The organism is Pseudoalteromonas sp. SG41-1 (assembly GCF_014164575.1).
Lineage (GTDB): Bacteria > Pseudomonadota > Gammaproteobacteria > Enterobacterales > Alteromonadaceae > Pseudoalteromonas > Pseudoalteromonas rhizosphaerae.
This window is the reverse complement of record NZ_JACJFL010000024.1, coordinates 1-57,671: the sequence shown is the minus strand read 5'-3', so window position 1 is coordinate 57,671 and position 57,671 is coordinate 1. Positions and strand designations below refer to the sequence as shown.

Here is a 57,671-nt window from a genome sequence, read left to right as displayed (position 1 = left end):
CTTAGAGGGCTTTAACTTCTCAGTCGCCGTGGGGGTGGGCTTTATTGCCCTTGCTGGGGTCGCGGTGGAAATTGGCGTGATTATGCTGGTGTACTTAAATCAAGCCTACCAAGAAAAGTGTGCTCAAGCCAAGCTAGCAGGTACAACGCTTAGTTTTGCGGAGCTTAAACAAGCCATAGTCGAAGGCGCAGGCCTGCGAGTACGCCCAGTGATGATGACAGTCGCCACTATTATAATCGGTTTGCTCCCCGTACTTTACGGCACAGGCACCGGCAGTGAAGTAATGAGCCGCATCGCCGCGCCGATGGTCGGCGGTATGTTTAGTGCGATTGTATTAACCTTGCTCGTATTACCCGCAGTGTATTTGTTATGGCGAAAGCGGGGCCTAAATTCGTAAGTTGAATTAAAAATACAGAGTCCATCAAACTTTGTTTGACCATAGTCGCAGAATCTCGTAAAACAGGTACTGCGACTACCTCACAATTTTTGTAGGTCAATAGAGTCATTAAGGAGTACACAGGTAAATGAGTTTATATTTAAATATCAACTTTTTGCCCCATAGCTTTCCCAAAGCGTTAGCGCTTTGGGAGTTGGCTGATTTTAGCAACGGCTTAATTCAGCATGAGCAGTTATCTAAAAAAAAATCCTGAAAAATATAGAAAAGTTTATATAAATAATACAAAAGAGCTTAATTTCTATATTGAGCAAGGAGAAGCGGAAAGTGGTGTACCGCTTAACGATAAATTGCCATTCTTTAACTGGGAGGTATTAAATACAGAGTTGTCAATTCCATGTAATTATTATGAGATGGATGCACAAGCTAGTTTTGTAGAAAAAAGTTTACTTGATTTAGGTAAGTTAAGTATATGCTTAAGTTATGGATATTACCTGCTTGTAACAAAAAGTTATAAGCTAAAGCGCTTTACATATCGCTTTAGCCGTTAACCCTTAAGGCTAGTGCCACCAGAATCTGTATTCCAGCTAAGTATTGCAGTTATATTGCATAACAATGATTATGCTTGCCAAATTTATACGTTATTTCAAACGGGCTACATGAAGCATTGGGTTAATAGATCGAAAAGTCATATTGGTGATTTTATTATCTTGTTGTTTGATAGGGTCAAGGGGAGCAATACGTTAAAACCGATCGTAGATGACTTTGCTTACCAAGCTATTTTAGAGAACTGGGATAGTACTGACTTAACAAAAATCACCACTTATCTTAATCAGTTATGTGACGATCAAGTCGCTCAGGTAGCATCACCACCGAGTAAGATGTTTTTTGAGTTTGACAATATGAATTGGCAATTTACACCTTATGCCGCACTTATGCTGTTAACGCTAAGAGCACAACATGGCCTTGAAAATCCTGATTTCGAGCACCTTGGTTTTGGCAATGTTACTGCTTTACTATTAACTGAGCCTGTAGCCCCTAAAAAAGATGACGTGCTTGAGCAGCTTGTAGCCAAGTTACATGAGCAAGGCTTTGATGAAAAAGCATTGTTAGTCTAGTTGTGGATTTCAACTTGCGATATAAAAGAGCCGAAGGATATTGTTTAATCACGAAAGTCGATTTGTATTTTTATGCATGGTATGGAGTATTTATGAAGGCTTATATTATCGTAGGTTTTGTTGTTTTATCTTCTTTATTTTTTTTATGATTTTACAATTTATTTAATCACTGTTTCGAACCGTTTGATTATGAATTTAAAGGTGAACAGCTTGCTACTTTCGAGCTAATAAATTCTTACCTCTATGAATTTGCAAAGGATTATAAGTTGTCATTTATTTTAGTTCTGCTTGGTGATGAGGAGGTAAGTGGCAAACTCTCATTTACTGGGCGCCTTCTCCATTTGGAAAATAGCTTCATTCGTAAGTTATTTTCAGGTCATGATGGTGAATTCTACTTTTTTGTTGATTTTAATGGTAGCAAAGGCTTGATTGATCGTAAGAGCGCTAATGATATAGGTATTGTTTTTGTGAATGGGCTAAAATGAAAAGTGCGAATTTATCCAAAATAAAAATATAGCCTAAACGCCCCTAAAGCATTAGCTTTTAGCCTGTCCTAGAGCTTCACCCTATAAAAATTACCCTATGACTTGTAACTTATACGAGTTTGGGTGATTTACTTTCAATATCTCTCTGTTTTAATTTAACTTTTTATTGGCACGTTTTACGCAGGAGTATGGTTACTAGGGTTAATTAAGGAACGCACATGCAAGTTAAAACAATACAAGAAGTGTACGACTGGACTGTACTATTTCATACCCAAATGGCGGCAAATTTTTTTAGTCTCAGAGACGATTTAGCAGAGCATAACCAAATGCTGGCAGACTATTTTGTTAAGTACGAAAAAAAGTTGGCTGAGGATTTAGTTGGTTTTAAAGCCATCACGGAGATCAATACCTTAGATACTTATTGTTACGAGTACTTTGCTGAAAACTCTGAACTGATTAATTTTACAGATTTAAACCGTGATACGCGTGTTGATGAGCAAGCCATGCAAGGTTATATATCAGATCAGCATCAAAAGGTGATCAATCTTTATCAATACTTACTTAGTCGTGCAGAAACGCCAACAGGTAAAGAGAAACTATCTCAATTGCTGGAGCTTGAACATCAAGGATTAAAGCAAATGATGCAAAGTGCTAATCGCCATATGGATATGTAATAGAAGATCTAATTTGGGTAGCGCATGCTATCCAAATTCAGCCATGTCTGTAAATCACACAAAGTCGATTAAAAAGCCTACTTTCTTCAAATATTTTTGCTCTTGTTGTAAATCAGCATGAAGCAAGGTTTGTTCATTGAGCCAATCCGCTGGGAACTGCAATAGCATACTATTGCCTTTTACTGATACTGCTAACTCTTGATGTTGATCGTTAAGGCGTTTTTGATTTAATAATATAGCTAGTCTGAGTAATACAATTAATTGTAATATTTGAAAGTGGGGCACCGAGAGTAAAGTTGGAAATTCTTCTAAACGAATTTTTTTACGGTAAAACCGTATCATACAGCTTAATAATGTTTGCTGTTGTTGAGTAAATCCTGGCAGTTGACTATTTTCAACAACATAAGAACTATGTTTGTGTAAGCCTGATGAGTTAATACCTAAACCAACTTCGTGTAATTGCGCTGCCCACACTAATAATTGATGATTATCTAATGAGTCGAGCTGCCATTCTTTTTGTACTTGTAGGAATAACCAATCGGCAGTATTTGCAACACGTTGTGCATGTACTTTATCTATTGTGTTTCTTTCGCTTAAATTAGCTATGGTATTGGTGCGTATATCTTTAAGCGCTAACTTTTGCTGCATTTCATGCAGTAAACCTTCACGTAGTGAAAAGTCGCTGTAATCCATTTCGGTAATATTAAACAGCTGAAAAATCGCGAGTAAAATAGCTAAGCCACCGCAAATACTTACTTGACGCTCAGGGCTTAAACCTTCAATAAGTAAGTTATCGATAGTTTTAGCGGCTATGAACTGAGTTTTAAGTTCGAGCAATCGCTCCTGTGTGATATTTTTTTGTTCAGGGTCATTAGCGTTGATCATGGCTAATATTGATTTGATGGTGCCTGACGTCCCCACTACCGATTGCCAGCCTGCGCTGACGTAATTGGCAAAAATAACCTCAAGTTCTTGCTCTGCTTTTATTTGTGCTTTGCTAAAGCGTTTATCATTAATAATACCATCGGCAAAAAATTGCTTGGTATAGCTTACGCAGCCCATATAACGGCTAGAGAGCAGCTTATGTTTAAAATGCTTGCCAATAATTAGCTCGGTACTACCGCCGCCAATATCAATAACTAAACGGTTTTCATCGTGATGAACATAATGAGCAACACCTTGATAGATTAAGCGCGCTTCTTCTTGACCTGAGATCACATCAATATGATAAGGAAAAACTCTATTTGCCTGAGTTAAAAATGAATTAATATTTTTAGCTCGTCGTAATGTATAAGTTGCAGCAATTTTTACATTACTCGCAGGGAAGTCTTGTAGCGTAGTAGCAAACTGCTTTAATATCGTTAATGCTCTATCGATAGCCATTTGACTTAATTGGTTTTTTTCATCTAAGCCATCGGCTAAGTAAACGCGTTGCTTTTCTTTGCGGAGAATTTGCAAAGAGCCATCCACTTCTCTTGCGACCACTAAATGAAAGCTGTTTGACCCTAAGTCAACCGCAGCTATTGAGGGATAATCATTCATTATTGTAATTGCCTTCCCATTTTTTTAAGTGATCATAAATAGCTATTTGCGAACGTATTTTTTTACGATTACCGCGTCTAACATAATGATTTTTCTGTTCGCTATCAATGATTCTCGCTTTGGTACGATCTTTAAATTGCAGTTCAAGTACGTCAACAATGAGTTGTTTTAGTTTTTCATCATAAATAGGCACGCCAACTTCAACTCGATGATCAAGATTACGTGTCATCCAATCTGCAGATGAAATATAGACTTTTTCATCCCCATTATTACCAAAGATCATAACTCGTGGGTGCTCTAAAAAGCGATCGACGATACTAATTACCCGAATGTTGTCGCTAAAATTATTGAGTCCTGGCATTAAGGAACACATACCACGGACAATAATGCGAATTTTAACACCGCTACGAGCGGCCAAGTACAAGCAATCAACCAGTTCTTTATCTACTAAGTTATTTATTTTTAATGTTATTTTACCAGCGTGGCCATTTTCAACATGGGTTATTTCTTGGTGAATTAAACCAAGCAACAGCTGTCGAGCGTTCACTGGCGAAATCATCAAATGTTCGAACATAAACGGTTTATAACTGCTTTCAATAAACTTAAATACGCTATCACTTTCGTCACAAATACCTTGATGTTTAGTAAATAAACTAAAGTCTGTATAAATTTTGGCGGTTTTTTCGTGAAAATTACCAGTGCCAATGTGCGCGTACTTTACTATTTGACCTTTTTCACGGCGATGAATAATACATAACTTACTGTGTACTTTAAGAGCTGGTATACCAAAAATAACTTTAATACCTGCGCCACTGAGTACTTTTGCCCACTCAATATTATTTTGTTCATCAAAGCGTGCTTTTAGCTCCACCATAACGGTGACTTTTTTGCCATTTTTTGCCGCGTTGATCAGTGATGAAATTAATCGAGATTTACTCGCAACACGATAAATGTTTACTTTAATTTGTGTTACTCGAGGGTCAAATGCTGCTTGGCGAACATATTCCAGTAGATGATTAAATGTATGATATGGATAATAAAGTAGAATATCTTGCTGACTAATTGCAGCAAACACACTGGCATGATTATTAAATGCTGTGCTTTGCAAAGCCGGTAATGATTTGTTTTCTAAATATTGCCGACCAACATTGGGAAAACCAATAAAGTCTCTAAAGTTACGATAGCGACCACCGGGGATCAACGCATCGTGATGAGTAACACCTAAGCGTTTTTTCATTACTTTGAGCATTGGCTCGGGCATCGCTTGGTCGTATACTAAGCGCACCGGCTCGGCATAAATACGCTGTTTTAGGCCCTTAGACATCTTATCTAAAATACCTTCTTCTAGTTCGTCATCTAGGTTGTATTCTGCATCACGGGTCAGCTTGATTGCGTAGCCTTGGATCTCAGTAAAACTAAAAAAACTGCTAAATACGTCACTTAAAAAAAACAAAATAATGTCATCTAACATCACAATAGTTTTATGACGACGGGTTTTTTCGGGTGGTAAAATTACAAAGCGTGGTACGCGATCAGTAGGGACTTCTAACATCGCATAATGACTTTTGTCGTTAAACATTTCGACAAACAAGTACGTCATTGTATCGTTAATATGATCTGAGAAGTCTTTATTTTCATCTAGCATTATAGGCGATATATGCTGTAATACATTGTCATGAAAAAATATTTTTAGCCAGTTAATATGAAATTCACTAAGCTGCTCGGGACGGTCAACATGAATGTTGTGGGTATTTAAATCATCGAGAATTTGCTGATGAATAACGTTAAATTTTTTACCAAGCTGCAAAACCTTTTGCTGAATTTGGGTCAGTAAAATCTCATCTTCATCAAAATTAGTATCTGGTAGTTTATTTAATAGAATACGTCGTTTTACATCGGCAACACGGACTCTGAAAAATTCATCTAAATTGTTTGAGAAGATCCCCAAAAAACGAATACGTTCAATAATTGGGTTATTTTTATCTTTAGCTTCTTGTAAAACGCGATCGTTAAAAGACAGCCAACTTAACTCTGGGGCAAAATAATTAATCGTTTGAGACGCATCAGCGCAGGCGTTCATATTCTATTCCTTGGATAGCAACTGAACAAAATATAAAGTAATTAGATGACATAAAAATGACAAACATGTCACTTTTATGACATGTTTATCTAGCTATAAGAGATGAATTTTAGCTGTGGCTTAAGCGTCTTCAATATCAACAATTAAGTCGGATGTAATTGCTTCGAGTGCAGCAACAACTTCGTCTTTATTCATGCCTGAAGGCAAGGCAACAGTTGCTACGGCGCTGAAAATTGGTAGTCCCCAGTTTGGTGCGCTTTGCTGCTTAGAGTTTAAGTGAGTGATATTAGCCCCTTTGTGACGCAATACTCCTGCAAGTTCTTGAATAATACCTGGTCGGTCATTACCAGTTATCACAAAATTAAGCTGTTCAGCAGGTGTGTCTGGTAGTTCATGCGCGCCTGTTTCAATCCGTACTTCTAATTGTGGTAAGCCATGCAATGCGTCTTGTAATTCTTGCAGATGCTCTGCTGGCACAGCTACTTCAATGATGCCAGCAAAGTGACCGGCTAAATGGCTTAAGTTACTGGTTAACCAGTTACCATTATGATTTAAAATTGCAGATGAGATGTCTTCTACAAGTCCTGGACGATCTTGTCCCAAAATAGTTATAACCAATTGCTTCATATAGATAATTCCTAAAGAGTGCCGTAATTAAATAATAAATGCCCAGGCATGAAATTATTGTTATATTAAAAAGAACCGGATTGAGTATTGACTCAGTCCCCAAATTTGTCCAATTTTTTTGCCAATAGTTCAATTTAAAAACAGTAAAATAGTGTGAGTTTACAGTCTGAATTATCTAAACTTTTGTTTATCAATAATAAAGCACTAAGTTGAAAGTTTTTCAAGTTATTGAATATAAACATTGTTTGTTTTTTTATGATGAATACCACAACAAAGTCTTAGCAATTATGACGTTTGTAACAATACTGTCATCTTGGTGAAATATAATCTATCCAACGTTAAGATTTATAGGTGTTTTGATGACTTCCAATCCGAATAAACCGTCTTTTAATACGGATAGAAGCCGTCTATTTAAAGATCGGTTTGCCAAATTTAGCATTACCGCTGGCGGTATTATGGTATTAATAGCTTTGCTATTGATATTCTTCTATTTATTGTATGTTGTGCAACCTATTTTTGAATCAGCGAAGGTAGAAACGCGCGATAGTTTTGCGCTTAGCGATGCTGAACAAATTGTTGGCTTAGGTGTTGAAGAGCAAACAGAAATTGCTTTTTTACTGAGCAAATCAGGTAAGGTTGATTATTACAGTGTTGAGAAAAAGGGCTTTGGTAAAAAGCTTGCTAGCTTAGTTGTGCCACTTGACAGCGAAGTGAGTAGTTTTGCAACCAGCGCGCCATTTCAAGGGCATTACGCATACGGACTAGAAAATGGTTCGGTGATGATAGTGTCACCTAAATTCTTAGTTACCTTTCCTAATAACGAACGTAAATTAACCCCACGTTTGGGTTATCCACTTGGTGAAAAAACATTGCAGGTTGACGACAATGGTGCTGCCATTAAACAATTTGCATTTAGTCATTATGAAGATAAAACCGCTGTTGTGGCACAAACGGCTGACAAACGTGTGATTTTTAGCAGCTTTGTTGCTGAAGAAAACATGTTCAGCGGTGAAGTTGAATGGGTTGTAGAACGCACTGAACTTGATGTCGAAGGGCGCGTAGACCAACTCCTAATGTCGCCAGATACCACCCGTACTTTTGTTCGCTCAGCAAATCAAATTTATGTTTACGATACTCGCAATCCAAGCGAGGTTGAGCTGATCCAAATGCTTGCAGCGAATGAAGAAAATGCCAACTTGGTTTCGGCGCAATTATTAGCCGGAGCTAACTCGCTGATGCTAGCGAATGACAATGGTGAAGTTTCGCAGTGGTTTGAAATTAATACTGACGATGGCCGTGAATATCAAAAAATACGCGCGTTTGAAACCTCAAAGCAGCCTAAGCTAGATATATTCACTGAGTTTTATCGCCGTACGTTCTTTACCACCAGTTCTAATGGTGAGTTAGGCGTGTATTACACCACCAGTGAAGCAAAACTATGGCAAGGTAAAATCAGTGAAGGTCCGATTGAAAACTTTGCTATTGCACCACGCTCAAATGCGGCACTTATTCTAGCTGATGACAAATTAACCGTGGTTGAAATTCACAATGAACACCCTGAGGTGACTTGGTCAGCCTTGTGGCAAGAAGTGTGGTATGAGGGTTATCCAGAGCCGGGTTATATTTGGCAATCAACGTCTGCCGGTGATGACTTTGAAGCTAAGTTTTCTTTAGTGCCAATTTCATTTGGTACTATAAAAGCTGCTTTATATGCGATGCTATTCGCAGTGCCGATTGCGCTCTCGGCAGCAATTTATACCGCTTATTTTATGTCAGGTCCATTGCGTAAAGTAGTCAAACCAACGGTTGAAATAATGGAAGCATTACCAACCGTAATTTTAGGTTTTTTAGCAGGCTTATGGCTTGCGCCGTTGATAGAAGAGCATTTACCTGCGATTGTTGGTCTGTTATTTATGCTGCCGCTGGGGATTTTAGCGACCGCATTTGCGTGGACTAAATTACCAGAAAGCTTTCGTCACCGTGTTCCTGAAGGGGCTCACTCAATCTTACTAATACCAGTATTGTTACTGATTGGTTGGTTAGCCTTTGCGATGAGCGGGGTGGTTGAGTTGTGGATGTTTGACGGTAATGTTCGCCAGTATTTGACTAACGAATTGGGTCTGACTTTCGATCAACGTAATTCACTGGTAGTCGGTATTGCGATGGGTTTTGCGGTTATTCCGACTATTTTCTCTATCGCAGAAGATGCTGTATTTAGTGTGCCTAAGCATTTATCAAACGGTTCATTGGCGCTAGGCGCAACACAATGGCAAACCTTGGTTAGTGTGGTGTTATTAACCGCCAGCCCTGGTATTTTCTCTGCGGTCATGATGGGCTTAGGCCGCGCAGTAGGTGAAACGATGATTGTACTAATGGCAACGGGTAATACGCCAATAATGGATTGGAGTATTTTCCAAGGTATGCGTACTTTGGCCGCGAATATTGCAGTAGAAATGCCAGAATCGGAAGTGGGAAGTTCACACTATCGGATCTTATTCTTAGCCGCTTTTGTATTGTTCATATTCACCTTTATTTTCAACACAATTGCTGAGTTTGTGCGTCAGCAGTTGCGTGATAAATACAGCTCGATGTAAGTGGGAGACACGACATGTTAAAGCAGTGGTTTAAGTCAGGTTCTCCTTGGATATGGATGACAGGTGGTGCAGTAAGTATCAGTTTGATTTCTGTCTTAGGGTTATTAGCAATGATTGCTTGGAAAGGGTTAAGCTTTTTCTGGCCATCACAAGTAGTGCAATTAGAGCTACAAGGCTCGGTTGCGCAGCAAACCGTAATTGGTGAAATATACGACCGTGAAATGGTGCCTAAGTCTCGTCTTGAGGCAACCGGTGTTGATTTATCTGGTTATGACAAAGAGCAACTAGAGCGTTATTTAATTAAAACCGGTAACCGTGAATACGTTGATTTAGATTTTCGTTGGGTGTTAGAAACCGACATAAAATCAAATACCATGCCTGCGACCCTAGCTGTATTTGAGCGCAGTAAAAACGGTAACTTTTATGGTTACGTTGAACAGGTAATAAAAGACGGCCAAGTGATTACCGATAATAAAACTGAAGTATTAGAAGAATTAGTTGAACGTGCCGTTGAGCTTAATGAGCAAGCTCTTGATTTGCAAAACGGTGACATTGGTCATATTAACTATCAATTAGAGCGTTTACGTTTACAAGAGAAATCGTATTTACTTGATGATGCATTGACCGATGAACGAGTGGCTGAGCTTGCGCAACAGCGTGCTGATCTAAGAGCCGAGTATGGCGTACTTGAAAAGCAATTATTTGCACTGCGCAAACAAGCTAAGCGTGATCAGGTAACCGTAAAAGATATGCGCGGTGAAATTGTTACTTTGCCTTTATATCAGGTTTTGGATTTTTGGTTTCCTAATGACATGAGCTTTGTTGCAAAGCTAGGTCACTATTTTGTTCAACTAGGTAAATTTGTTTCAGATGATCCGCGTGAAGCTAATACCGAAGGTGGTGTATTCCCGGCAATCTTTGGTACTGTTTTTATGGTAATGTTGATGGCTGTAATCGTAACGCCGTTTGGGGTTGTAGCAGCTATATACTTACATGAATATGCGGCTAAAAATGCGGTTACCAAGATGATCCGTATCGCGGTCATTAACTTGGCTGGTGTTCCTTCAATTGTTTACGGTGTATTCGGCTTAGGATTCTTTGTTTATGTATTAGGTGGCAGTTTGGATCAATTGTTTTATCCAGAAGCCGCACCTAGTCCAGTATTTGGTACTCCAGGGGTACTTTGGTCTGCTTTAACGCTTGCTATTTTAACGCTGCCTGTGGTGATTGTATCAACCGAAGAAGGCTTATCACGTATCCCAAGTACGGTTCGTCATGGCTCTTTAGCACTGGGCGCAACGCAAGCTGAAACGTTATGGCGTATTATCGTGCCAATGGCCAGTCCTGCGATTATGACCGGTTTAATATTAGCGGTAGCGCGTGCTGCCGGCGAAGTTGCACCATTGATGCTAGTGGGTGTGGTGAAAATGGCACCGACATTACCGCTCGATGGTAACTTCCCGTATTTTCATCTAGATCGAAAGTTCATGCATTTAGGTTTTCATATATACGATGTTGGCTTCCAAAGCCCAAATGTTGAAGCGGCGCGTCCGCTAGTGTATGCCACCGCATTCTTATTGGTATCAGTAATTATTACACTGAATATCACCGCGATAGGCATACGTAACCATTTACGTGAAAAATTTAGATCGCTTGATCAATAATTAGTAAAGATTCTATAGGTAACAAACATGATTACAGTCGCTCCACAAGTAAACCAATCAAGCACGAGTTTGAAATTGGACTTAGACAATTTAAGTACCGAGCAAACGGCACTCGAGATCAAAAACTTAGATCTTTACTATGGTGAAAAACAAGCGCTTAGCTCAGTGAATATGAATATTCCAAAAGGCCAAGTAACCGCATTTATCGGACCATCAGGGTGTGGTAAATCTACGTTATTGCGCTGTATTAACCGTATGAATGATCTGGTTGATATTTGCCGTATTGAAGGTGAAATTTTACTACACGGACAAAACATCTATGACAAAAAGGTAGATGTTGCAGCGCTGCGTCGCAATGTTGGTATGGTATTTCAGCGTCCGAACCCGTTTCCTAAATCAATCTACGAAAATGTGGTTTATGGCCTACGCTTACAAGGTATCAAAGAAAAACGTAAATTAGACGAGGTGGTTGAACAGTCACTGCGAGGCGCGGCACTGTGGGATGAAGTAAAAGATCGGCTTCACGATAGCGCATTTGGTTTGTCAGGTGGTCAGCAGCAACGTTTAGTGATTGCACGCTCTATCGCCATTGAGCCTGAAGTATTATTACTCGATGAGCCAACATCAGCATTGGATCCTATTTCAACACTGGTAATTGAAGAGCTTATCAACGATTTAAAAAATAAGTTTACCGTTGTTATCGTAACCCACAACATGCAACAAGCAGCGCGGGTTTCTGATCAAACGGCCTTTATGTACATGGGTGAATTAATAGAGTACTCAGATACCAATACGTTATTTACTACCCCAACGAAAAAGAAAACGGAAGATTATATCACCGGTCGTTACGGCTAGGCTGAGTCAAACTGTTTTTGGGTTACGTTAGCGATTTTGATAAGAAGGTAAACAATGGAACACAATATTAATAAGCATATTTCTGGCCGCTTTAACCAAGAGCTAGAAAACGTTCGTAACCATGTATTAAGCATGGGTGGCTTAGTTGAGCAGCAACTTAATAGCGCGCTTGATGCGGTAAGTAATGGCGATGCTGAGTTAGCGCGTAAAGTGCGTGAAAACGACTATAAAGTAAACGCCATGGAAGTAAATATTGATGAGGAATGTACCCGTATCATTGCTCGTCGTCAGCCAGCTGCAAGTGATTTACGCTTAGTGGTCGCGATTGCTAAAACCATTGCCGATTTAGAGCGTATTGGCGATGAGGCTGAGCGTATTGCTAAAGTTGCGCTAGATTCATTTACTAAAGATCAGCAAGATTTATTAGTTAACATCGAAAATATGGGTCGCCAAGTTTCAAAAATGCTGCATGATGTACTCGATGCTTTTGCACGTATGGATGTACAAAAAGCATTTGAAGTACACAAAGAAGATGCCAAGGTTGACCGTGAGTATGAAGCAATTACTCGTCAAATTATGACCTATATGATGGAAGATCCACGTTCAATTCCAAAAATTATGGATTTAGTTTGGTCGGTACGTTCATTGGAACGTATTGGCGACCGTTGTCAAAACATCTCTGAATATATTATTTACTTTGTTAATGGCAAAGATATTCGTCATACATCTCAAGAGGATATAGAAAAATCGTTATAGATTTTTTGATACCGTCTTGTTTTATTAAAGCGGCCAATGGTCGCTTTTCATGTTTTCATTATAATTATAATGCTGTAGCGGCAGCTGTGATGTAATAAAAGCATTCACAATCGCGGTGAATGCTGTAAAATTCACGCCGCAAAGCATACTAATTTGATTTAAGGGTCAGTTATGCCTACAAACGCATTTTTAGGGGTATTCGCAAAATCTCCTATAAAGCCAATGGAAGATCACATCAAGAAGGTACATCAAGCAAGTAAAGCTTTGATCCCTTTTTTCAATCATGTATTTAAAGAAGAGTGGCAACAAGCAGAAGAGATTCGCTTGAACATTCGTACTTTAGAACGTGAAGCCGACGACATGAAAAGAAATATACGTTTACAATTACCGCGCGGTTTATTTATGCCGGTAGAGCGTACAGATTTGCTCGAACTCGTCACCCAGCAAGATAAAATTGCTAATAAAGCAAAAGACATTGCTGGTCGTGTAATTGGTCGTGAGATGACCATTCCAAAAGAAATTCAAGTTAACTTTTTAGCCTATGTAACTCGCTGTGTTGATGCAACTAAACAAGCATCAAACGCAATCAATGAGTTAGATGAGTTACTAGAAACTGGTTTTAAAGGTCGTGAAGTGACCTTAGTAGAAAAAATGCTCGTTGAATTGGATGCAATTGAACAAGACACGGATGATATGCAAATCATAATACGTCGCCAATTACGCGACGTCGAAGATGAACTCAATCCTGTAGATGTAATGTTTTTATATAAAATCATCGAATGGGTCGGCGAGCTTGCGGATATCGCAGAACGCGTTGGTTCGCGTCTTGAGCTGATGTTAGCTCGGTAATTTACACTCAGTTCAATAACGAAAGATTAGGGTTACACAATGGATATCATTGCATCTTATGGCACGGTATTAATTTTAATTGCCGCAGCAGTCGGTTTTTTTATGGCTTATGGTATTGGCGCGAATGACGTTGCTAATGCGATGGGCACATCGGTAGGTTCAAAAGCATTAACTATTAAACAAGCTATTTTTATAGCGATGATTTTTGAATTTGCAGGCGCCTACTTAGCTGGCGGCGAAGTAACATCGACAATTCGTAAAGGCATTATCGATTCTACGCCGTTTTTAGACCTGCCAGAACTTATGGTATTAGGGATGATCTCGGCATTATTTGCAGCGGGTAGTTGGTTGCTAATAGCTTCATTCTTAGGTTGGCCGGTATCAACCACGCATTCAATTATTGGCGCTATCATCGGATTTGCCTTAGTTGCAGTTGGCAGCGAAGCGATTCAATGGGACAAAGTTGCAGGTATTGTGGGGAGTTGGATTGTTACCCCGGCGATTTCAGGGTTTATTGCCTACTTAATATTTATGAGTGCGCAAAAGTTAATTTTTGACACCGATGCGCCACTTAATAATGCCAAACGCTATGTGCCTATTTACATGGGTTTAGCCGGTTTTATCATGTCTTTAGTAACCATCAAGAAAGGTTTAAAGCACATTGGTATTAATTTAGGTGCTGTTGAAGGTTATGCATTAGCAATCGGTATTGCTGTTATTGTTGGTATTATTGGTAAAATCGTTATTTCTCGGTTAAAGATTGATCCAAAAGCCGATAAGAAAATGCAATTTAATAACGTTGAGAAAGTATTTGCTATCTTAATGGTATTAACCGCATGTTGTATGGCATTTGCTCATGGTTCTAATGACGTGGCTAACGCGATTGGTCCGTTGGCTGCAGTTGTAAACATTGTTGAAAATAATGGTGAGATAGCTAAGCAAGCGACAATCGCATGGTGGATTTTACCACTAGGTGGTTTCGGTATTGTTGCAGGCCTTGCAATTTTAGGCAAAAAAGTAATTAAAACGATTGGTGAAGGCATTACGCATTTAACACCAAGTCGTGGTTTTGCTGCTGAATTAGCTGCTGCTTCTACAGTTGTAATTGCATCGGGAACAGGCTTACCAATTTCTACTACACAAACCTTAGTTGGCGCGGTATTAGGGGTAGGTATGGCACGTGGAATTGCTGCACTTAATATGGGTGTGATCAGAAACATTGTAGTTTCTTGGGTAATTACATTGCCAGTTGGCGCTGCCCTTGCTATTGTTATTTTCTACATACTGAGAACTGCCTTTGGAGTTTAAATCCAGCAGTCTTTAAGTATTACAGACTTTTAGCTTGAAAAGATCTCAACGCCCTTGGTGTTGGGGTCTTTTTATTTGTGGGTACAAAAAGTATGACGAACTTACCAAGTATTAAACAGCTGCAGTATTTATTGGCAGTTCATCAGCATCAACATTTTGGCCGCGCCGCAAGTGCGTGTTTTATTGGTCAATCAACACTCAGCAGTGCAATTCAAACCCTTGAAGAAACACTCGGTTGCCAACTCATAGAGCGTGAAAATCGTAGTTTGATGTTCACAGCCATCGGCGAAGAAGTGGTAGAGCGGGCACGCAAAATTATTGACGATACGCTAAGTGTTAGAGAGCTGACTAAAAGCCATTTAACACCGCTAAGCGGTACGCTCACCCTCGGAGTTATTCCAACGATTGCTAGTTTTATTGCGGCACCTCTATATCACCTTTGTCAGCAACAGTTTGCTGATTTAGAGTTGGTACTGGTTGAAGACACCAGTGATAGCTTGTTAGATAAACTCGAGCATGGCCATATCGATATGGCGCTATTGGCACTACCTTACGATACTGATAAATTTCATACTCAAGTACTCGCGCAAGATCACTTTTGCTTAGTACATCATAAAGACTATTTACCTGCTAAGAATATAGAAGATTTTAACTTGTTACCGGAAGCCAGCGTGTTCTTATTAGAGCGAGAGCATTGTATGACAGGGCACGCATTAAGTGCTTGTCATTTAAATCGTTCAAGCTGTATCAATCCGTTTGAAGCGGCGAGCTTACACACCTTACTTAGCATGGTTGAGCACCAGTTCGGTGTGACTTTTTTACCGCAAATGGCGATTAACGCGGGTATTTTAGCGAACAAAAACATGCTTGCCACTCCCTCACAAAGTGACGCATACCGCGATATTGGCATTTTATGGCGCAAAACAACTGGTCGTATTCGAGATTTTCGTTTATTTAGCCAAATGCTAGAAAGCTTTTTAAAGCAGCAATGTCGCTTAATGCCAATCGACTTAAATATTTAACCATTCTAGCGAGCTAAATAAAGCGCTAACTGCGTTATAAATTTTTCATGTAGAACAACTATATGTCAAAATTTATGCCTTGTTATCACTCCATTTATCTGTCGCTATAAATGGTCAGTAACTTAACACGATTGGTATAACGACACAGGAATAGCTCATTTAGGTGAGCTTTTTTATTTATTTTCATTTATTTTTATCTTTTCCAAACTATCTGCTTCACTCTATCGACTAACCTCATAAGTAAAATAACTAAGCATCGAGAATCGTGTTTTTTCAATCAATAGAAACATTAATCGCCAAAGCACAACAAGGAAATAAGAGCGCCTGGCTTAAGCTGGTTAAGCAGCATGAAAGCCAAGTTTATAACTATTGTTTGCGGATGCTAAGTAACCCAGATGATGCCATGGACTTAATGCAAGAGGTGTTTATTTCGGTGTATAAAAGTCTGCCGAACTTTCGTGGTGAGTCGAGTTTTAATACTTGGGTATTTCAAATTGTGCATCGGCGTAGCGTTGAATACTACCGCCGTCGCAAGCATTATCAGAGCTTAGATGATGTGCCAGAACAGGCCTGTGAACACAGTGAATTAGAAGGCAATCGTGTAGCACAGGCCCAGCATCAGCAATTAAAAAGTATGTTGAATAAGTTACCGTGGGAGCAGCGTTTAGTGGTGGAGTTGAAATTTTTCCAGCATTGCACCTTTGAAGAGATTGCTGAGCAATTAGATATTTCAACTAATACTGCTAAGTCGCGGTTATACAGTGCATTAGGAAAATTAAAAGTTCATTTGGAGGCCGTAGATGGCTAGTTTAGAGTCGCTTTTTGAGCAATGGTTAGATGGTAAAGTTTTGAGCGATAAACAATTGCAGCAGCTCGAAAATGATCCCGAATATGCAGCGTTGATGAGCCAAGCGCAAGTATGGCAACAACATAGCCGTGACTATAAGGCTGTACCTGTACCAATCTGGGATCGCCAATCAACAATATCGCAGTTCTCTGCTGTGCGTGTGTTTAGCGTCGCTGGAGCGTGGGCTGTTGCAGCATCAGTATTGGTTTGTTCGTTAATCTTTTTAGTTATACCGCAATCAGATGCGCAGGGGTTACTTGCACAAGTAACGAAACAAACACATTTATTGCAGTCTCAACAAAAGCAAATTGACCAAATGCAAAGAATTATTACTGCGCAAAATCAATTGCAACAACAGCAGATGTATCAATTAGCAAAAGAGGCCATTGCAACAGGACGAGTTGAACGCCAAGAAGATATTGCCAGTTTAATCACTTACATCAAAACCCAGCGAGCTCAAGATCAAGCGTATCTACGGATGCAATTAAATGATTTAGCCGAACAAGTACAAGAGCAGCCAACAGCCGCGATTGCGAAAAATTAGGAGTATAGAGCATGAATAAAAAACTTATCAGCAGCGCCATAATGGCCATACTAGGGTGCTTAAGTGCTAATGTATCTGCGCAAGACCCTGCGGAGTTGGCATCAATACAGCGTGAAGTAGCAATAATGGAAAACATTTTAAGCAGCGCGTTAAAGCAAGATACCAATAAAAGGATCCGTGCGATTCAAGCCAACTATTTTGTTAAGCAGGGAGTGGTATTTGAGCTGGACGTAAGAGGCTCTAGCCGCTGGCAGACTATTTTTAGTAACGCACCTAATGCGCCGTTACCACCGCTGCCTGAAATTGATTTTGCTAATATGGATATTGAAATTATCAGTGATCAAGTAGAGTTTATTACCGAAGATGTTGTTGAATCATCACGAGAAGCTTATCAACAAGCGATGGAACTAATGCGTGAAGGCGCAGAACAAGTGCGCGAAATTGCAGAGCAAGAGCGTGATGTGGGCCGAAAGTTGCGGGATTTAGAGCGTGAAAAGCGCGATTTAGAGTTTGCCAGCCGCCATGATAATAGCGCCGAAGAGAAACAGCTTGAACAACGCAAAAAAGCGTTAGAAAAAGATATCGCGAAGCTGGAAAAACAACAAACTACACTCACTAAACAGCAGCAACAGCTACGCCAAAATATCAATGCAAAGCATGCAGAGCGTGAGCAACAACAAGCCGCAGAGCAACAACAGTTATTGGAGCAAGTAAGCACAAGTATCAGTCTTACGTTATGTGATTACGGTAGTGGTTTACGTAGTTTGCCAAACGACGAGCATGTGAGTTTTGTTCTTAAAGGGCTCGGCGATAAAAATACGAGTTTAATAAAAGTATTTAATAAATCAGATATTAAAAAGTGTGTCGCCGGCGATATCAAAGCCAGCGAACTGACTAAAAAAGCTATTAGCTACCAATTTTAATTAGCCGAGCTGATATTAACTGAGCTCAATTAATAACTTATCCCTGACCAACAAGCAGCCGTGTTACAAAGGCTGCTTTTCGTTATGCCCTTCATATTCAAACTGTTTATTGAATGGCGTAATATCTGGTAAAAATAACAAATAAACCCACACCACTAAGTTAAAGTAGGGGATCAAACCTAAGCAGGTAAAAGTTACAACCGGGTAACCTTTGATACTGGCATATCGATAGCATTGGTAAGTTATCCCTAAGTTTACCGCTAATAGTAACACTATTAATTGCATCATAATTCACTCCATAAATTGACAATGATACTAATAACAACATGTTAGTTTGTGAGTGGCATGTTGCTATGATTTAACGATGTCATGTGAAATTTCGATTATCATCATAATCACAAGACATTTATCGCCCGATGAGCAAAGTATAGATGAGTTATCACAAGATGGAAGTAAAAAAATGCGTAGATTTGTATGAAAAGTTCGCTATTTTAGCTAGGTGGTTGTTCGTAAAAAGTTTTGTTTTGATAAATTTTTTGTAACTGATGTTTGATTTTTTCTACGGGCACCGGGCGTGAAATAAAGTAGCCTTGGCCATAATCAACACCTATTTCTTTTAGTGCTAAAAAGATCTCTTCATTTTCAACATATTCAGCAACTGAACGCTTATTGAGCGAGCGACTAATATCGTTTATTGCTTTAACTAACGCCAAGTCGATTGGATCATTAAGCATATCGCGAACAAACGAACCGTCTATTTTTACGTGTTGAGCTGGCAGTTGCTTAAGATAATTAAAGGTGCTAAAGCCAGTGCCAAAGTCATCAATTGAGAAATGACAGCCCAAGCGATTGAGCTTTTCGATCATCGCACGAGTGGCAGTTAAATTATTGATACTGGCGGACTCGGTGATCTCAAAAATAACCCGGGTAGGGCTGATATCGCACTTTTCAAGGGTCGATTCGATATGCGGTAATAGGCGTTCATCTAAAAACGATTGCGCAGATAGGTTTATTGCAACTTGATTTAGCTCAGGGTTAGCGGCAATGGCAGAAATTGCATTGCTGATCACACATTGATCCATTAAGTAAGTGTCGTTCAATAATTCAAGTGACGGAATAAATTGGTTTGGATAAACCAGTTCACCGTCGAGTTTTAAGCGTAACAGTGCTTCAAAATAAGCGACACCACCATGTTTAAAGTCCCAAATAGGCTGGTAATGTAATTCAATTTGGTTTTGTTGCAATGCTTGGCGAATGCTGTGTCCCCACTCTAATCCAGCTTGCAAGGTGTTATGGCTGGCATCTTCTTTAGAGTAACAATGAACCAAATTACGGCCTAAGCTTTTAGCAACGTACAAGGCAATATCAGCTTGTTTTAAGCATTCACTCGGATCATGGTTCGCTGCTGTTATTTGCGTTAAGCCAATTGAGCAGCTAATTGAATAAACTTGTTCTTCAGATTTAAACTGATGACCCTCAATAGCCATGCAAATACTTTCAGCTATCAAGTGTGCATCAAGCAGATTCATATTATTTAAGATCACCGCAAATTCATCACCACCAATGCGACACACTAAGTGTTCATCATTGATATTGGCGTTAAATAGTTGCGCAACTTCTTTAAGAACTATATCGCCTTGTTGATGGCCTTTACTGTCATTAATTATTTTAAAATGATCGAGGTCAATATAAATTAAAGCGTGTTCTATGTCGCCATTAGTGCGTTGCGGCTGGCAAATTCGATTGAGTTGTTGATCAAAATAATAGCGGTTATGTAAGCCGGTTAAGGTGTCATGTAGCGCTAAATGGCGCAGCTGTAATTCAGCTTGTTTGCGCTCATGAATATTATCTATTGTGGCGGTGATCGTGGCAGCATTACTGCTGTTTTTGATTAGTTGTAAGCGGCACTCAACCCAAATAGCTTGACCATCTTTATGAATAATTTGCACTTCAACCTGCTGTTGCAAGGCACCGCCATGCAAAATACTGCTAATTGTTTGCAGTAGTTTATCTTTGCAATCATTGATACAAAAGTCAGAGAGTGCTTTGCTCAAGGTTTGTTTTATGCCAAACCCACTGAGTGCTTCCCACGCAGGGTTGATAAAACGAATGCGGCCTTGTTCATCAAATTCAAGCACCACAGTATTAAGATGTAATAGTATCCGCTGATGGGCTGAAAATAGCTCCTTATAGCGGCTTTGACTTTGACTTAGTTGTTCTACTTTTTGTGCAAACTCTGCATAACTGACCATAAAATCTTCACGGCGCGCAGCATGGTCGCATACTTTACTTAACAAGGTTTGTTCATACGGTGCACGAATAAAATCAGTAACCCCTGAAAGCAATAGTTGTTCAGCATGATCGGCATCTTTCGTGTCTATAATGGTTACAATGGCTTGTTTTGGGTTGTGTTGTAAAATCTCTTCAACTAATTGACTGGCAGCTCCTGCGTGTGCTGCGGTTGCATCAAGTAACACAATGGCAAACTTTTGCTGCAAATAGATTGATAATGCTTGTTTATTACTAGAAACATGGGTGCAGGCAAAGTTTAGCTGTAATTGTTGCGCTATTTCAGCTGCTTTGTCACTGTCGGTTTCGAGCAGCAACAAGTCTAAACGACTACTTTTTTCTAAATGCGTTGATAACACATTTGCCAGTACCTGTGGCAGCATATCTTGGCGTTCAAATGGCAATACTGCATCTATGCCATAACTGCGTGCTGTCGTTTCGGCTATTCGCTCACAATAGATAGGCGGAGTTAGTACAATTGGTGTATTTTTTGGGGTTTTTAATAACCCTGAACGGATCATCCGAGAAAATCGCCAACCATCTATTTTACCAACATTAAGACCGGTAATAATGACATCGACCGCTTGAGATTTAAGAATTTCGAGGGCTTGCTGGCTATCGGCTACTTCAAGGAAAGTAAATACATTGAGCCGATTTAAGGTTGACTTAACAGCCTGACGCTCAGCGACACTGGCGTTTAAGATCAGCAAAGTTAGCTGCTTAGCCATTTATGTCACACCTCTTATAAACCTAGATCTAATTAAGTTGAGTAGAATAATGCCATTTGTCTCGAACCACAAGAGAACATTCCATTGTATTTTAATTAAAGCCGTTGGTTGAGCTAATAGCGCGATGCAGTTAAACTTGGCGCGACTTTTTTGATCTGGATATATCCTATGCGCGTGGCTGATTTTAGCTTTGACTTACCTGATGAATTAATTGCTCGTTTTCCTAAACAGGATCGAACCAGCAGTCGCTTATTAACCTTAGATGGCCCAAGTGGCGCTGTAGAACATAAAATATTTAGCGATATTATTGATTTAGTAAATGAAAATGACTTGTTGGTATTTAACAATACCAAAGTGATCCCTGCTCGTATGTATGGCCAAAAAGCGTCAGGTGGCAAAGTTGAAGTCTTAGTAGAGCGAGTGCTTGATGAGCACCGCGTGCTGGCTCATGTACGCGCCAGTAAATCACCAAAACCAGGTACAGAACTTATTCTCGAAGGTAAAGCGCAGGCGACTATGGTGGGTCGTCATGGCGAATTGTTTGAACTAGAGTTTAGCGATAGTCAAAATGTACTGGAAATTTTAAACGATATTGGCCATATGCCACTGCCACCTTATATTGACCGTCCAGATACTGACGAAGACCGCAAACGCTATCAAACAGTTTACGGTGAAAAACCTGGCGCGGTTGCAGCGCCAACTGCTGGCCTACATTTTGACGATACGCTCATGGCAGCAATAAAAGCTAAGGGCGTAAACATGGCATTTGTTACTCTGCATGTTGGCGCGGGCACATTTCAGCCGGTACGCGTAGACTCGGTTGATGATCATATAATGCACTCCGAATACATTGAAGTGCCTGATGATGTTGTTGCAGCAGTCGCTGCAACCAAAGCTAACGGCGGCAGAGTGATTGCGGTAGGCACAACTTCGGTACGTTCATTGGAATCAGCAGCTAAGATACATGGCGGCCAATTAGCCAGTTACTTTGGTGACACCGATATTTTTATTTACCCAGGTTATCAATTTAACGTAGTTGATGCCATGGTCACTAATTTTCACTTGTCAGAATCGACATTGATCATGTTGGTTAGTGCATTTGCTGGGCAAGATAATATTATGAGTGCATACCAAACTGCAATTGCACAAAAATACCGCTTTTTTAGCTACGGCGATGCGATGTTTTTAACCCGTAAATAGTTTTTTCTATAAAAGCACTTAAAGCCCAGCCTTGCGTTGGGCTTTTTAGTTTTGATTTTTGCACTTTTAATTTCAGCTTTGGGCCCAATTAATAGTAATGGTTTTACAAAAAGGGTAGAATCGAGCGGTTAAATTATAGCTTGTTGGACTGTTTTTCTGACATTTGAGGATGATATGAAGTTTGAATTAGACCGTACAGACGGTAAAGCCCGCCGCGGCCGCTTGATTTTTGATAGAGGCGTAGTCGAAACGCCAGCATTTATGCCAGTAGGTACTTACGGTACTGTCAAAGGTATGACCCCAGATGAAGTCAAAGACACTGGTGCGCATATTTGCCTAGGTAACACCTTCCATTTAATGCTTCGCCCTGGTACTGAAATCATCAAGCAGCATGGTGGATTACATGGTTTTATGAATTGGGATAAACCGATTTTAACCGACTCAGGCGGTTTTCAAGTGTTTAGCTTAGGCGCAATGCGTAAAATTACCGAAGAAGGTGTATTGTTTAGCTCGCCTGTTAACGGTGAAAAAATTATGCTTTCACCAGAAAAAGCCATGCAAGTGCAGCGTGATTTAGGTTCAGACATCGTAATGATTTTTGACGAATGTACGCCTTATCCTGCCACCGAAAAAGAAGCTAAAGATTCAATGGAGTTATCACTTCGTTGGGCTAAGCGTTCAAAAGAAGGTCACGGTGACAATCCATCAGCTTTATTTGGTATTATCCAAGGTGGTATGTATCCGGAGTTGCGTGCTCAGTCACAACAAGGTCTTGAAGAAATTGGTTTTGATGGCTACGCACTCGGTGGTTTATCGGTCGGTGAGCCAAAAAATGAGATGATTAACATTCTTGATCACTGTGCTTATAAAATGCCAGAGAACAAACCCCGTTACCTTATGGGTGTAGGTAAACCTGAAGACTTAGTTGAAGCCGTTCGTCGCGGTATCGATATGTTTGACTGTGTAATGCCAACTCGTAATGCGCGTAATGGTCATTTATTTATAACCGGTGGCATTGTGAAAATTCGTAATGCTGTGCACAAAACAGATACCGGCCCACTTGATCCTGAGTGTGATTGCCATACTTGTAAGAATTACTCGCGCGCGTACCTACATCATCTTGATAAATGTAACGAAATTTTAGGTGCACGACTAAACACAATTCATAACTTACGTTACTATCAGCGCGTTATGGAAGGTTTACGTAATGCGATCGGTGACGGTAAGTTAGATGAATTCGTAAATGATTTTTATGCACGCCGCGGCCAAGAAGTGCCAGAGCTTGCAGATACCACAAATTAAATTTAAAAATTAAAGAGGAAGTGTTATGAGTTTATTTATTTCAAACGCCCACGCAAGTGCGGCAGGTGCAGCGCCAGCCGGTGGTGGTTATGAGATGTTGATCATGCTAGCTATCTTTGGCTTAGTATTTTACTTCTTGATTTACCGTCCACAAGCTAAGCGTGTAAAAGAGCATAAAGCGCTGATGAATGCGATGGCAAAAGGCGACGAAGTTCTTACTCAAGGTGGTTTAGTGGGTAAAATCGCTAAAATCTCTGAAGATAAAGATTTCATCGTTATTTCACTTAACGATCAAGCTGAAGTAACTGTACAAAAATCAGCAGTGTCAGCAGTATTGCCTAAAGGCACAATGAAGTCGCTATAATAATAATAAGGACGCCCACGTGTTAAACAAGTTTCCATTATGGAAGTATTTACTTGTTCTAGCTGTGATTGCGGTAGGTCTTTTATATGCCTCTCCTAATTTGTATGGTCGTGATCCGGCCATACAAATTTCAGGTACTAAAGGAACTGATGCAGATCTAGCTGTAGTAGACAAAGTAAATGCGACCCTCAAAGAGCACAATGTTACCGTAAAATCAGTTAAGTTCGAAAACGGTCAAGTGTTGATCCGCTTTAAAAATGTTGAAGAGCAGCTTAAAGCGCAAGATTTATTGCGTGATTCATTGAGCGACGATTACATCTCAGCCATTAACATGGCCCCGGCGCAACCTCATTGGTTAAAAGCCCTTGGCGGCAATCCAATGAAATTGGGCTTGGATTTAAGTGGCGGTGTTCACTTTACGATGGAAATTGACATGGTGACAGCGGTTGATAACGCGCTGGAACAAATGGATCAAGACTATAAAAGTGATTTACGTGAAGAAAAACTACGCTATCGCACGGTACGTCGTGTAGCCGGTACTGAACGTATTCGTGTGGAAATGCGCAGCGCAGAAGATAAAGATGCGGCAGAGCGTTTTTTACAGTCACGCTACCCATTACATAACTACATTGATGATAGCTCTAACGATAACGCGTTTTATGCCACCATCAGCGAGCAAAAGCTCAAAGAAATTCGTGACTATGCTATCAAGCAAAACGAAACCATTATCCGTAACCGTATTAACCAAATCGGTGTTGCTGAGCCTAACGTACAACGTCAAGGTGCAGAGCGTATTATTGTGCAGCTACCAGGTGTGCAAGATACTGCGCGTGCGAAAGAGATTTTGGGTGCTACAGCAACCCTTGAGTTTCGTGAAGTAGACGAAAATGCCGATCCAACGGCAGCAGCGCAAGGGCGTATTCCGCCTGGTACTGAAATGATCATGAGCCGTGACGGCTACCCAGTGGTACTTAAAAAACGTATTATTCTCGAAGGTAGTCACATTACTGGTGCGCAATCGGGTGCCGATGAATACCAACGTCCGCAAGTAAGTATTAGCCTTGATAGCAAAGGCGGCGCGAAAATGAATGCTTTCACTAAGCGTGCTATTGGCAAGCGTATGGCGACAGTATTTATAGAGTATAAGCCCTCTGGTAAAACAGACGAAAACGGTAAAGCGCTACCACCAATTAAGGTGGAAGAAGTGATCAACGTTGCAACTATACAAGCGCGTCTTGATCGTTCGTTCCGCATCACCGGCATTGATAACCCTGCAGAAGCACATAACTTAAGTTTATTACTACGTGCTGGAGCACTTGTTGCGCCAATTCAAATTGTTGAAGAGCGCACGGTAGGGCCAAGCTTAGGTCAAGAAAATATCGAAGCAGGTATGACGGCGGTTGCTTTAGGCTTCCTGTTTGTACTGATCTTTATGTTAGTTTATTACAAAGGTTTTGGCTTAGTCGCTAATATTGCCTTAGCAGCTAACTTAGTATTGATTGTGGGTGTTATGTCGTTGATCCCAGGCGCTGCACTAACACTGCCAGGTATTGCTGGTATCGTACTAACGGTAGGTATGGCAGTTGATGCCAACGTACTAATATTTGAGCGTATTCGCGAAGAGCTGGCCGATGGACGTAGTCCGCAACAGGCTGTTCATCATGGTTATGATAGTGCTTTTAGTACAATTTTTGATGCCAATATTACCACCTTAATTGCTGCGATTATCTTGTTCGCAGTGGGTACAGGCCCAATTGCTGGTTTCGCAGTGACACTTGCGATAGGTATTATCACCTCAATGTTTACAGCCATTGTTGGTACCCGTGCGGTAATCAACTTATGTATTGGTGGTAAGCGCATTGATAAGCTGTCAATTTAAGGAGCAGATATGCAAATTTTAAAATTAGGCGGCAGAACTTTAGGGTTTATGTCGCTGCGCAAAGTTGCTATGAGCATCTCAACGCTACTTATTTTGGCATCGTTCGCATCGTTCTTCGTTAAAGGTTTAAACTTTGGCTTAGATTTTACGGGCGGTACAGCGGTAGAAGTCGGTTTTGCACAACCAGCAGACTTAAAGAAAGTACGTTCAGTGTTAGCTGAAAATGGTTTTGCAGATGCATCAGTACAATTATTTGGTTCAAGCCAAGAGATTTTGGTTCGCTTAGCACCACGCGGTGATGATGTTAAAGCCGAAGTAATTGGTAACCAAGTAATTGATGCACTTAAAAAAGCCGATGATAGCGTAGTAATGCGTCGAATTGAGTTTGTTGGCCCAAGTGTAGGTGAAGACTTAAAAGAGCAGGGTGGCCTTGCCATGTTAACTGCGCTTATTTGTATCTTGATCTATGTGGCATTTCGCTTTGAGTGGCGTTTTGCGGTAGGCGCGGTGTCGGCACTTTTACACGATGTAATCATTACTTTAGGTTTGTTTTCAGTATTAGGGTTAGAGTTCGACTTAACCATATTGGCGGCAATACTGGCGGTAATAGGTTACTCTCTTAATGATACTATCGTTGTATCTGACCGTATTCGTGAGAACTTCCGCAAAGTGCGTATCGACGATACTGTTGAGATAATTGATATTTCATTAACGCAAACACTTAACCGTACTCTAGTAACTTCAATTACCACTATTTTAGTATTAATCGCCTTGTTTGCTTGGGGTGGTCAAACTATTCATGGTTTTGCTACAGCGCTGTTATTTGGTGTGTTTATTGGTACTTACTCTTCGATTTATGTTGCTAGTGCCGTTGCGCTTGCGATGGGCGTAAGTAAAGAAGACTTAATACCAGAAGTTATCGAAAAAGAAGGCGCAGATTTAGACGCTATGCCATAGGTATGATTCTAATTTTACGTTTAAAAAACCGCTCATTGAGCGGTTTTTTGCTTTTAGGTATTGATGCCGCGCAAGCTGTATTAGGGATCAGATTATAGGTGTCAGATTTCAGGTAGAGCTAGTCTCCAGCCTTTAATCTCTTGCATTTCACTTTTGTGTGTAGCGAAGCGCCTCTGTGCGCTCGTGAGCATAAAATTGCGCGAGGTAAACTCTAGCCTACGGGTTGGCATCAGTGTTTTAATATGCGTAGGCGCGACTTTATGTCTAGTAAGTTGTATTGAGGGGTTAGATTTCAGGTGGAGCTAGTCTCAGTCTTTAACCTAATGCCTTTCACTTCTTTGTGTAGCCTAGCGCCTCGGTGTTCTCTGTGGTGAAATTTATTTTTAAGATAGAATACAGAGCAGATTTTTCGTGGCTGAAGCCAACTCCTACGAGTTAAAGCTTATAACTCAACCTCCGTGTAGCGAAGCGACTCGGTGTTCTCTGTGGTGAAATTGTTTTTTCAAATAGAATGCAGAGCAGGATTTTTCGTGGCTGAAGCCAACTCCTACGAGTGAAGAGTCGGGCTTAAACTTATCGCTAAAGCCCTCTGTGTAGCGCGAAGCGCCTCTGTGTTCTCTGTGGTGAAATTTATTTTTCAAATAGAATGCAGAGCAGGATTTTTCGTGGCTAAAGCCAACTCCTACGAGTGAAGAGTCGGTCTTAAACTTACCGCTTAAAGCTTATGGCTAAAGCCCTCTGTGTAGCCTAGCGACTCGGTGTTCTCTGTGGTGAAATTGTTTTTTCAAATAGAATGCAGAGCAGGATTTTTCGTGGCTGAAGCCAACTCCTACGAGTGAAGAGTCGGCCTTAAACTTACCACTTAAAACTTACGGCTTATAGCTTGGTTTCTTCTTCTATCACACTCACCATAAAGTACGGATTCAAATACTCATCTTTTGTGTTGTAAACAAGCGGGCTGCCGTCGAGTTTAGTGACTTTTGCGCCGGCGATTTCGGCTATAGCGTGGCCTGCGCCGGTGTCCCATTCACAGGTTGGGCCTAGGCGTGGGTAAATATCGGCGCTGCCTTCGGCGACTAAGCACAGTTTTAGTGAACTGCCTTTTGAGACCATTTCCACCTCATCAAAGCGTTTTACAAACTCGGCTAAATCCGGTGATGGATGCGAGCGGCTGCCGACTACGCGAATAAGGCCTTTGTTTGCTTTGGTGGTGACTTTAAGCTCGATGCGCTCATCACCGCGGTCTTTAAATGCGCCGATTGCCTCTGCTGCCAGATAAGATACGCCTAGCGCAGGCGCATCTACTACCGCTAAGATAGGCTTGCCGTTTTCAATCAAGGCGATGTTAACGGTAAACTCACCGTTCTTTTTAATAAATTCTTTAGTGCCGTCGATTGGGTCAACCAGCCAATAGCGGGTCCACGTTTGGCGGATATCCCAGCTGATATCGGCACTTTCTTCACTTAATACTGGGATCTCTGGGGTTAAGTGGGCTAGGCCATTGGCAATCACTTTGTGAGCTGCAAGATCGGCGTCGGTTACAGGGCTTTCATCAGCTTTGTACTCAACGTTAAAATCCTTTTCATAAATCCCCATAATAGCGCTGCCAGCTTGGCGGGCAAGGATCAGTATTTCTTCGAGCAGTTCCGTTTGGTTCATGACTTAACCTTTAATAATTTGCTGTTGTTTTAGATACGCTATCAGCTCTTGCACCGATTGGTCTAGGGTGTTTTTACTGGTATCTAAGATTATTTCCGGTGAATGGGGTATTTGGTAGTCTGAATCAATACCTGTGAAGTGTTTTATTTCACCTGCGCGGGCTTTTTTGTATAAGCCTTTTGGATCGCGGCTCTCGCATACGTCCAGAGGTGTGTCTAAAAACACTTCGATAAATTCACCGTCATCGACTAAGTTTCTTACCATATCGCGTTCCGCGCGAAATGGGGAAATAAATGCGGTGAGTACCAATAATCCAGCATCGACCATTAGTTTAGCGGTTTCACCAACGCGGCGAATATTTTCGATACGGTCTTCGTCGCTAAAGCCTAAATCTTTACACAAGCCGTGGCGTACATTGTCGCCATCAAGCAGGTAGGTGTGAATACCTTGTTGATTGAGTGCGCTTTCAAGGGCGTTTGCTACGGTGCTTTTACCTGAGCCGGAAAAACCAGTGAACCATAAAATAGCCGGTTTATGGCTTTTGTGTTCGCTACGTTGTGCTTTAGTAATGGCATAGTTATGCCAAACAATGTTCTCATCCATTATAAAACTCTCTTATGAGTAAGCGCTGGCTTAAAATGGAAATACCAGCGGGATCAGGGTTAATACCGTTATTGAATAAATAATAGAAAGTGGTAAGCCCATTAATACATAGTCTTTTAAACGATAATTGCCGGCGCTATAAACCATCAGGTTAGTTTGATAACCAAATGGTGATATAAAGCTTGCAGATGCACCAAAGGCGACCGCCATAATAAACGGCAGCGGGTCAACATTAAAGCCCATTGCTAATGCATAAGCGACAGGGAATGATAGTGCCGCTGCGGCGTTATTGGTGATAAGTTCGGTGAACATTACTGTCATTACAAAAATCGCGATAAACGCACCATAGGGGCCAAAATCACCGAGTACATAAAACAATGCTGCAGATATTTGTCCAGCTAGGCCGGTGCCTATCATCAGTTTTGCAAGGCCAATGGCGCTGCCAACTACAGCGAGTAACTCAATAGGAAAGCGGCGTTTTACTTCGCTCAGCTTTATCGTTCCCGTGAGCATTAAGCCAATCAGCAATACTAATAAGCCTTTTACCAGTGGTACATAGCCAATAATACTCAGCCCAAGTACCGTTGCAAAGCTCGCTAATACTAAGTTAGATTGCTTGGGCGCTAAGTGAGTTTGTAAATCAAGCCCGGAAATATACACAAATTCGCGTTTTAAATTAGGCAGACTATAAAAGTCTTTACCTGGGGCGAGGATCAGTGAGTCTCCCGCTTGCAGCTGCACTTTACCAAGGCCACCTTGCAAGCGGTCATGGCCGCGACGAATAGCGATAACAGCGGCATGAAACTGTTCACGAAAACGCGCTTCTTTAACTGTTTTTCCTATAAATTTAGATGATTGGCTGACAACAACTTCAACGAGGTGCTCAACATCTTTTTGATGTTTATCGTGAACTATTTTTAGCCCGTCAAAGCGTGTTAGCAGTGGCACTGATTTGATGTCACCGACAAACAGCAATACATCGCCCGCTTTAATCACTTGTTGTGGGGTTACTGCACAAATGCGTTTATCGCCGCGAATAATTTCCGCTAGGAATAAGTCTTTAAGTTCGCGCAGGCCATTTTCTTCTACACTTTTACCAATTAGTTTTGAGCCTTCTTCTATTTTACCTTCGAGATAAAAAGGCACCACTTCTTGATCGTTTTTGCCGTTGTCTGGCAAATATTTTAGCATCACTAAAATAGTGATCAGGCCCACACTTAATGCGCCTAACCCGACTATGGTAAAGTCGAAAAAGCCTAGCGGTGCCATGCCTGCATCAACGGCAAAACCATTGACGATTAAATTTGTTGAAGTACCAATTAAGGTAATTGTGCCACCTAAAATAGCAGTATACGACAGCGGTAATAGTAGCTTTGAAGGTGAATGGTTTGGATTGTCTTTTATGGCAGTAATGAGCGATGCGACAACCGCTGTATTATTGGTAAATGAGGATAAAAACGCTGTAGAAAGTCCTAGCTTAGTGACTGAGTTGGTTAAACTTCCTTTTGATAATGACTGGGCAAGCTTTTGTACGAGTGTGGTTTTTTCAACCGCAATCGAAACCAGTACCAATAACACTAAGGTGATCAGTGATGGATTGGCGTAGTTGATCAGCATATCTTCAAGGTCGATTAACCCGCCCAGATATGCGGTGCCAATGGCGCCAACAAAAAGCCATGCTGGCTTTAGCCGCGTGCCAAACAGGCACCCGACTAAAGTTAGCATAATGCCTGTTAATACTAGCTGTTGATACATGCTTTATATGTCCTTAACAGGCAAAGTTGGTTATTTAAGCTTTGATATATCAAGCGCTTGCCAATGTGGAAAGTGCTTGCGTACTAACGCATTAAATTCAACTTCAAACTCACTAAAGTTACCCGTTTGTTGTTGCTTAGCAAGCACGTTTTCAATCATACCCGCCGCAACAGTTAAGTTAGATAAACGATCGATTAAAATAAACGCACCGGTTTCGTGATTGTTGTGATAAGCATCGGCCAAAATGGTTTCGGTCAATTCGAGGGTAACAATCGCGATTTCGTTTAACTGCAGGCTGTCTGCGCTGCCGTGTTCAAGGGTGTTCACATCAATGGTGTGATCAATCTTTTTCACGATAGCCGAAGTATTTTTACTGCCTAGCTTAAAGTTATAGCTTTTACCCAGTACCAGCGGCGCTTCGTGCATCCACACCAGCTTTGCTTGTACTTGGTTAGTAACAGTCGCTGTTGAATCAGCAGGAACGATCACGTCCCCTCGGCTAATATCAATTTCAGTGTTAAGCGTTAAAGTAATTGCTTGGCCAGCTTCGGCTGTGTCTAAGTTGCCGTCAAAGGTGACAATCTCTTTAATGCTTGAGGTTTTACCTGATGGCAATACTTTAATAGCATCACCAACGCGTAATTTTCCTGAGGTCAAAGTACCTTGGAAACCACGGAAGTTTAGGTTAGGGCGTACTACATACTGCACAGGGAAACGCGCTTCAAAGCCAGTGTCTGTTTCAGCTGCTGGTGAGTCTTCTAATAACTCAAGCAGTGGTTTGTCTGTGTAATATGGTGTGTGCTCTGAGCGTGTTACTACGTTATCGCCTTTAAGCGCCGACATAGGCACAAACTTGATGTTAGATACGTTAAGTTGCTCGGCAAATTTTAAATAATCGGCTTTAATGCGCTCATAAACGGTTTCGTCAAAATCAACAATATCCATTTTATTCACGGCAACAACAAACTGTTTAATACCCAATGAATCACAGATAAAGCTGTGACGCTTAGTTTGTACTTGCACACCGTAGCGCGCATCAACAAGAATAATCGCTACATCACTGGTTGATGCACCGGTTACCATGTTGCGGGTGTATTGCTCATGCCCTGGAGTATCAGCAATAATGAATTTACGTTTAGCCGTTGAAAAATAACGGTACGCTACATCAATAGTTATGCCTTGCTCACGCTCAGCTTGTAAGCCGTCAACCAGTAGTGCTAAATCGAGCTCTTCACCGGCATTACCGACTTTTTCGTTATCTTTATGCAGTGCTGCTAACTGATCTTCATAAATTTGGTGGCTGTCGTGCAGTAGGCGGCCAATTAGGGTTGATTTACCGTCATCCACACTACCACAGGTCAGCATACGCAATAGGCTTTTGTCTTGTTGGCGAGCAAGATAGGCGTCGATGCCAATTGCTTTTACTTCGTTAATTGTATCGCTAGTATTAATAGACATTAGAAATAGCCCTCACGTTTTTTCTTCTCCATTGAACCTGCTGAATCGTGGTCAATCACGCGACCTTCACGTTCAGATGACGTAGATAGCAGCATTTCTTCGATAATCTCAGTCAGTGTACTGGCTGTTGATTCCACTGCACCGGTAAGTGGGTAACAACCTAAAGTACGAAAACGAACAGATTTCATCATGGGTACTTCGCCTTCTTTAAGCGGCATACGCTCATCATCAACCATGATCAAAGTACCATCACGCTCTACAACAGGGCGCTCTTTGGCTAAGTAAAGCGGAACCATATCGATGTTTTCTTGATAGATATATTGCCAAATATCAAGTTCAGTCCAGTTAGAAAGTGGGAATACACGGATGCTTTCGCCAGGGTTAACTTGACTGTTATAGGTATTCCAAAGCTCTGGACGTTGGTTTTTTGGATCCCATCTGTGGTGTTTATCACGGAATGAATAAACACGCTCTTTAGCGCGAGATTTTTCTTCGTCGCGGCGTGCACCACCAAACGCGGCATCAAAGCCATATTTATCAAGCGCCTGTTTTAAGCCTTGGGTTTTCATGATATCGGTATGCTTACCAGAGCCATGAGTAAATGGGCTGATATCAATCGCTAAGCCTTCAGGATTTTTGTGGACGAGTAAGTCAAAACCGTACTCTTTTGCTAAGCGATCACGAAATTCGATCATTTCTTTAAACTTCCAGTTGGTATCAACGTGAAGCAGTGGAAACGGAATTTTACCTGGGTAAAACGCTTTACGCGCTAAATGTAAAAGTACCGATGAATCTTTACCGATTGAGTAAAGCATAACTGGGTTCTCAAACTCAGCAGCAACTTCGCGCATGATTTTGATACTTTCAGCTTCTAATTGCTGAAGGTGAGTTAAAGCCATTGTTAGTCGTCCTACTAAAATGATTAAAAGTTAAAATCTAAATAGTTTAAAGCTATGCCACGTCTGTAAGCGGTTGTGCAAAGCTACTAGTTTGGGCTTTTGTGCCAAACCAATGAAGTTCTTCATGTAATGAAGCAACTTCACCAATAATTAATAATGCCGGTGAAATAATGCTGTGACGCTCGATTAAATCGGCCAGCTCACCTAATTTACCGGTTACAACGCGTTGATTTTTGCGAGTACCGTTTTCAATAATTGCCACGGGTGTATCTGCACCGCGACCATGTTTTAATAATTGTGCTTGAATATGGGGAGACTTAATTACACCCATATAAATAGCCAGAGTTTGGTTTGGTTTTGCCAGTGATTGCCAATCTAGTTCTTGACCGTCTTTTTTACAGTGACCAGTTACAAACTGTATGGCTTGTGCATGGTCACGGTGCGTTAGCGGAATACCCGCATAAGCGCTACAACCTGCGGCAGCAGTTATGCCAGGGACGATTTGGTAATTTACGTTATTAGCTGCCAGTACTTGAACTTCTTCACCACCACGGCCATAAATAAACGGGTCGCCACCTTTAATGCGGCACACTTTTTTACCTTGCTTGGCAAGGTCAACTAGCATTTGGTTAGTATCTTCTTGCACGACACTGTGATCGCCTAAGCGTTTACCCACACAAATTAAATCAGCATCGCGGCGTACTAGCTCCATAATTTCGTCAGAGACTAGAAAGTCATACACCACCACATCAGCTTGTTGCATTAGTTGCAGTGCTTTCAGTGTTAATAGCTCAGGATCTCCTGGACCTGCGCCAATTACGTATACTTCACCTTCAGGATCCAGTTTGCTATCGAGTAATTGTTCAAGCTGTACGCTTGCGGCAGCTGTATCACCTGTTTGTACTTTGCTGACGACAGATGAATCAAATACGCCTTCCCAAAATTGGCGACGATCAGCAAAACTCGTGAAGCGCTGTTTTACTTTGTCGCGAAAGCTGCCAACTAAACTTGCAAGCGGGCCGATGTGTTGTGGAATAAGCGTTTCTAACTTCTCGCGTAAGCGCCGTGCTAATACCGGCGCTGTGCCAGCACTTGAAATTGCAATAGTGATCGGGTCACGATCAACAATTGAAGGAAAAATAAAGGTGCATTTAGGTTGGTCATCCACCACGTTAACGAATACATTTCGTGCATTTGCGAGTTCAAATACGCTGTTATTTACGTCATCATTGTCGGTTGCGGCAATGACCAGCATTTTGCCATCAAGATGTGATTCATCAAAAAAAGCGTCAATTAGAGTGATATCATTATTTTGTGCATGCTCTTTTAATTCATCACAAAACCAAGGTGCTACTAAAGTGACATCAGCGCGAGCTTTCAAAAATGCACGGCACTTACGTAACGCAACCTCTCCACCGCCAACAACCAATACAGGTTTATTGTCGAGCTTGGTAAAGATAGGTAAATATTGCATGTGTAGACCCTTGGAAAAAATTACAGCAAAGATGCTTTTCAGAAACTCAGAATATAGTGGCGTAAGCTAAGTAAAAAATAATTAAAACCCAGTTAATATAACTAAAAGTTATATAGGGTTATCCGATTTGGCTTAAGCCTTAGTTAACAGGGGATTGCGCCGAGTTACAAGTACTATAATGACTATATATCGAGCTTAGAGTGTTTGGTTATTAGCTATAGCGAGAATAGTTAAATTTGGTACTATTGCTAATACATGAACTTACTTGGTGGATTTATGACAACGCAACTAACTGATGCGGCATTGGCCGTGCAATTAATGGATTTAACCAGTTTAAATAGTAATGATAGCGCGGCAACAATACAGGCCTTGGTGGCTAGTATTAAGCCCAACCTAGGTATTCCGGCTGCAGTGTGTGTTTATAGTGAGTTTGTTGATGACGCCAAGCTTGCTTTAGCTGAGCGCGAGCTTAGTTATGTAAAAGTCGCCACAGTAACTAACTTTCCCTCAGGCAACAGTGAGCTAAGTGAAGTAATTAATGAAACATTAATCGCAATAGAGCGTGGCGCAGATGAAATTGATTTGGTGTTACCGTATCAGGCCTTAATCGCGGGGGACGAAGCCACAGCGCTAGAATATGTGCGTGCCAGTAAAGAGTGTTGTCCTGAACACGTACAATTAAAAGTAATTATAGAATCCGGCGCACTAAAAACAGCGCAGTTGATAACACTGGCGACAGAAATAGCAATTGCCGGTGGTGCTGACTTTGTTAAAACCAGCACCGGCAAAGTAGCTACAAATGCCACTCTTGAAGCAACCGAAGTGATGTTAAGTACGATTAAAAAGTCGCCGCGTGTAGTCGGTTTTAAAGCTGCAGGTGGCGTGAAAACGGTTATGGATGCAAGTAATTACTTACAGCTAGCGACTGATATTATGGGAGAAAGTTATTTGAATCCGTCAACATTTAGATTTGGTGCATCAAGCCTGTTAGCTGATGTATATGCGGTACTTAATGACGCGTCATAGTGAGCAAGAAAAATTACAACTTGAGCATGATGCAGGTAAGTTGTTCTTGCGTTGCTATGAACATCGCTTTGGTATTCCAATGCGCCATATTTGGCATAATCAGCCGAGTAAACCAGATATCAGTTGCTATCGTAATGAACAGAAGCTTGATATTGAAATAGCACATTTATATGCCAGCGAAACCGAAGCCATGGTAGTACTCGGCAGGCCTTTATCTATAAGCATGCAACGAGATCTTGCTGATATGGCAATGCAACCAAGTGAGCAGCGGCTGCACTGTGCACTGCAGCGGTTATTAGAACAAAAAGGAAAAAAGCACTATCAATCAGAGCAAACATGGCTGCTTATTCGTAACGCCAGCACCATTTGGCATAAAGCGGATTTTGACGCTGAGTTACAGAATATAACGATACCGCTTACCCATCCTTTTCAACAAATTTGGTTGCTTTGTGATTTTTATCAGGGCGAGCTGTTACAGCTGTTCTAAGTATTTAGATGGTATAGCAGCCAAGAATAAACTGGCTGCTAAATAACTTGATCTTTGGTTAGTTAATTTTAAACATACTACCTAAGCTCTCAAGCCCTGACTTATTGGTTTTAGCAATACATTGACTTTCATCGAGTGACTTTTTGGTTGCTTCGTCTGCAAGTCCCGACACTTTTAATTGTTTCTCTTGTTGGTATTCGCGCAGTGCGATAACTGTTTGACGATCGTACTTAACATCTTCAGTTTCAAATTCTTCATAATCGGGTTGGTTTTTTAAATAACCTAAACAGACTAGATTCATGCGAGACATGGCTAAATCCATCTTTTCATAATGCGGCATTCTATGTGTAGGAACATCGACTTTTGCTACTGGAGCAACGGCTTTTGACTTGGCAGCCGTGGTCGTAAGCGGTGGTGGTGCTGTGTATCCAGGTGCTAGGGTATTATTACTGTTATAGCGATAGTAAGTGGCAGGGACTTTAGTTTGTAAAAACTCTACAGCTTTGATTATCACTTCGCGGAGCGCTTTTTCTTTAGGGGTGTTTGACCAGCCACTTAAATTACCACCGACTAAAGCACCACCAAAATTAGTTGCCGCACTGGTAAAATCAAAATCTTTGCTGCCTCCTTCGACGCTGGTGGCTGCTAAAATACGTGAGGTGCGAGTATCGATAAGGCGTAAATCAATCGCCATATGCGAGCCTGAAAAACCTGCCGATACTGAGCTAAACACATCACCTATAAAACCGCCAGTACCAACACTGGCACCTGAGCTGTCGTCATCAAATTCAGTTACTGCTGCTACCACAACTATTTCGGCTCCTTCAATTTCACCGTAAGCTGCCCCTGATGCTGCGCTAACACGACCTGAAGCCGCTAGATCTTGCTCAGATAACACTGCATCTAACGCTTGGCGTTCAAGTACGATAAAGCGATTGGTGCCTACCAAAGCTGTGGTGAGTTGGTCGGCCATGCCTTCACCTATTTCTTTTCGCCACCAATGAGAGTCATTCGATTTATCGGTAAAGCGTGCCACGGCAATACGCGCTTTTGGACCATTATATTGTTGTTGGGCGACTTCATTAATGTTTGGTGAATCTTGGTTTGAAGTGACCTTGGTTGAAGTACTTTGGCAAGCGCTAAGACTGCTAGCAACGAGGGTTGCCAACAGTACTTTTTTAGTTGTTGTGAGCATATGATTTTCCTTAATTAATGTGCCAAATAGAAACAGTGAAGGTTTTTATTCTACAAATTGTTTTAAAGTCAATTTAAAGAAATCATAAGGTTAAAAGTAGTACTGAGGCGAACACTTTGGTCACACAGACGAAGTTTTTGCATTCAGGTTGGTATTTTCCCTAAACTGCTTGGGCGAAACGTTATGCTTTGCCTTAAAGCAGCGAGCAAAGTAACTTTGTGAGCTAAAGCCGACTTTTTCAGCAATTAAACCTATGCTCAGGTCGCTGTCGCTAAGTAACTTTTCAGCATACTCTAAACGAGTATTACGAATATAATCACTGGGAGTTAAATTGTAGAGTGCTTTCATTTTCAGTTGTAAGGCACGTGTGCTTAAATATAATCCTGCAGCGAATTCTTCAATACTAAACGCTTCGTTGTGATAGTTATCACGGATGATGTTTTTCAGGCGCTCGGTAAATTGGTAATCTTTACTTTGTGTAAGTTGCGGATCGAGTACCAGCGGCGGAGCATGAGCCGCAAGCTGCTTTGCTAAGTGCCGATTAAGGACTGCACGAATACTCAGTAACCCTTGTACTCTACTGAGCAGTAATTGCGGCTCAAATGGTTTACTTAAAAAATCATCTGCTAGTAAATCAAGGCCTTTTAGTCTGCTTTGTGTATCGGCTTTTGCTGACAATAATAACACCGGTATATGGCTGGTAATGTTATTTGTGCGTAGCGCATTAAGTAATTGATAACCGTCCATGCAAGGCATCATCACATCGCTGATCACTAGATCTGGCATTTCTGTTTGGCAGATGGCTAAGCCTTGTTCGCCGTTAATAGCACTTAAGCAGTGGTACTCAGTAGCAAACAAAGTCAGCAGTAGTTCGCGCATTTCGTCGTTATCTTCAACAATCAGTAGCTTTTGCGAATTGCTGGGGCGGGTTGCTTCATTTACTGATGCTGCTAGCGAAGTTGCGCCATGCTCTGCTTCAGTCAAAGGCAGAGATACAGTAAAACAACTGCCTTTACCTACTTCACTTGTTAGTGAAATCTGCCCGCCGTATTGCTCTAGCAATTGTTTAACTAAAGCAAGGCCAATTCCACTGCCGTTTTGATTTTGTGCTGCAACACGCGTAAAGCGTTCAAAAATAATGCCTTGTTGGTGTTTTTCGATGCCAATACCGGTGTCAACAATCGCGATATGAGCCATGTTATTATGCACTGATAAGCTAATCTCAACTTGACCGCCTGAGTGGGTATATTTGAGGGCATTACTAACTAAGTTGGTAATAATTGACGTTGCATGTTCTGGCTCAAGGGCTATGCAGCAAGAGCCTTGGCTGAGATCTGTCATTGTTACGTGAATACCTTTTTGTTCAAACAGCACCGTGAAGTCAGCAACCAGCTGCTTTATAAATGGTGCTAAAGGATAGGGCGAAACGTAATGTATAGCGCAGCTGGGGCGTTGGCTTAGCTGTAATAGTTGATTTATTAAGGTCAGCAAACGTAGGCTATTGCGTTTGATCATCGATAATTGTTTTTGGCTAGCTTGATCTTTATGGTTTAGCTGCAAGCTTTCAAGTGGCGCGAGTATTAAACTCAGAGGCGTTTTTAATTCATGGCTAATATTATCTAAAAATTGACTTTTTAAGCGATTCAGCTCACGGGCTTGTTTACTTGTTTGTTCGGCCAGCTTAGCGCGGTATAGCGAGGCCGCAATAAGCCAAATAATAACCCCAGTGAGAAGAACATAACCGGCATAGGCAAGGCGACTTTGCCACCACGGCGGCACCACCGTGAAATCGAGCATAGCTTTAGCATTGCTCCATTGGCCATACTGATCTTTTACTTTTAGTTGCAGCTGATAGTCGCCTGCGGGCAGTTGCGGGTAGTTTATTTGTCGTTGTTGTGCGTTGGTATATAGAAATTGCTTATCAAAACCAGCGAGTTTGTATGCATATTGATATTGTTGAGGTGCCGACGGGCTATGTAATGCTGAGAACTTAAAGCCGATCACGCCGACACCTTTGTTAAAGGAGAGTGTTTGTATATAGCTAATTAATTTCGCGGCTTGAGTCTCGTGCTTAGTGTATGGGGCAGTGGCTATAGCTTGATTGTTAATTAGTAATTCGGTTAACACAGGCTCTGGAGTTGTAGCTGCCAGCTGTAGCTTAAGCGGATCAAATTGATTAAAGCCGTTGATCCCGCCAAAAAATAGTTCACTGTTCTGCGCTTGATAAGCCGCGCCGAGAATAAATGAATTATGTTGCACGCCATCACGGGGTAAAAAATGCTGCATATTTTCAGAGCTGGGCTGATAACGTGTTAAACCTTGGTTGCTTGCCAACCACAGGTAACCTTTGGCATCCTGTTTAATGGCAAAAATATTATCGTTTAGCAGGCCATCATGCTCGGTGATTCGGGTTATCTCTGCCGTTGTTTTATTCAGTTTATTTAAGCCTCCAAAAGTACCCACCCACAGTGTATTGTCATCTTGCAGATGAAGGGCGGTAACCATGTTATGACTTAAGCTATTTGGGTTTGTTTGATCGGCTTGATAATGGCTAAATTCATTGTTGTTGAGGGTGAGTTTATTTAAGCCGACTCGAGTACCAGCCCAAATTGCATTAGCAACGTTATCGTAAACGAGGCTAAATACGGTGTTGTTCGATATACTATTGTGTTGTTCCGAGTGCTTAAAATGCTCAATGGTCAAGTTATCTGGGTTAAACAGACTTAAACCTTGGTTGCTTCCCAACCATAAGTTGCCGTTCCGATCGCTGGTGAGCGCATAAATGTTATTGCTGCTGAGCTGGTGGCTTTGCACTGTGAATGATGTAAAGTCATCGCTTTCGCGGTTATAACGCAATAAACCGCCACCATAGGTGCCAATCCAAATACGCTGCTGGCTATCTTCATGAAGGCTGAATATATTGTTGTTGGTAAGGTTGCTGGTATCGACGTGATAGCGCACAAAGCCGTCTTTTGTTTGTCTATTTAACCCGTTGCGGGTACCGACCCATAATTGCCCTTGCGAATCTTTAAGTAAGGCCCGGATAAAATCATGGCTAATACTGTTAGGGTCATCGCTGTGTTGTTGATGATTAAATTGATTTTGGCGCATATCGTAGCGTTGTAACCCATAACCATCAGTGCCTATCCACAGAATACCTTGCTGGTCTTGATACAAAGACAGTAAGTAATCATTAACAAGCCCATGACGTTGCTGTGGAAGGTGTTTAAATTGGCTAAAGCTTGTCAGAGTTGTTTGATAGTTGGGATTATAATATAAGCCTTGGCCGTAGCTGCTAAGCCAAAGATGCTCGTTATTATCGATTAAAATATCGCTTATCCATATACCATCTAGTTGTTTTATATCATTAAACTGTTCACTTTCTAAATCAAAGACACTAAGCCCTGTTTTACTGGCAATCAGTAGCTGCCCTTGTGGCGTGAGTTTTAGGCGCCATAGTTGCTTTTTACTTGCTGAAAAGTGGCTAAATTTAGCTGTTTTTGTATCAAATTTTATTAATCCTTCATTACTGGCCAGCCATAAATTTTGCTTAGCATCAATCACCATATCCTGAAAAATAATACTACCTTGGGTGTTTGGCGAGTAGGTAAAGTAGGCAGTTTCATGCTCGGCTACATTTAGGCGAGTTAAGTTACCATCTTCATGGCCTAACCATAAATTATTGTGTTGATCAGTAAGCATTGACCAAATGCGGTTATCTTTAATCGCTAATGGACTGTTACGGTTAAAATGAGTGAATGTACCGGTTTCTGTATTTAGGGCGTTTAGCCCTTGTGTAGCTGTAGAAAACCACAGCAGATTATTGTCAGTGGTAACACAGTCGGTGATCCAATTACTCGATAGACTTGGCTGGGTTGGATGAGACTTAAAGCGTTTAAATTCATAACCATCAAAACGGTTGAGCCCACCTTGGGTGGCGAACCAATGAAAACCACGGCGATCAGTTATGCTGCAAGTGACAGAGTTTTGCGTTAACCCCTGTTCATTAGAGAAGGAGTCTAAATGTAAAGACAGTGCCAGCGCGCTGTTATGAAATAGCCATAAAAAACCAATAATGGCCGGATAGATAGTTGTTTTTATTGTTAGCACGTGCTTCCTCGTGCGTAGTAATATCCCTTGAATTGAAACAATCATAAACTGCTTTTTAATCAATGTTAAGATGGATTTTTCAATCTAGTGATGAGATTTTGACTTATGGGCATCTTTTACACTTGTGTTAATGAATTGCGTAAGTATAATAGGCATCCACTTTGCAGGGGCGTAGTTCCAATTGGTAGAACAGCGGTCTCCAAAACCGATGGTTGGGAGTTCGAGTCTCTCCGCCCCTGCCATTTTATCCTGTTTGTGGGTAAAGTCTGAGGTTAAAAATCGGTTTAAATAAGTCTGTTTTTAAGTTTGGATTTTAATGGATTAACCCTGCCATAGTGTAGGGTTGTTGTGTCTGTAGTTAAGGTAATAATATTATGAGCACGAATGTAGAAACTCCATCAAGTGCGATGGATTCAGTAAAGTGGCTTGTGGCAATTGCGCTACTTGCAGGCGCAGTAGTTGGTAACTATATGTACGCAGATCAGTCTGTGTTATTACGTGCTATTGGTGTTGTTGTTGCTGTTGCCGCTGGTTTGGGGATTGCATCACAAACTGAAAAAGGGCGTACCTTCCTTGCTTTTGCAAAAGAAGCACGCATCGAAGTACGTAAAGTAGTGTGGCCTACGCGCCAAGAAACTACCCATACGACATTTATTGTAATGGTTGCAACTGCGATTATGGCACTTATCCTTTGGGGATTAGATGGCATTTTATTCCGCGCAGTAGGCTTTTTAACTGGATTGGAGATCTGATCCCATGTCGGATGAGAACAACGAAAAGAAACTACGTTGGTACGTAGTACAGGCTTTCTCAGGTTATGAGAAGCGTGTTGCACAAACTATTCTTGAGCATATCAAGATCGAAGGTTTGGAAGATAGCTTTGGTGAAGTATTAGTACCTACTGAAGAAGTGGTTGAGATGCGCGCTGGTCAAAAGCGTAAATCTGAGCGCAAGTTCTTCCCAGGTTATGTACTTATCCAAATGGATATGAACGATAAAAGCTGGCACTTAGTAAATAGCACCGCGCGTGTTATGGGCTTCATCGGTGGTACGTCTGATCGTCCAGCACCAATTAGCGCTAAAGAAGCTGATCGTATTCTTAACCGCTTACAAGAAAACGCTGAAGCGCCTAAGCCTGCAACGTTATTTGAACCAGGTGAAGTGGTACGTGTTGTTGACGGCCCATTTGCTGATTTCAGTGGTGTGGTTGAAGCTGTTGACTATGAAAAGAGCCGCGTAAAAGTATCGGTACTTATCTTTGGTCGTTCTACTCCTGTTGAACTTGAATTTGGTCAAGTTGAGCAAGATAGATAAACAAATTAACTGATTTATACCAAAAAATATATTGTTTGGTATAAAGCTTGAAAAAGGCCGCTGATTAACTTATAATCAGCGGCCTTTTTGTATTCAAAGTAAGCATTTCTTGGTTTGTATACAGAAAAGTGAGAAACCAATTTTTAAACTGGGAAGCCGCTAGAGTACGCGTCCTCGCGCGCACAAGGCTAAGACCCACCTAATGAGGTATTTATAATGGCTAAGAAAGTTGAAGCTCTAATCAAGCTACAAGTTGCTGCTGGTATGGCTAACCCTAGTCCTCCAGTAGGTCCAGCACTAGGTCAACACGGTGTAAACATCATGGAATTCTGTAAAGCGTTCAACGCACGTACAGAATCTATCGAAAAAGGCGCTCCAGTTCCTGTAGTGATCTCTGTTTACGGCGACCGTTCATTTACGTTCGACATGAAAACGCCACCGGCTGCTTACTTACTTAAGAAAGCTGCAGGTATCAAATCTGGTTCAGGCCGTCCTAACACTGAAAAAGTAGGCACAGTAACTCGTGCTCAACTTGAAGAAATCGTTGAGACAAAGAAACCTGACCTTACAGCTTCTGATTTAGAAGCTGCGGTTCGCACTATCGCAGGTTCTGCGCGTGCGATGGGCTTGAACGTAGAGGACTAAGATAATGGCTAAATTAACTAAACGTATGCGTACTATCCGCGAAAAAGTGGAAGCGACTAAAGATTACGAAATCACCGAAGCAGTTGCTCTTTTAAAAGAGTTAGCGACAGCTAAATTCGTAGAAAGTGTTGACGTTGCTGTTAACCTTGGTATCGATGCTCGTAAATCTGACCAAAACGTTCGTGGTGCAACTGTACTACCTAACGGTACTGGTCGTGACGTTCGCGTTGCAGTGTTCACACAAGGCGCTAACGCAGAAGCTGCGAAAGAAGCTGGTGCTGAACTAGTAGGTATGGAAGATCTTGCTGAGCTAGTTAAGAAAGGCGAGATGAACTTTGACGTTGTTGTTGCATCACCAGACGCTATGCGTGTTGTTGGTCAACTAGGTCAAATCTTAGGCCCACGTGGTCTAATGCCAAACCCTAAAACTGGTACTGTAACACCTAACGTTGCAGAAGCAGTTAAAAATGCTAAAGCTGGTCAAGTGCGTTACCGCAATGACAAAAATGGTATCATCCATACTACTATTGGTAAGGTTGATTTCACAGTTGAGCAACTTCAACAAAACCTTGAGTCGCTAATTGTTGCGCTTAAGAAGGCTAAGCCTTCACAAGCAAAAGGTGTTTACGTTAAGAAAGTAACCATCTCTACAACAATGGGCGCAGGTGTTTCTGTTGACCAAAGCACTTTAACAACAACTGTTGTTTAATTGAGTGTTTACATGGCGTGAAATTTATACTATAATTTTGCGCCATTTTGTTGAGAAATTTTGTTTTCTCAACAAGTAAAGAATTCGGGTTGAAGTCCATAATTTCGGTGCGCCTTCGGGCAAAACGATAAATTGGGCTTCCGTCCAAGACCGTAGGTGGCTTCGGCCTTAATATTCACCTACGTAGACGGTGTGAATCCCCAGATAGATTTTTCCTAATCTTCTGGCTCTCGCCGTAAAAAGCATCTCTATCTTGTTTGGTAGGGAAGAGTAGAACAGGGAAGCCGATGTACGGTAACCCATTAAACCAGGAGTAACACCCATGGCTTTAAATCTTCAAGGCAAAAAAGCAATTGTTGCTGAAGTCAACGAAGCAGCCAATGGTGCTCTATCTGCAGTTGTTGCAGATTCTCGTGGTGTAACAGTTGGCGCAATCACTGCCCTTCGTAAAGAAGCTCGTGCAAATGGTGTTTGGATGAAAGTTGTCCGTAACACTTTAGCAAAACGTGCTCTTGAAGGAACACAGTTTGAGTGCCTTTCTGATTCATTTGTTGGTCCAAGCTTAATCGCTTTCTCATCAGAGCACCCAGGTGCTGCTGCGCGTATCTTTTCTGCTTTTGCAAAGAAGAACGAGAAATTTGAGCTTAAAACGGCCGCTTTTGAAGGAAATGTTGTTGATGCAGCAATGCTTGCTACATTACCTACATACGACGAAGCTGTTGCACGCTTAATGAGCGCTATGAAAGAAGCGTCTGCTGGCAAATTGTGTAAAACAATTGAAGCAGTACGTGTACAGAAAGAAGAGCAAGCTGCTTAATTTTAAGCTGTTTAATCAATCTTTCGGTGTAAAATTTTTTTGGACCTAGAGTCCGTTAATTATTAGGAAATTTGTAATGTCTGTAACTAAAGACCAAATCCTTGACGCAATTGCTGAAATGTCAGTAATGGACGTTGTTGCTCTTGTTGAAGCAATGGAAGAAAAATTCGGCGTAACTGCTGCAGCTGCTATGGTAGCAGGTCCTGCTGCTGAAGCTGCTGAAGAGAAAACAGAATTTGACGTAATCCTTACTGGCGCTGGCGCTAATAAAGTTGCGGCAATCAAAGCTGTTCGTAGCGCAACTGGCCTAGGCCTTAAAGAAGCGAAAGCTCTTGTTGAAGCTGCTCCTACACCTGTTAAAGAAGGTGTATCTAAAGAAGAAGCTGAAGCTCTTGCTAAAGACCTTACTGAAGCTGGTGCTGAAGTTGAGGTTAAGTAATTTAGCTTTTGCTAAGTTCGCTGTCTGAGAAATCAGGCAAGGGCTGGTGATTATTTAATCACCGGCCTTTTTGCGCTATAGAGCGATGTATTCCTATAGCTCAAATAAAATCTAATTTTCTCTTTACTTTCAACGCTTTATAGTTTGCTAGTGTTAAAGTGGGAGTTAATTGGAACAACAATTAAATGTTGTACAATCTTGGCTTAGATGCCAGTTAAGTCTGTTCTTACAAGAACAGGTCGGGTCAAAGATCAGCAAGCTGAGGAACCCCATGGCTTACTCTTATTCTGAAAAGAAACGTATCCGTAAGGATTTTGGTAAACGTCCACAAGTTTTGGATATACCTTTCTTACTGTCAACGCAGTTAGAATCGTTTAAAAAATTCTTAGTGCCGGACGCTGATGGCGATCATGGTTTGGAAGCTGCCTTCCGTTCTGTGTTCCCAATCAAAAGCTACTCGGGAAATTCTGAGCTTCAATACGTAAGTTATCGTATTGGTGAGCCAGTTTTCGATGTAAAAGAATGTCAAATTCGCGGTGTGACTTATTCTGCTCCACTTCGCGTAAAACTACGCCTTGTGGTGATGGATAAAGAAGCGCCAGGCACAGTTAAAGACATTAAAGAGCAAGAAGTTTACATGGGCGAAATTCCGCTCATGACCGATACCGGTACTTTTGTAATCAATGGTACAGAGCGTGTTATCGTTTCTCAGCTACACCGTAGCCCTGGTGTATTCTTTGATAACGACCGCGGTAAAACTCACTCATCAGGTAAAGTGCTTTATAACGCACGTGTTATCCCATACCGTGGTTCATGGTTAGATTTTGAGTTTGATGCAAAAGATAACTTATATGTACGTATTGACCGTCGTCGTAAATTACCGGCGTCAATCATGTTGCGTGCACTTGAGTACACGACAGAAGAGATCTTAAACATCTTCTTCGAAACCACTGCGTTTGAAGTAACTGACGGTAAAGTTCTTATGGAACTTGTGCCATCACGTTTACGTGGTGAAACCGCTGCCTTTGATATAAAAAGTGAAGACGGTGAAGTGTTCGTTGAGTCTGGCCGTCGTGTAACAGCGCGTCATATCAAGAGCATTGAGAAAAAAGGCATTAGCCATTTAGAAGTACCCCATGAGTATATCATTGGCCGTGTAATTGCTAGAAACTACGTTGATGAGTCAACGGGTGAAGTGATTGCAAACGCGAATGATGAATTAACTTTAGAGTTAATGGCTGAATTGGTTAAAGCAGGTCACACTAAAATTGATACTCTATATATCAATGAAGTGGACAGCGGTGCATATATTTCTGATACGTTACGTATTGATTCAAGCACTAACCGCTTAGAAGCACTAGTAGAAATTTATCGCATGATGCGCCCAGGCGAGCCACCGACGAAAGACGCGGCTGAAGCCTTATTTGAGAACTTGTTCTTCTCTGAAGAACGTTATGACTTATCTACTGTAGGTCGTATGAAGTTCAATAGCCGTGTTGGTTATGACACTGACACAGGCCCAGGCACATTAAGCAAAGAAGACATCGTGTCTGTTATGAAAGTATTAATTTCTATTCGTAACGGTCAAGGCGATGTTGATGATATCGACCACTTAGGCAACCGTCGTATTCGTAGTGTTGGCGAAATGGCTGAGAATCAGTTCCGTGTAGGTTTAGTACGTGTAGAGCGTGCGGTACGTGAGCGTTTAAGCTTAGGTGACCTAGATGCGATCATGCCACAAGATCTTATTAACGCTAAGCCTATTTCGGCAGCAGTTAAAGAGTTCTTTGGTTCGTCTCAGTTATCACAGTTTATGGACCAAAATAACCCGCTATCAGAAGTGACGCACAAACGTCGTATTTCTGCATTAGGGCCGGGCGGTCTTACACGTGAACGCGCTGGCTTTGAAGTACGTGACGTTCACGTAACTCACTATGGTCGCGTATGTCCAATCGAGACTCCTGAGGGTCCAAACATCGGTCTAATTAACTCATTGTCTACGTACGCACGTACCAATGACTATGGTTTCTTAGAAACACCTTACCGCAAAGTGGTAGACGGTGTAGTAACTGATGAAGTTGATTACTTATCAGCCATTGAAGAAGGTCAGTTTGTTATCGCACAGGCGAACTCAAACTTAACTGAAACCAATGAGTTTGTTGATGAATTAATCCCATGTCGTCACAAAGGTGAATCTACCTTTATGGGTCGCATGGACCAGCAATATATGGATGTATCACCACAACAGGTGATCTCTGTAGCGGCAGCACTTATCCCGTTCCTAGAACACGATGATGCTAACCGTGCATTGATGGGTTCAAACATGCAACGTCAAGCAGTACCAACATTGAAAGCGGACAAACCGTTAGTAGGTACTGGTATTGAGTTAACACTAGCGAAAGATTCTGGTGTAACGATTGTTGCTAAACGTGGTGGTGAAGTAATGTATGCTGACGCAAGTCGCATCGTTGTTAATGTACATGAAGAAGAACGCATCCCTGGTGAAGCGGGCATCGACATCTACAACTTAACCAAATACACACGTTCTAACCAAAACACATGTATTAACCAAAAACCAACTTGTATGGTTGGCGAACCGGTTACTCGTGGTGACGTGTTAGCAGATGGTCCTTCGACTGACTTAGGTGACTTAGCCCTTGGTCAAAACTTGCGCGTGGCATTCATGCCATGGAACGGTTATAACTTCGAGGATTCAATCTTACTATCAGAGCGCGTAGTTGAAGAAGATCGTCTAACGACTATCCATATTCAAGAACTACAGTGTGTTGCCCGTGATACTAAGTTAGGTCCTGAAGAGATCACTGCAGATATCCCGAATGTGGGTGAATCTGCACTAGGCAAGCTTGATGAATCAGGTGTTGTTTATATCGGTGCTGAAGTTAAAGGCGGCGATATCCTAGTAGGTAAAGTGACTCCGAAAGGCGAAACGCAATTAACTCCTGAAGAGAAGCTACTACGAGCTATCTTTGGTGAGAAAGCGTCTGACGTTAAAGACAGCTCATTACGTGTACCAAACTCTGTAACAGGTACTGTAATTGACGTGCAAGTCTTCACCCGTGATGGTGTTGAAAAAGACAAGCGCGCGCTAGAAGTTGAAGAAATGCAACTTCGTGACGCGAAAAAAGACTTTAACGAAGAATTCCGTATTCTTGAAGCAGGCGTGTTAGATCGTGCTCGTAAGTTACTTATCGCAGCCGGTCAAGATGAAGATAGATTAGCGTCATTGAATGCTGAGAAGCTACTAACTCAAAGTCTTGCTGAAGAAGATAAGCAAGCTGAACTTGAGCAACTAGCAGCCCAGTATGATGAGCTAAAAGCTGAATACGATAAAAAGTTTGAAAACAAACGTCGTAAAATTACCCAAGGTGATGACTTAGCACCAGGCGTACTTAAGATTGTTAAAGTATACCTAGCTGTTAAACGTCGTATCCAACCAGGTGATAAAATGGCGGGTCGTCACGGTAACAAAGGTGTTATCTCGACTATCGTACCAGTAGAAGATATGCCATACGATGATAAAGGTCGTACTGTTGATATCGTACTTAACCCGCTGGGTGTACCATCACGTATGAACATCGGTCAGATCCTTGAAACACATATGGGTCTAGCTGCTCGTGGTATTGGTGAGCGTATTGAAGAAATGATGAAAGAACAACGTGAGCTTCATGAGCTACGTGACTTCATCAAGCAAGCATACGAAATTGGTGAATCTCGCCAGTTCGTAGACATTGCTAGCTTCACAGATGACGAAATTCGTCGTTTGGCTGAAAACTTAAAAGGTGGTTTACCAATCGCTACTCCTGCATTTGATGGCGCGAAAGAAAGCGAAATCAAAGACATGCTTGAGCTAGCTGGCTACCCTCGTAGTGGTCAGGTTACACTTTATGATGGCCGTACTGGCGATCAGTTTGAACGTCAAGTAACTGTTGGTTACATGTACATGCTGAAACTGAATCACTTAGTTGATGACAAAATGCATGCGCGTTCTACTGGTTCTTATAGCCTTGTTACTCAGCAGCCGCTGGGTGGTAAAGCACAGTTCGGTGGCCAGCGTTTCGGTGAGATGGAAGTATGGGCACTAGAAGCATACGGTGCCGCTTACACTCTACAAGAAATGTTAACAGTGAAATCGGATGACGTGAACGGTCGTACTAAGATGTATAAAAACATCGTTGATGGTAACCATAAAATGGAACCAGGTATGCCAGAATCGTTCAACGTATTGTTGAAAGAAATCCGCTCACTGGGTATCAACATCGAGTTGGAAGAAAATTAAGCCAATTAGATGCTGCAGCTAGCCTGCAGCATCTGTTACGGCCGAATAGAATGTAGGGACGAAATCATCCGTCCTCAAGATTAACTCCGACAGGAGAGCTAAGGTGAAAGACTTACTTAAGTTTCTGAAGCAACAAAATAAGACCGAAGAATTCGATGCAATTCGCATTGGTCTTGCTTCACCAGACATGGTTCGTTCATGGTCATACGGTGAAGTAAAGAAACCTGAGACTATTAACTACCGTACTTTCAAGCCTGAGCGCGATGGCTTATTCTGTGCCCGTATTTTCGGTCCAGTGAAAGATTATGAATGCTTATGTGGTAAATATAAGCGTCTTAAACACCGTGGTGTGATCTGTGAAAAGTGTGGCGTTGAAGTAACACTCACTAAAGTGCGTCGCGATCGTATGGGTCACATCGACCTTGCGAGCCCAGTTGCACATATATGGTTTTTAAAATCATTACCGTCACGTATCGGCTTAATGCTTGATATGACGCTTCGTGATATTGAACGTGTTCTTTACTTCGAATCATTCGTAGTAACTGAGCCTGGCATGACGACGCTTGAGCGTAGTCAGCTATTAGGTGAAGAAGAATACCTAGATGCACTAGAAGAGCACGGTGATGAGTTTGAAGCGAAGATGGGTGCTGAAGCAGTATTAGACTTGCTTCGTGAACTCGATCTTGCGCAATTAATTGCTGAAATGCGTGAAGAGTTACCAACAATTAACTCTGAAACTAAGCGTAAGAAGATCACTAAACGTCTTAAATTAATGGAATCGTTCCACCAATCAGGTAATAACCCTGAGTGGATGATCATGACAGTACTTCCAGTATTGCCACCTGATCTACGTCCATTAGTACCACTTGATGGTGGCCGTTTTGCGACTTCTGATCTAAATGACCTTTACCGTCGTGTTATTAACCGTAATAACCGTCTTAAACGTCTGCTAGATTTAGCTGCACCGGATATTATCGTACGCAACGAAAAACGTATGTTACAAGAAGCGGTTGATGCGCTACTTGATAACGGTCGTCGTGGTCGTGCAATTACAGGTTCTAACAAGCGTCCGCTTAAATCTCTTGCTGATATGATCAAGGGTAAGCAAGGTCGTTTCCGTCAGAACTTACTTGGTAAGCGTGTAGATTATTCAGGCCGTTCTGTAATCACAGTTGGTCCTACACTTAAGCTTCACCAATGTGGTCTTCCTAAGAAGATGGCACTTGAGCTATTCAAACCATTTATCTATGGCAAACTAGAGCGTCGCGGCATGGCTACGACAATCAAAGCTGCTAAGAAAATGGTAGAGCGTGAAGTTCCGGAAGTATGGGATGTATTAGACGAAGTAATTCGTGAACATCCAGTATTACTTAACCGTGCACCAACACTTCACCGTTTGGGTATCCAAGCGTTTGAACCTGTGCTTATCGAAGGTAAAGCAATCCATTTGCATCCATTAGTATGTGCGGCCTACAACGCCGACTTCGATGGTGACCAAATGGCGGTACACGTACCGCTAACGATTGAAGCGCAGCTTGAAGCTCGTGCATTGATGATGTCAACAAACAACATCCTATCTCCTGCGAATGGTGAGCCAATCATCGTTCCATCACAGGACGTTGTATTGGGTCTATATTATATGACCCGTGACCGCATCAACGCGAAAGGCGAAGGCGCGATCTTAAAAGATCCAAAAGAAGCAGAAAAAGCATACCGCAGCGGTAATGCAGACCTTCACGCTCGCGTGAAAGTACGTATTAGCGAATCAGTTAAAAACGAAAATGGTGTAGTAGAAGACACTGTAACTGTTATCGATACAACTGTTGGTCGTGCAATTTTGTCTCTTATTTTACCAAAAGGCATGCCGTTTTCGTCAATCAATCAGGCCCTAGGTAAGAAACAAATTTCTGGCTTATTAAACGAGTGTTACCGTCGTCTTGGTCTTAAAGATACAGTTATCTTTGCTGACCAAGTTATGTATACCGGTTTCCACTACGCAATGAAGTCAGGTGTTTCAATCGGTATCGATGACTTAGTTATCCCACCGATCAAAGCATCAATTATCGAAGCAGCTGAAGCTGAAGTAACTGAAATCAACCAACAATTCCAATCAGGTCTTGTAACGGCTGGTGAAAAGTACAATAAAGTTATCGATATCTGGTCACGTGTAAATGAAAACTTATCACGTGAAATGATGGCCAACTTGTCAAAAGACACGGTTATCAATGCCCAAGGTGAAGAAGAAGAGCAACCGTCATTTAACTCAGTGTTTATGATGGCCGACTCTGGTGCTCGTGGTAGTGCCGCTCAGATCCGTCAGCTAGCAGGTATGCGTGGTCTAATGGCACGTCCAGATGGTTCAATCATCGAGACGCCAATCACCGCTAACTTCCGTGAAGGTCTAAACGTACTTCAGTACTTCATCTCAACGCATGGTGCGCGTAAAGGTCTTGCCGATACAGCACTGAAAACAGCGAACTCGGGTTACCTAACGCGTCGTCTAGTAGACGTTGCACAAGATTTGGTAATCAACGAAGACGATTGTGGCACAGAAGATGGCTTAACAATGAAACCGCTTATTGAAGGTGGTGACGTTGTAGAAGCACTTCGCGAACGTGTACTTGGTCGTGTTGTTGCTGAAGATATTGTGATCCCTGGTACTAATACAGTACTAGTAGAGCGTAATATCATGCTTGACGAAAAACTGTGTGATCTTTTAGAAGAGCACTCAGTAGATGAGGTTCGCGTACGTTCAGTTATCACCTGTGATAACGACTTTGGTGTATGTGCTAAGTGTTACGGTCGTGACCTTGCACGTGGTCATATCATCAACGCGGGTGAATCAGTAGGTGTTATCGCGGCACAATCAATCGGTGAGCCGGGTACACAGCTTACGATGCGTACTTTCCATATCGGTGGTGCAGCATCAAGAGCATCTGCTGAAAACAATGTACAAGTTAAAACTAACGGTACATTGAAGCTTCATAACGCAAAATATGTATTAAACACTGACGGTAAGATTGTTATTACCTCTCGTTCTACTGAAATCACTATCATCGATAGCCATGGTCGTGAGAAAGAGCGTTATAAAGTACCTTACGGTGCGGTATTAACAGTACAAGACAATACGGAAGTTCAAGGTAACGACATCGTTGCTACTTGGGACCCGCATAGTCACCCAATCGTTCTTGAGCATAAGTCAAAAGTATCGTTCAGCGATATCGATGACTCAAACACTGAAGCACAGACTGATGAACTAACTGGTTTAACCCGTGTAGTTGTTAAAGATCTTGCTAAGATAAATGCGAAAGAGCCGAAGCTTATCATCGAAAGTGAAGAGCGCGGTCTGCAAGAAACTCGTCTTCCTTCATACACTACGATTGAAGTAACAGACGGTGTAACGGCAAACCCAGGTGACGTGTTAGCACGTATTCCGCAGGAAGGTTCGAAAACTCGTGATATCACGGGTGGTCTACCACGCGTAGCCGACTTATTTGAAGCGCGTAAACCGAAAGAGCCAGCTATCTTAGCTGAGATCACCGGTACGATTAGCTTCGGTAAAGAGACTAAAGGTAAGAAGCGTTTAGTTATTACGCCAGCTGAAGGCGATCATTACGAAGAAATGATCCCTAAGTGGCGTCAACTTAACGTGTTTGAGGGTGAGCAAGTGTCTAAAGGTGAAGTTATCGCCGATGGTCCTGAATCACCACATGACATCTTACGCCTACGTGGTGTGACTCATGTTGCTAACTATATCGTTAACGAAGTGCAAGAGGTTTACCGTTTGCAAGGCGTTAAGATCAATGACAAGCACATTGAAACAATTATCCGTCAAATGATCCGTAAGTGTACGATCCTTGACGGCGGCCATAGTGAATTCTTAGCCGGTGAGCAAATTGAAGTGGCACGCGTTAATATCGCAAACCGCGACTTAGAAGCTCAAGGCAAGTTACCTGCTAAATATGAAATCCAATTAATGGGTATCACTAAAGCATCACTAGCCACAGAATCTTTCATCTCGGCAGCCTCGTTCCAGGAGACAACTCGTGTCCTAACTGAAGCCGCTGTAAATGGTAAGAGCGATGAACTTCGCGGTCTGAAAGAAAACGTAATTGTGGGTCGTTTGATCCCAGCCGGTACCGGTTTTGCGTATCATCAAGAACGTATGGCTCGTCGTAAGCAGAGCAAAGTTGTAGTTGAAGAGCAAACAGTAAGTGCAGAAGAGGCAACTCAAGCGCTAACTGATGCTTTAAACGCAGATTTATCTGGAAATCAATAAATCTAACTTAATCAATAGATTAGGTTTTTGCAAGGCAGTTATCTACTGCCTTGCTAACGGTTTAGGTTGACAGCTCAATCTTTGCTCATTAAAATTCCGCCACCCATTTACCTGCACGTTTGGTACGAGCTTGTAAATAAAGGGCGGATTTTTTTATTTTTTTCAGTAGTAATTTTAATTTCAGGAGCTATTTAAATGGCAACTATTAACCAGCTAGTGCGTAAGCCACGTCGTAGCAAGGTTACGAAAAGTAACTCAGCTGCGCTTAAAGCGTGTCCGCAAAAGCGCGGTGTATGTACTCGCGTATATACAACTACACCTAAGAAACCAAACTCGGCGTTACGTAAAGTAGCTCGTGTACGTTTAACTAACGGTTTCGAAGTAACTTCATACATTGGTGGTGAAGGTCATAACCTTCAAGAGCATAGTGTAATCCTAATCCGTGGTGGTCGTGTTAAAGATTTACCAGGTGTGCGTTTTCACACTGTTCGTGGTGCACTTGACTGTGCAGGCGTTAGCGACCGTCGTCAAGCTCGTTCTAAATACGGTGCAAAACGCCCTAAAGGCTAATTGTATTCCGTTAGTAAGGCCAAGCACTAAATATTTTTAATTATTGTTTTGGGTGATTGACTCGAAAGAGCAAACCTGAATAAACCGGAGATACAAAATGCCTAGAAGACGCGTAATAGGTCAACGTAAAATTCTTCCAGATCCTAAGTTCGGATCGGAACTTCTTGCAAAATTCGTTAACATCGTAATGTTAGACGGCAAGAAATCTACTGCTGAAAAAATCGTTTACGGTGCGCTAGATGTGGCTGCTGAGAAATCAGGCAAATCGCACCTTGAAATCTTTGAAACTGCACTTGAAAACATCCGTCCACAGGTTGAGGTTAAATCTCGCCGTGTTGGTGGTTCAACGTATCAAGTACCAGTAGAAGTACGTCCAGTACGTCGCAACGCATTAGGTATGCGTTGGTTAGTAGACGCTGCACGTAAGCGTGGCGAGAAATCTATGGGCTTACGTTTAGCTCAAGAACTTGTTGACGCTTCTGACAACAAAGGCACTGCGGTTAAGAAACGTGAAGACGTTCACCGTATGGCTGAAGCGAATAAAGCATTCGCACATTACCGTTGGTAATCTGTCCTTAACCTTTAAGAGGATTTTATGGCACGTACAACTCCACTTGAGCGCTACCGCAATATCGGTATTGTTGCTCACGTAGATGCAGGCAAAACCACCACAACAGAACGTGTTCTGTTCTACACAGGTCTTTCTCATAAGATCGGTGAAGTACATGATGGCGCCGCAACTATGGACTGGATGGAGCAGGAACAAGAGCGTGGTATCACAATCACTTCTGCTGCAACAACGTGTTTCTGGAAAGGGATGGACGCGCAATTTGACGCTCATCGTATCAATATAATTGATACTCCAGGGCACGTGGATTTCACTATTGAAGTAGAACGTTCTTTACGTGTACTTGATGGTGCGGTAGTTGTGCTTTGTGCTTCATCTGGTGTACAGCCGCAAACTGAGACAGTTTGGCGTCAAGCGAACAAATACGAAGTTCCGAGAATGATCTTCGTAAATAAAATGGATCGCACGGGCGCTGACTTCTTAACGGTTGTTGGCCAGGTGAAATCTCGTCTTGGAGCAACGCCTGTTCCAATTCAGCTACCAGTAGGCGCTGAAGACGACTTTAAAGGTGTTATTGACCTCATAAAAATGAAAATGATTAACTGGAATGATGAAGACCAGGGAATGACTTTCACCTATGAGGCAATACCGGCAGAACTTCAAGATTTAGCTGAAGAATGGCGCTCGAACTTAGTTGAAAGCGCTGCTGAAGCATCTGAAGAACTAATGGATAAGTATTTGGAAGGTGAAGACCTGAGCGAAGCAGAAATTAAAAATGCTTTGCGTCAGCGTACATTGGCTAACGAAATCGTCCCAGTTACATGTGGTAGTGCATTTAAAAATAAAGGCGTTCAAGCTGTGCTTGATGGCGTTATTGAATATATGCCTGCACCAACACAAGTGAAACAAATTCAAGGTATCCTTGAAGATGGTACTGAGGAAGAACGTCCAGCTAATGACAACGCACCGTTTGCTGCACTTGCTTTTAAAATTGCAACAGACCCGTTCGTTGGTACTTTAACTTTCTTCCGTGTTTACTCTGGTACTGTTAAACAGGGTGACGCGGTATACAACCCAGTAAAATGTAAGCGTGAGCGTCTTGGCCGTATCGTTCAGATGCATTCAAACTCACGTGAAGAGATCAAAGAAGTCTACGCAGGTGATATTGCGGCGGCTATTGGTCTCAAAGACGTAACAACAGGAGAAACACTGTGTGATCCGAATTCTATTATTACGCTTGAGCGTATGGAATTCCCTGAACCAGTTATCTCTGTTGCGGTTGAGCCTCGCACAATCGCTGACCAAGATAAGATGGGTATCGCGCTAGGTAAACTAGCGGCAGAAGATCCGTCTTTTCGCGTACAAACTGACGAAGAATCAGGCCAGACTATTATTTCTGGTATGGGTGAACTTCACCTTGATATCATTGTCGACCGTATGAAACGTGAATTCAGTGTTGAATGTAACGTTGGTAAGCCGCAGGTTTCTTACCGTGAAGCTATTCGTTCAACTGTTAAAGTTGAAGGTAAATTCATACGTCAATCAGGTGGACGTGGTCAATATGGTCATGTCTGGCTTAAACTTGAACCGATGGATATTTCGGATGATGAAGCCCCAATTTACGAGTTCGTTAACGAAACCGTAGGTGGCTCCGTTCCAAAAGAATACATCCCTGCGGTAGACAAAGGCATCCAAGAGCAAATGTCTCAAGGTGTGCTGGCAGGCTACCCATTACTTGGTGTGAAAGCGACTTTATATGATGGTTCATTCCATGATGTAGATTCGAATGAAATGGCATTTAAAATAGCGGGTTCACTGGCAATGAAACAAGGCGCGCTACAAGCAGACCCTGTACTATTAGAGCCAATGATGAAGGTTGAAGTACTCACTCCTGAAGCAAACATGGGTGATGTAGTTGGTGACTTAAACCGTCGCCGCGGTATGATCGAAGGCATGGAAGATGCGCTAGGTGGACTTAAATTAATTAACGCCCAGGTTCCGCTTTCTGAAATGTTTGGTTATGCTACTGATCTACGATCTGCAACACAAGGCCGTGCCTCATACTCTATGGAGTTTTTGAAGTACGCTGAAGCCTCGAAACATGTTGCGGACACAATAATTACAGCTCGCGCTGTTAAGTAATTTTTAGCTCGGTTTGGTCCACAGTGGACTGAACCTTTAATTTCTTTATAGGAATTTTTTAAGATGGCAAAAGCAAAGTTTGAACGCGTAAAACCGCATGTAAACGTAGGTACAATCGGCCACGTTGACCACGGTAAAACTACCCTAACTGCAGCAATCACTAACGTACTTGCAAAAGTATACGGCGGTGTTGCTAAAGATTTCGCATCAATCGATAACGCTCC

The 57,671-nt window shown here is 41.8% G+C and carries 47 protein-coding genes and 1 tRNA gene (1 of these 48 running past the window's edge); 35 read left to right on the top strand and 13 right to left on the bottom strand.

From position 1 onward, the window contains the following. The 5 genes from H5203_RS13865 to H5203_RS13845 all read left to right on the top strand — a co-directional run. Positions 1-397: the final stretch of an efflux RND transporter permease subunit gene (locus H5203_RS13865; protein ID WP_182740450.1), read on the top strand. Its footprint begins 2,726 nt before the window's first position; the window shows 397 of its 3,123 coding nt (coding positions 2,727-3,123); its start codon lies beyond the left edge, outside the window; its stop codon occupies positions 395-397. A 224-nt stretch (positions 398-621) separates the two neighbouring features. Further along, positions 622-945: a hypothetical protein gene (locus tag H5203_RS13860; RefSeq protein WP_145238192.1), complete on the top strand. Its 324-nt coding sequence runs from the start codon at positions 622-624 to the stop codon at positions 943-945. 108 nt (positions 946-1,053) lie between these two features. Further along, positions 1,054-1,512 carry a hypothetical protein gene (locus tag H5203_RS13855; protein ID WP_145238195.1) on the top strand — a complete coding sequence of 153 codons (459 nt, stop codon included), beginning with the start codon at positions 1,054-1,056 and terminating at the stop codon, positions 1,510-1,512. Between the two features lie 266 nt (positions 1,513-1,778). Continuing rightward, positions 1,779-1,997, top strand: a complete 219-nt coding sequence (locus H5203_RS13850; protein ID WP_145238198.1) for a hypothetical protein — start codon at positions 1,779-1,781, stop codon at positions 1,995-1,997. A 218-nt stretch (positions 1,998-2,215) separates the two neighbouring features. After that, positions 2,216-2,671, top strand: coding sequence for a hypothetical protein (locus H5203_RS13845; protein ID WP_145238201.1), 456 nt, complete (start codon positions 2,216-2,218; stop codon positions 2,669-2,671). A gap of 54 nt (positions 2,672-2,725) precedes the next feature. On the opposite strand, the gene H5203_RS13840 is transcribed toward H5203_RS13845, so the two are convergent. The 3 genes from H5203_RS13840 to H5203_RS13830 form a co-directional block, all read right to left on the bottom strand. Then, on the bottom strand, positions 2,726-4,213 hold the full coding sequence (locus tag H5203_RS13840) for an exopolyphosphatase (RefSeq protein WP_182819872.1): 1,488 nt from the start codon (positions 4,211-4,213) through the stop codon (positions 2,726-2,728). Further along, positions 4,206-6,293, bottom strand: coding sequence for a polyphosphate kinase 1 (gene ppk1 / locus H5203_RS13835; protein WP_182819871.1), 2,088 nt, complete (start codon positions 6,291-6,293; stop codon positions 4,206-4,208). The genes H5203_RS13840 and ppk1 overlap by 8 nt, the downstream gene beginning before the upstream one ends. A 120-nt stretch (positions 6,294-6,413) precedes the next feature. Continuing rightward, positions 6,414-6,920, bottom strand: coding sequence for a glycine cleavage system protein R (locus H5203_RS13830; RefSeq protein WP_145238210.1), 507 nt, complete (start codon positions 6,918-6,920; stop codon positions 6,414-6,416). A 359-nt stretch (positions 6,921-7,279) separates the two neighbouring features. Here H5203_RS13830 and H5203_RS13825 point away from each other — a divergent pair, with 359 nt between their 5' ends. The 10 genes from H5203_RS13825 to H5203_RS13780 all read left to right on the top strand — a co-directional run bounded on the left by H5203_RS13825 (position 7,280) and on the right by H5203_RS13780 (position 18,282). Further along, positions 7,280-9,514 carry an ABC transporter permease subunit gene (locus H5203_RS13825; protein ID WP_182819870.1) on the top strand — a complete coding sequence of 745 codons (2,235 nt, stop codon included), beginning with the start codon at positions 7,280-7,282 and terminating at the stop codon, positions 9,512-9,514. Between the two features lie 14 nt (positions 9,515-9,528). Continuing rightward, the gene (gene pstA / locus H5203_RS13820) at positions 9,529-11,178 is read left to right on the top strand and encodes a phosphate ABC transporter permease PstA (RefSeq protein WP_145238216.1); all 1,650 of its coding nucleotides are present in this window, start codon (positions 9,529-9,531) and stop codon (positions 11,176-11,178) included. 27 nt (positions 11,179-11,205) lie between these two features. After that, positions 11,206-12,033, top strand: coding sequence for a phosphate ABC transporter ATP-binding protein PstB (gene pstB, locus H5203_RS13815; RefSeq protein ID WP_145238219.1), 828 nt, complete (start codon positions 11,206-11,208; stop codon positions 12,031-12,033). Positions 12,034-12,087: 54 nt separating this feature from the next. Then, the gene (gene phoU, locus H5203_RS13810) at positions 12,088-12,789 is read left to right on the top strand and encodes a phosphate signaling complex protein PhoU (RefSeq protein WP_064668157.1); all 702 of its coding nucleotides are present in this window, start codon (positions 12,088-12,090) and stop codon (positions 12,787-12,789) included. Between the two features lie 171 nt (positions 12,790-12,960). After that, positions 12,961-13,638: a TIGR00153 family protein gene (locus H5203_RS13805; protein ID WP_145238222.1), complete on the top strand. Its 678-nt coding sequence runs from the start codon at positions 12,961-12,963 to the stop codon at positions 13,636-13,638. A gap of 39 nt (positions 13,639-13,677) precedes the next feature. Beyond that, positions 13,678-14,946 carry an inorganic phosphate transporter gene (locus tag H5203_RS13800; RefSeq protein ID WP_145238225.1) on the top strand — a complete coding sequence of 423 codons (1,269 nt, stop codon included), beginning with the start codon at positions 13,678-13,680 and terminating at the stop codon, positions 14,944-14,946. A gap of 92 nt (positions 14,947-15,038) precedes the next feature. Next, entirely contained in the window at positions 15,039-15,968 is a 930-nt protein-coding gene (locus H5203_RS13795) for a hydrogen peroxide-inducible genes activator (RefSeq protein WP_145238228.1), read from the top strand. A gap of 265 nt (positions 15,969-16,233) precedes the next feature. Next, positions 16,234-16,776: an RNA polymerase sigma factor gene (locus H5203_RS13790; RefSeq protein ID WP_145238232.1), complete on the top strand. Its 543-nt coding sequence runs from the start codon at positions 16,234-16,236 to the stop codon at positions 16,774-16,776. Beyond that, positions 16,769-17,359 (top strand): hypothetical protein, encoded by a 591-nt coding sequence (locus H5203_RS13785; RefSeq protein ID WP_145238235.1) that lies wholly within the window; start codon positions 16,769-16,771, stop codon positions 17,357-17,359. Before H5203_RS13790 ends, H5203_RS13785 begins: the two co-directional genes overlap by 8 nt. A gap of 11 nt (positions 17,360-17,370) precedes the next feature. Beyond that, the gene (locus H5203_RS13780; protein ID WP_182732011.1) at positions 17,371-18,282 is read left to right on the top strand and encodes a hypothetical protein; all 912 of its coding nucleotides are present in this window, start codon (positions 17,371-17,373) and stop codon (positions 18,280-18,282) included. Between the two features lie 63 nt (positions 18,283-18,345). Here the strand turns inward: H5203_RS13780 and H5203_RS13775 are convergent, their stop codons facing one another. Further along, on the bottom strand, positions 18,346-18,570 hold the full coding sequence (locus H5203_RS13775; protein WP_145238241.1) for a hypothetical protein: 225 nt from the start codon (positions 18,568-18,570) through the stop codon (positions 18,346-18,348). A gap of 203 nt (positions 18,571-18,773) precedes the next feature. Next, positions 18,774-21,299 (bottom strand): EAL domain-containing protein, encoded by a 2,526-nt coding sequence (locus H5203_RS13770; protein ID WP_182819869.1) that lies wholly within the window; start codon positions 21,297-21,299, stop codon positions 18,774-18,776. A 168-nt stretch (positions 21,300-21,467) separates the two neighbouring features. Between H5203_RS13770 and queA the strand changes: the two genes are divergently transcribed. The 5 genes from queA to secF all read left to right on the top strand — a co-directional run bounded on the left by queA (position 21,468) and on the right by secF (position 27,001). Beyond that, positions 21,468-22,499: a tRNA preQ1(34) S-adenosylmethionine ribosyltransferase-isomerase QueA gene (gene queA / locus H5203_RS13765; protein WP_145238247.1), complete on the top strand. Its 1,032-nt coding sequence runs from the start codon at positions 21,468-21,470 to the stop codon at positions 22,497-22,499. Between the two features lie 174 nt (positions 22,500-22,673). Further along, positions 22,674-23,801, top strand: a complete 1,128-nt coding sequence (gene tgt / locus H5203_RS13760) for a tRNA guanosine(34) transglycosylase Tgt (protein ID WP_145238250.1) — start codon at positions 22,674-22,676, stop codon at positions 23,799-23,801. Between the two features lie 25 nt (positions 23,802-23,826). After that, a complete protein-coding gene (yajC, locus tag H5203_RS13755) occupies positions 23,827-24,165 on the top strand; it encodes a preprotein translocase subunit YajC (protein WP_016709184.1) in 339 nt (112 codons plus the stop codon). 19 nt (positions 24,166-24,184) lie between these two features. Beyond that, positions 24,185-26,044 carry a protein translocase subunit SecD gene (gene secD / locus H5203_RS13750; RefSeq protein ID WP_145238253.1) on the top strand — a complete coding sequence of 620 codons (1,860 nt, stop codon included), beginning with the start codon at positions 24,185-24,187 and terminating at the stop codon, positions 26,042-26,044. A 9-nt stretch (positions 26,045-26,053) separates the two neighbouring features. Then, positions 26,054-27,001: a protein translocase subunit SecF gene (gene secF, locus H5203_RS13745; RefSeq protein WP_145238256.1), complete on the top strand. Its 948-nt coding sequence runs from the start codon at positions 26,054-26,056 to the stop codon at positions 26,999-27,001. Positions 27,002-27,877: 876 nt separating this feature from the next. Here secF and cysQ read toward each other — a convergent pair. From cysQ to cysG, 6 genes are read right to left on the bottom strand one after another with little or no spacing between them, the layout of a single operon-like run. Then, positions 27,878-28,660, bottom strand: coding sequence for a 3'(2'),5'-bisphosphate nucleotidase CysQ (gene cysQ / locus H5203_RS13740; protein ID WP_145238259.1), 783 nt, complete (start codon positions 28,658-28,660; stop codon positions 27,878-27,880). A 3-nt stretch (positions 28,661-28,663) separates the two neighbouring features. Beyond that, positions 28,664-29,263, bottom strand: coding sequence for an adenylyl-sulfate kinase (cysC, locus tag H5203_RS13735; RefSeq protein WP_145238262.1), 600 nt, complete (start codon positions 29,261-29,263; stop codon positions 28,664-28,666). Between the two features lie 30 nt (positions 29,264-29,293). Next, positions 29,294-31,018 (bottom strand): SLC13 family permease, encoded by a 1,725-nt coding sequence (locus H5203_RS13730; protein ID WP_145238265.1) that lies wholly within the window; start codon positions 31,016-31,018, stop codon positions 29,294-29,296. 30 nt (positions 31,019-31,048) lie between these two features. Next, positions 31,049-32,476 (bottom strand): sulfate adenylyltransferase subunit CysN, encoded by a 1,428-nt coding sequence (cysN, locus tag H5203_RS13725; protein WP_145238268.1) that lies wholly within the window; start codon positions 32,474-32,476, stop codon positions 31,049-31,051. Beyond that, positions 32,476-33,375, bottom strand: coding sequence for a sulfate adenylyltransferase subunit CysD (gene cysD / locus H5203_RS13720; protein WP_145238271.1), 900 nt, complete (start codon positions 33,373-33,375; stop codon positions 32,476-32,478). Before cysD ends, cysN begins: the two co-directional genes overlap by 1 nt. A gap of 52 nt (positions 33,376-33,427) precedes the next feature. Further along, positions 33,428-34,849, bottom strand: coding sequence for a siroheme synthase CysG (cysG, locus tag H5203_RS13715; protein ID WP_145238274.1), 1,422 nt, complete (start codon positions 34,847-34,849; stop codon positions 33,428-33,430). Between the two features lie 276 nt (positions 34,850-35,125). Between cysG and deoC the strand changes: the two genes are divergently transcribed. Both deoC and H5203_RS13705 read left to right on the top strand, forming a co-directional pair. Beyond that, on the top strand, positions 35,126-35,875 hold the full coding sequence (gene deoC, locus H5203_RS13710; RefSeq protein WP_182719266.1) for a deoxyribose-phosphate aldolase: 750 nt from the start codon (positions 35,126-35,128) through the stop codon (positions 35,873-35,875). Beyond that, the gene (locus tag H5203_RS13705; protein WP_182819868.1) at positions 35,862-36,362 is read left to right on the top strand and encodes a hypothetical protein; all 501 of its coding nucleotides are present in this window, start codon (positions 35,862-35,864) and stop codon (positions 36,360-36,362) included. The genes deoC and H5203_RS13705 overlap by 14 nt, the downstream gene beginning before the upstream one ends. Before the next feature lie 58 nt (positions 36,363-36,420). Here the strand turns inward: H5203_RS13705 and H5203_RS13700 are convergent, their stop codons facing one another. Continuing rightward, positions 36,421-37,557 carry a CsgG/HfaB family protein gene (locus tag H5203_RS13700; RefSeq protein WP_145238283.1) on the bottom strand — a complete coding sequence of 379 codons (1,137 nt, stop codon included), beginning with the start codon at positions 37,555-37,557 and terminating at the stop codon, positions 36,421-36,423. Between the two features lie 120 nt (positions 37,558-37,677). Beyond that, a complete protein-coding gene (locus H5203_RS13695; protein ID WP_261375589.1) occupies positions 37,678-41,667 on the bottom strand; it encodes a two-component regulator propeller domain-containing protein in 3,990 nt (1,329 codons plus the stop codon). A gap of 165 nt (positions 41,668-41,832) precedes the next feature. Between H5203_RS13695 and H5203_RS13690 the strand changes: the two genes are divergently transcribed. The 13 genes from H5203_RS13690 to H5203_RS13630 all read left to right on the top strand — a co-directional run. Next, a tRNA-Trp gene (locus H5203_RS13690) sits at positions 41,833-41,909 on the top strand. 132 nt (positions 41,910-42,041) lie between these two features. Beyond that, positions 42,042-42,419, top strand: a complete 378-nt coding sequence (secE, locus tag H5203_RS13685) for a preprotein translocase subunit SecE (protein WP_016710555.1) — start codon at positions 42,042-42,044, stop codon at positions 42,417-42,419. Positions 42,420-42,423: 4 nt separating this feature from the next. Next, positions 42,424-42,981, top strand: a complete 558-nt coding sequence (gene nusG, locus H5203_RS13680; protein ID WP_145238289.1) for a transcription termination/antitermination protein NusG — start codon at positions 42,424-42,426, stop codon at positions 42,979-42,981. Positions 42,982-43,197: 216 nt separating this feature from the next. Next, positions 43,198-43,626, top strand: coding sequence for a 50S ribosomal protein L11 (rplK, locus tag H5203_RS13675; protein ID WP_008108462.1), 429 nt, complete (start codon positions 43,198-43,200; stop codon positions 43,624-43,626). Between the two features lie 4 nt (positions 43,627-43,630). Further along, positions 43,631-44,335 (top strand): 50S ribosomal protein L1, encoded by a 705-nt coding sequence (gene rplA / locus H5203_RS13670; RefSeq protein WP_145238292.1) that lies wholly within the window; start codon positions 43,631-43,633, stop codon positions 44,333-44,335. 322 nt (positions 44,336-44,657) lie between these two features. After that, entirely contained in the window at positions 44,658-45,152 is a 495-nt protein-coding gene (rplJ, locus tag H5203_RS13665; protein WP_145238296.1) for a 50S ribosomal protein L10, read from the top strand. A 76-nt stretch (positions 45,153-45,228) separates the two neighbouring features. Next, positions 45,229-45,591, top strand: coding sequence for a 50S ribosomal protein L7/L12 (gene rplL, locus H5203_RS13660; RefSeq protein WP_064668694.1), 363 nt, complete (start codon positions 45,229-45,231; stop codon positions 45,589-45,591). Positions 45,592-45,862: 271 nt separating this feature from the next. After that, complete coding sequence (gene rpoB, locus H5203_RS13655) at positions 45,863-49,888, top strand: DNA-directed RNA polymerase subunit beta (protein WP_145238299.1); 4,026 nt, start codon at positions 45,863-45,865, stop codon at positions 49,886-49,888. A gap of 103 nt (positions 49,889-49,991) precedes the next feature. After that, positions 49,992-54,167: a DNA-directed RNA polymerase subunit beta' gene (rpoC, locus tag H5203_RS13650; RefSeq protein WP_145238302.1), complete on the top strand. Its 4,176-nt coding sequence runs from the start codon at positions 49,992-49,994 to the stop codon at positions 54,165-54,167. Positions 54,168-54,362: 195 nt separating this feature from the next. Then, positions 54,363-54,737 carry a 30S ribosomal protein S12 gene (gene rpsL / locus H5203_RS13645; RefSeq protein ID WP_002958885.1) on the top strand — a complete coding sequence of 125 codons (375 nt, stop codon included), beginning with the start codon at positions 54,363-54,365 and terminating at the stop codon, positions 54,735-54,737. A 97-nt stretch (positions 54,738-54,834) separates the two neighbouring features. Continuing rightward, positions 54,835-55,305, top strand: coding sequence for a 30S ribosomal protein S7 (gene rpsG / locus H5203_RS13640; RefSeq protein ID WP_054206871.1), 471 nt, complete (start codon positions 54,835-54,837; stop codon positions 55,303-55,305). Positions 55,306-55,332: 27 nt separating this feature from the next. Further along, positions 55,333-57,447: an elongation factor G gene (gene fusA / locus H5203_RS13635; RefSeq protein ID WP_145238305.1), complete on the top strand. Its 2,115-nt coding sequence runs from the start codon at positions 55,333-55,335 to the stop codon at positions 57,445-57,447. 63 nt (positions 57,448-57,510) lie between these two features. Continuing rightward, positions 57,511-57,671: GTP-binding protein (locus tag H5203_RS13630; RefSeq protein ID WP_246175643.1), on the top strand; the 161-nt coding region annotated here is incomplete at its 3' end.

Bases quoted from the DNA above. Each gene is read 5' to 3' on its own strand.
- cysQ (WP_145238259.1), bottom strand. From the start codon at position 28,660: ATGAACCAAACGGAACTGCTCGAAGAAATACTGATCCTTGCCCGCCAA.
- H5203_RS13860 (WP_145238192.1), top strand. From the start codon at position 622: ATGAGCAGTTATCTAAAAAAAAATCCTGAAAAATATAGAAAAGTTTAT.
- H5203_RS13780 (WP_182732011.1), top strand. From the start codon at position 17,371: ATGAATAAAAAACTTATCAGCAGCGCCATAATGGCCATACTAGGGTGC.
- rplA (WP_145238292.1), top strand. From the start codon at position 43,631: ATGGCTAAATTAACTAAACGTATGCGTACTATCCGCGAAAAAGTGGAA.
- rplJ (WP_145238296.1), top strand. From the start codon at position 44,658: ATGGCTTTAAATCTTCAAGGCAAAAAAGCAATTGTTGCTGAAGTCAAC.
- H5203_RS13840 (WP_182819872.1), bottom strand. From the start codon at position 4,213: ATGAATGATTATCCCTCAATAGCTGCGGTTGACTTAGGGTCAAACAGC.
- cysG (WP_145238274.1), bottom strand. From the start codon at position 34,849: ATGCAATATTTACCTATCTTTACCAAGCTCGACAATAAACCTGTATTG.
- rplL (WP_064668694.1), top strand. From the start codon at position 45,229: ATGTCTGTAACTAAAGACCAAATCCTTGACGCAATTGCTGAAATGTCA.
- cysC (WP_145238262.1), bottom strand. From the start codon at position 29,263: ATGGATGAGAACATTGTTTGGCATAACTATGCCATTACTAAAGCACAA.
- phoU (WP_064668157.1), top strand. From the start codon at position 12,088: ATGGAACACAATATTAATAAGCATATTTCTGGCCGCTTTAACCAAGAG.
- H5203_RS13825 (WP_182819870.1), top strand. From the start codon at position 7,280: ATGACTTCCAATCCGAATAAACCGTCTTTTAATACGGATAGAAGCCGT.
- rplK (WP_008108462.1), top strand. From the start codon at position 43,198: ATGGCTAAGAAAGTTGAAGCTCTAATCAAGCTACAAGTTGCTGCTGGT.
- cysN (WP_145238268.1), bottom strand. From the start codon at position 32,476: ATGTCTATTAATACTAGCGATACAATTAACGAAGTAAAAGCAATTGGC.
- H5203_RS13770 (WP_182819869.1), bottom strand. From the start codon at position 21,299: ATGGCTAAGCAGCTAACTTTGCTGATCTTAAACGCCAGTGTCGCTGAG.
- H5203_RS13845 (WP_145238201.1), top strand. From the start codon at position 2,216: ATGCAAGTTAAAACAATACAAGAAGTGTACGACTGGACTGTACTATTT.
- secF (WP_145238256.1), top strand. From the start codon at position 26,054: ATGCAAATTTTAAAATTAGGCGGCAGAACTTTAGGGTTTATGTCGCTG.
- ppk1 (WP_182819871.1), bottom strand. From the start codon at position 6,293: ATGAACGCCTGCGCTGATGCGTCTCAAACGATTAATTATTTTGCCCCA.
- H5203_RS13795 (WP_145238228.1), top strand. From the start codon at position 15,039: ATGACGAACTTACCAAGTATTAAACAGCTGCAGTATTTATTGGCAGTT.
- H5203_RS13730 (WP_145238265.1), bottom strand. From the start codon at position 31,018: ATGTATCAACAGCTAGTATTAACAGGCATTATGCTAACTTTAGTCGGG.
- cysD (WP_145238271.1), bottom strand. From the start codon at position 33,375: ATGGCTTTAACTCACCTTCAGCAATTAGAAGCTGAAAGTATCAAAATC.
- rpoB (WP_145238299.1), top strand. From the start codon at position 45,863: ATGGCTTACTCTTATTCTGAAAAGAAACGTATCCGTAAGGATTTTGGT.
- H5203_RS13805 (WP_145238222.1), top strand. From the start codon at position 12,961: ATGCCTACAAACGCATTTTTAGGGGTATTCGCAAAATCTCCTATAAAG.
- H5203_RS13830 (WP_145238210.1), bottom strand. From the start codon at position 6,920: ATGAAGCAATTGGTTATAACTATTTTGGGACAAGATCGTCCAGGACTT.
- rpsL (WP_002958885.1), top strand. From the start codon at position 54,363: ATGGCAACTATTAACCAGCTAGTGCGTAAGCCACGTCGTAGCAAGGTT.
- H5203_RS13855 (WP_145238195.1), top strand. From the start codon at position 1,054: ATGAAGCATTGGGTTAATAGATCGAAAAGTCATATTGGTGATTTTATT.
- rpsG (WP_054206871.1), top strand. From the start codon at position 54,835: ATGCCTAGAAGACGCGTAATAGGTCAACGTAAAATTCTTCCAGATCCT.
- H5203_RS13775 (WP_145238241.1), bottom strand. From the start codon at position 18,570: ATGATGCAATTAATAGTGTTACTATTAGCGGTAAACTTAGGGATAACT.
- pstB (WP_145238219.1), top strand. From the start codon at position 11,206: ATGATTACAGTCGCTCCACAAGTAAACCAATCAAGCACGAGTTTGAAA.
- H5203_RS13800 (WP_145238225.1), top strand. From the start codon at position 13,678: ATGGATATCATTGCATCTTATGGCACGGTATTAATTTTAATTGCCGCA.
- H5203_RS13700 (WP_145238283.1), bottom strand. From the start codon at position 37,557: ATGCTCACAACAACTAAAAAAGTACTGTTGGCAACCCTCGTTGCTAGC.
- H5203_RS13705 (WP_182819868.1), top strand. From the start codon at position 35,862: ATGACGCGTCATAGTGAGCAAGAAAAATTACAACTTGAGCATGATGCA.
- queA (WP_145238247.1), top strand. From the start codon at position 21,468: ATGCGCGTGGCTGATTTTAGCTTTGACTTACCTGATGAATTAATTGCT.
- yajC (WP_016709184.1), top strand. From the start codon at position 23,827: ATGAGTTTATTTATTTCAAACGCCCACGCAAGTGCGGCAGGTGCAGCG.
- H5203_RS13785 (WP_145238235.1), top strand. From the start codon at position 16,769: ATGGCTAGTTTAGAGTCGCTTTTTGAGCAATGGTTAGATGGTAAAGTT.
- tgt (WP_145238250.1), top strand. From the start codon at position 22,674: ATGAAGTTTGAATTAGACCGTACAGACGGTAAAGCCCGCCGCGGCCGC.
- deoC (WP_182719266.1), top strand. From the start codon at position 35,126: ATGACAACGCAACTAACTGATGCGGCATTGGCCGTGCAATTAATGGAT.
- pstA (WP_145238216.1), top strand. From the start codon at position 9,529: ATGTTAAAGCAGTGGTTTAAGTCAGGTTCTCCTTGGATATGGATGACA.
- secE (WP_016710555.1), top strand. From the start codon at position 42,042: ATGAGCACGAATGTAGAAACTCCATCAAGTGCGATGGATTCAGTAAAG.
- nusG (WP_145238289.1), top strand. From the start codon at position 42,424: ATGTCGGATGAGAACAACGAAAAGAAACTACGTTGGTACGTAGTACAG.
- fusA (WP_145238305.1), top strand. From the start codon at position 55,333: ATGGCACGTACAACTCCACTTGAGCGCTACCGCAATATCGGTATTGTT.